Origin of the sequence: Achromobacter arsenitoxydans SY8, from assembly GCF_000236785.1 — a bacterium.
In the GTDB taxonomy this organism is placed as follows: Bacteria; Pseudomonadota; Gammaproteobacteria; order Burkholderiales; family Burkholderiaceae_B; genus Achromobacter; species Achromobacter arsenitoxydans.
Window position 1 is genome coordinate 1 of sequence record NZ_AGUF01000079.1, and the last position, 56,468, is coordinate 56,468.

General features: G+C 67.8%; 51 protein-coding genes and 3 tRNA genes (1 of these 54 running past the window's edge). 36 read left to right on the top strand and 18 right to left on the bottom strand.

Annotated features, from left to right (window positions below; genetic code table 11):
* Positions 1-80 precede the first annotated feature (80 nt).
* The 6 genes from KYC_RS24460 to KYC_RS24485 all read left to right on the top strand — a co-directional run bounded on the left by KYC_RS24460 (position 81) and on the right by KYC_RS24485 (position 4,286).
* Positions 81-156, top strand: a tRNA-Ala gene (locus tag KYC_RS24460).
* Positions 157-189: 33 nt separating this feature from the next.
* Positions 190-265 (top strand) — tRNA-Glu (locus KYC_RS24465).
* Positions 266-339: 74 nt separating this feature from the next.
* Positions 340-416 (top strand) — tRNA-Asp (locus tag KYC_RS24470).
* 214 nt (positions 417-630) lie between these two features.
* Positions 631-2,145, top strand: a complete 1,515-nt coding sequence (locus KYC_RS24475) for a PAS domain S-box protein (protein WP_050814936.1) — start codon at positions 631-633, stop codon at positions 2,143-2,145.
* A gap of 255 nt (positions 2,146-2,400) precedes the next feature.
* The gene (gene bioB, locus KYC_RS24480) at positions 2,401-3,420 is read left to right on the top strand and encodes a biotin synthase BioB (protein WP_008167518.1); all 1,020 of its coding nucleotides are present in this window, start codon (positions 2,401-2,403) and stop codon (positions 3,418-3,420) included.
* A complete protein-coding gene (locus tag KYC_RS24485; protein WP_043519193.1) occupies positions 3,417-4,286 on the top strand; it encodes a DMT family transporter in 870 nt (289 codons plus the stop codon). Before bioB ends, KYC_RS24485 begins: the two co-directional genes overlap by 4 nt.
* A gap of 10 nt (positions 4,287-4,296) precedes the next feature.
* On the opposite strand, the gene KYC_RS24490 is transcribed toward KYC_RS24485, so the two are convergent.
* Positions 4,297-5,700, bottom strand: a complete 1,404-nt coding sequence (locus tag KYC_RS24490) for an MFS transporter (protein ID WP_008167522.1) — start codon at positions 5,698-5,700, stop codon at positions 4,297-4,299.
* 84 nt (positions 5,701-5,784) lie between these two features.
* Positions 5,785-6,288: a peroxiredoxin gene (locus KYC_RS24495; RefSeq protein ID WP_008167524.1), complete on the bottom strand. Its 504-nt coding sequence runs from the start codon at positions 6,286-6,288 to the stop codon at positions 5,785-5,787.
* A 245-nt stretch (positions 6,289-6,533) separates the two neighbouring features.
* Here KYC_RS24495 and KYC_RS24500 point away from each other — a divergent pair, with 245 nt between their 5' ends.
* A complete protein-coding gene (locus KYC_RS24500) occupies positions 6,534-6,956 on the top strand; it encodes a hypothetical protein (protein WP_008167525.1) in 423 nt (140 codons plus the stop codon).
* A 598-nt stretch (positions 6,957-7,554) separates the two neighbouring features.
* Here KYC_RS24500 and KYC_RS24505 read toward each other — a convergent pair.
* The gene (locus tag KYC_RS24505) at positions 7,555-8,433 is read right to left on the bottom strand and encodes a dienelactone hydrolase family protein (RefSeq protein WP_008167527.1); all 879 of its coding nucleotides are present in this window, start codon (positions 8,431-8,433) and stop codon (positions 7,555-7,557) included.
* A 67-nt stretch (positions 8,434-8,500) separates the two neighbouring features.
* The gene (locus KYC_RS24510) at positions 8,501-12,079 is read right to left on the bottom strand and encodes a DUF748 domain-containing protein (protein ID WP_008167529.1); all 3,579 of its coding nucleotides are present in this window, start codon (positions 12,077-12,079) and stop codon (positions 8,501-8,503) included.
* Positions 12,080-12,248: 169 nt separating this feature from the next.
* Here KYC_RS24510 and moaC point away from each other — a divergent pair, with 169 nt between their 5' ends.
* Genes moaC through KYC_RS24535 form a run of 5 tightly spaced genes read left to right on the top strand, consistent with a single transcriptional unit; the run spans position 12,249 to position 15,181 of the window.
* Positions 12,249-12,737, top strand: a complete 489-nt coding sequence (moaC, locus tag KYC_RS24515) for a cyclic pyranopterin monophosphate synthase MoaC (protein WP_008167531.1) — start codon at positions 12,249-12,251, stop codon at positions 12,735-12,737.
* On the top strand, positions 12,718-12,969 hold the full coding sequence (locus KYC_RS24520) for a MoaD/ThiS family protein (protein ID WP_008167532.1): 252 nt from the start codon (positions 12,718-12,720) through the stop codon (positions 12,967-12,969). The genes moaC and KYC_RS24520 overlap by 20 nt, the downstream gene beginning before the upstream one ends.
* Positions 12,970-12,974: 5 nt before the next feature.
* Complete coding sequence (locus KYC_RS24525; protein WP_008167533.1) at positions 12,975-13,454, top strand: molybdenum cofactor biosynthesis protein MoaE; 480 nt, start codon at positions 12,975-12,977, stop codon at positions 13,452-13,454.
* The gene (gene moaB, locus KYC_RS24530) at positions 13,451-13,972 is read left to right on the top strand and encodes a molybdenum cofactor biosynthesis protein B (RefSeq protein ID WP_008167534.1); all 522 of its coding nucleotides are present in this window, start codon (positions 13,451-13,453) and stop codon (positions 13,970-13,972) included. The genes KYC_RS24525 and moaB overlap by 4 nt, the downstream gene beginning before the upstream one ends.
* Positions 13,973-13,975: 3 nt before the next feature.
* Positions 13,976-15,181 (top strand): molybdopterin molybdotransferase MoeA, encoded by a 1,206-nt coding sequence (locus KYC_RS24535; RefSeq protein WP_008167535.1) that lies wholly within the window; start codon positions 13,976-13,978, stop codon positions 15,179-15,181.
* Here the strand turns inward: KYC_RS24535 and mobA are convergent.
* From mobA to KYC_RS24550, 3 genes are read right to left on the bottom strand one after another with little or no spacing between them, the layout of a single operon-like run.
* Positions 15,166-15,780 carry a molybdenum cofactor guanylyltransferase MobA gene (gene mobA / locus KYC_RS24540; RefSeq protein WP_008167537.1) on the bottom strand — a complete coding sequence of 205 codons (615 nt, stop codon included), beginning with the start codon at positions 15,778-15,780 and terminating at the stop codon, positions 15,166-15,168. The two genes, KYC_RS24535 and mobA, sit on opposite strands and share 16 nt — an antisense overlap.
* Positions 15,773-16,876, bottom strand: coding sequence for a GTP 3',8-cyclase MoaA (gene moaA, locus KYC_RS24545; RefSeq protein ID WP_008167539.1), 1,104 nt, complete (start codon positions 16,874-16,876; stop codon positions 15,773-15,775). The genes mobA and moaA overlap by 8 nt, the downstream gene beginning before the upstream one ends.
* Before the next feature lie 48 nt (positions 16,877-16,924).
* Entirely contained in the window at positions 16,925-18,046 is a 1,122-nt protein-coding gene (locus tag KYC_RS24550) for a substrate-binding domain-containing protein (protein WP_008167541.1), read from the bottom strand.
* A gap of 158 nt (positions 18,047-18,204) precedes the next feature.
* Between KYC_RS24550 and KYC_RS24555 the strand changes: the two genes are divergently transcribed.
* The 10 genes from KYC_RS24555 (at position 18,205) to KYC_RS24600 (ending at position 31,670) form a co-directional block, all read left to right on the top strand.
* Positions 18,205-18,762: a formate dehydrogenase subunit gamma gene (locus KYC_RS24555; protein ID WP_008167543.1), complete on the top strand. Its 558-nt coding sequence runs from the start codon at positions 18,205-18,207 to the stop codon at positions 18,760-18,762.
* A complete protein-coding gene (locus KYC_RS24560; protein WP_008167546.1) occupies positions 18,759-20,339 on the top strand; it encodes a formate dehydrogenase beta subunit in 1,581 nt (526 codons plus the stop codon). Before KYC_RS24555 ends, KYC_RS24560 begins: the two co-directional genes overlap by 4 nt.
* A gap of 13 nt (positions 20,340-20,352) precedes the next feature.
* Entirely contained in the window at positions 20,353-23,229 is a 2,877-nt protein-coding gene (gene fdhF, locus KYC_RS24565; protein WP_008167548.1) for a formate dehydrogenase subunit alpha, read from the top strand.
* Positions 23,230-23,255: 26 nt separating this feature from the next.
* Entirely contained in the window at positions 23,256-24,077 is an 822-nt protein-coding gene (gene fdhD, locus KYC_RS24570; protein ID WP_008167550.1) for a formate dehydrogenase accessory sulfurtransferase FdhD, read from the top strand.
* 19 nt (positions 24,078-24,096) lie between these two features.
* Positions 24,097-24,354, top strand: coding sequence for a formate dehydrogenase subunit delta (locus KYC_RS24575; RefSeq protein WP_008167552.1), 258 nt, complete (start codon positions 24,097-24,099; stop codon positions 24,352-24,354).
* A 126-nt stretch (positions 24,355-24,480) separates the two neighbouring features.
* Positions 24,481-26,148 (top strand): OFA family MFS transporter, encoded by a 1,668-nt coding sequence (locus KYC_RS24580; protein WP_008167554.1) that lies wholly within the window; start codon positions 24,481-24,483, stop codon positions 26,146-26,148.
* A 139-nt stretch (positions 26,149-26,287) separates the two neighbouring features.
* Positions 26,288-27,406 carry a methyltransferase gene (locus tag KYC_RS24585; protein ID WP_008167556.1) on the top strand — a complete coding sequence of 373 codons (1,119 nt, stop codon included), beginning with the start codon at positions 26,288-26,290 and terminating at the stop codon, positions 27,404-27,406.
* Positions 27,407-27,562: 156 nt separating this feature from the next.
* A complete protein-coding gene (locus KYC_RS24590) occupies positions 27,563-28,075 on the top strand; it encodes a sigma-70 family RNA polymerase sigma factor (protein WP_008167559.1) in 513 nt (170 codons plus the stop codon).
* Positions 28,072-29,055 carry a FecR domain-containing protein gene (locus KYC_RS24595; protein WP_008167561.1) on the top strand — a complete coding sequence of 328 codons (984 nt, stop codon included), beginning with the start codon at positions 28,072-28,074 and terminating at the stop codon, positions 29,053-29,055. The genes KYC_RS24590 and KYC_RS24595 overlap by 4 nt, the downstream gene beginning before the upstream one ends.
* Positions 29,056-29,189: 134 nt before the next feature.
* Entirely contained in the window at positions 29,190-31,670 is a 2,481-nt protein-coding gene (locus KYC_RS24600; protein ID WP_008167564.1) for a TonB-dependent siderophore receptor, read from the top strand.
* Between the two features lie 19 nt (positions 31,671-31,689).
* Here the strand turns inward: KYC_RS24600 and KYC_RS24605 are convergent, their stop codons facing one another.
* From KYC_RS24605 to KYC_RS24625, 5 genes are all read right to left on the bottom strand, one after another.
* Positions 31,690-32,190, bottom strand: coding sequence for a hypothetical protein (locus KYC_RS24605; protein WP_008167566.1), 501 nt, complete (start codon positions 32,188-32,190; stop codon positions 31,690-31,692).
* 88 nt (positions 32,191-32,278) lie between these two features.
* Positions 32,279-32,866, bottom strand: a complete 588-nt coding sequence (locus tag KYC_RS24610) for a TetR/AcrR family transcriptional regulator (RefSeq protein ID WP_008167568.1) — start codon at positions 32,864-32,866, stop codon at positions 32,279-32,281.
* 145 nt (positions 32,867-33,011) lie between these two features.
* A complete protein-coding gene (locus KYC_RS24615; RefSeq protein WP_008167570.1) occupies positions 33,012-33,698 on the bottom strand; it encodes a DUF1345 domain-containing protein in 687 nt (228 codons plus the stop codon).
* Between the two features lie 71 nt (positions 33,699-33,769).
* Positions 33,770-34,294 carry a chromate transporter gene (locus KYC_RS24620; protein ID WP_008167573.1) on the bottom strand — a complete coding sequence of 175 codons (525 nt, stop codon included), beginning with the start codon at positions 34,292-34,294 and terminating at the stop codon, positions 33,770-33,772.
* The gene (locus KYC_RS24625) at positions 34,291-34,869 is read right to left on the bottom strand and encodes a chromate transporter (protein WP_008167574.1); all 579 of its coding nucleotides are present in this window, start codon (positions 34,867-34,869) and stop codon (positions 34,291-34,293) included. Before KYC_RS24625 ends, KYC_RS24620 begins: the two co-directional genes overlap by 4 nt.
* Positions 34,870-35,003: 134 nt before the next feature.
* On the opposite strand from KYC_RS24625, the gene KYC_RS24630 reads away from it, so the two are divergent.
* The 4 genes from KYC_RS24630 to KYC_RS24645 all read left to right on the top strand — a co-directional run bounded on the left by KYC_RS24630 (position 35,004) and on the right by KYC_RS24645 (position 37,760).
* On the top strand, positions 35,004-35,927 hold the full coding sequence (locus tag KYC_RS24630; RefSeq protein ID WP_043519198.1) for a LysR family transcriptional regulator: 924 nt from the start codon (positions 35,004-35,006) through the stop codon (positions 35,925-35,927).
* Between the two features lie 58 nt (positions 35,928-35,985).
* On the top strand, positions 35,986-36,789 hold the full coding sequence (murI, locus tag KYC_RS24635; RefSeq protein ID WP_008167576.1) for a glutamate racemase: 804 nt from the start codon (positions 35,986-35,988) through the stop codon (positions 36,787-36,789).
* 101 nt (positions 36,790-36,890) lie between these two features.
* A complete protein-coding gene (locus tag KYC_RS24640) occupies positions 36,891-37,316 on the top strand; it encodes a universal stress protein (protein ID WP_008167577.1) in 426 nt (141 codons plus the stop codon).
* Positions 37,317-37,331: 15 nt separating this feature from the next.
* Complete coding sequence (locus KYC_RS24645) at positions 37,332-37,760, top strand: universal stress protein (RefSeq protein WP_008167578.1); 429 nt, start codon at positions 37,332-37,334, stop codon at positions 37,758-37,760.
* Positions 37,761-37,776: 16 nt separating this feature from the next.
* Here KYC_RS24645 and KYC_RS24650 read toward each other — a convergent pair whose 3' ends face one another.
* Genes KYC_RS24650 through KYC_RS24660 form a run of 3 tightly spaced genes read right to left on the bottom strand, consistent with a single transcriptional unit; the run spans position 37,777 to position 40,174 of the window.
* A complete protein-coding gene (locus tag KYC_RS24650) occupies positions 37,777-39,168 on the bottom strand; it encodes a sensor histidine kinase (RefSeq protein ID WP_008167579.1) in 1,392 nt (463 codons plus the stop codon).
* Positions 39,165-39,827, bottom strand: a complete 663-nt coding sequence (locus KYC_RS24655; protein ID WP_008167580.1) for a response regulator transcription factor — start codon at positions 39,825-39,827, stop codon at positions 39,165-39,167. Before KYC_RS24655 ends, KYC_RS24650 begins: the two co-directional genes overlap by 4 nt.
* Complete coding sequence (locus KYC_RS24660) at positions 39,827-40,174, bottom strand: PepSY domain-containing protein (protein WP_008167583.1); 348 nt, start codon at positions 40,172-40,174, stop codon at positions 39,827-39,829. Before KYC_RS24660 ends, KYC_RS24655 begins: the two co-directional genes overlap by 1 nt.
* Positions 40,175-40,372: 198 nt before the next feature.
* On the opposite strand from KYC_RS24660, the gene KYC_RS24665 reads away from it, so the two are divergent.
* From KYC_RS24665 to KYC_RS24700, 8 genes are all read left to right on the top strand, one after another.
* The gene (locus tag KYC_RS24665) at positions 40,373-40,684 is read left to right on the top strand and encodes a PepSY domain-containing protein (RefSeq protein ID WP_008167584.1); all 312 of its coding nucleotides are present in this window, start codon (positions 40,373-40,375) and stop codon (positions 40,682-40,684) included.
* Between the two features lie 94 nt (positions 40,685-40,778).
* A complete protein-coding gene (locus tag KYC_RS24670; RefSeq protein ID WP_008167585.1) occupies positions 40,779-41,483 on the top strand; it encodes an SDR family oxidoreductase in 705 nt (234 codons plus the stop codon).
* 128 nt (positions 41,484-41,611) lie between these two features.
* On the top strand, positions 41,612-43,162 hold the full coding sequence (locus KYC_RS24675) for a DUF1800 domain-containing protein (RefSeq protein WP_008167586.1): 1,551 nt from the start codon (positions 41,612-41,614) through the stop codon (positions 43,160-43,162).
* Complete coding sequence (locus KYC_RS24680) at positions 43,159-44,637, top strand: DUF1501 domain-containing protein (RefSeq protein WP_008167587.1); 1,479 nt, start codon at positions 43,159-43,161, stop codon at positions 44,635-44,637. The genes KYC_RS24675 and KYC_RS24680 overlap by 4 nt, the downstream gene beginning before the upstream one ends.
* 65 nt (positions 44,638-44,702) lie before the next feature.
* On the top strand, positions 44,703-45,167 hold the full coding sequence (locus KYC_RS24685) for a GNAT family N-acetyltransferase (protein ID WP_008167588.1): 465 nt from the start codon (positions 44,703-44,705) through the stop codon (positions 45,165-45,167).
* Between the two features lie 95 nt (positions 45,168-45,262).
* Positions 45,263-45,631 carry a COG4315 family predicted lipoprotein gene (locus tag KYC_RS24690; protein ID WP_008167590.1) on the top strand — a complete coding sequence of 123 codons (369 nt, stop codon included), beginning with the start codon at positions 45,263-45,265 and terminating at the stop codon, positions 45,629-45,631.
* Between the two features lie 23 nt (positions 45,632-45,654).
* Positions 45,655-46,185 carry an RNA polymerase sigma factor gene (locus KYC_RS24695; protein WP_008167592.1) on the top strand — a complete coding sequence of 177 codons (531 nt, stop codon included), beginning with the start codon at positions 45,655-45,657 and terminating at the stop codon, positions 46,183-46,185.
* Positions 46,182-46,997 carry an anti-sigma factor family protein gene (locus KYC_RS24700; protein WP_008167593.1) on the top strand — a complete coding sequence of 272 codons (816 nt, stop codon included), beginning with the start codon at positions 46,182-46,184 and terminating at the stop codon, positions 46,995-46,997. The genes KYC_RS24695 and KYC_RS24700 overlap by 4 nt, the downstream gene beginning before the upstream one ends.
* A gap of 33 nt (positions 46,998-47,030) precedes the next feature.
* Here the strand turns inward: KYC_RS24700 and KYC_RS24705 are convergent, their stop codons facing one another.
* Genes KYC_RS24705 through atzF form a run of 3 tightly spaced genes read right to left on the bottom strand, consistent with a single transcriptional unit; the run spans position 47,031 to position 53,254 of the window.
* Positions 47,031-47,759, bottom strand: a complete 729-nt coding sequence (locus KYC_RS24705) for a GntR family transcriptional regulator (protein ID WP_008167596.1) — start codon at positions 47,757-47,759, stop codon at positions 47,031-47,033.
* Entirely contained in the window at positions 47,756-51,394 is a 3,639-nt protein-coding gene (gene uca, locus KYC_RS24710) for an urea carboxylase (RefSeq protein WP_008167598.1), read from the bottom strand. The genes KYC_RS24705 and uca overlap by 4 nt, the downstream gene beginning before the upstream one ends.
* Positions 51,395-51,421: 27 nt before the next feature.
* Complete coding sequence (gene atzF / locus KYC_RS24715; RefSeq protein ID WP_008167600.1) at positions 51,422-53,254, bottom strand: allophanate hydrolase; 1,833 nt, start codon at positions 53,252-53,254, stop codon at positions 51,422-51,424.
* A gap of 471 nt (positions 53,255-53,725) precedes the next feature.
* On the opposite strand from atzF, the gene urtA reads away from it, so the two are divergent.
* Both urtA and urtB read left to right on the top strand, forming a co-directional pair.
* Positions 53,726-54,979 (top strand): urea ABC transporter substrate-binding protein, encoded by a 1,254-nt coding sequence (gene urtA, locus KYC_RS24720; RefSeq protein WP_043519201.1) that lies wholly within the window; start codon positions 53,726-53,728, stop codon positions 54,977-54,979.
* 14 nt (positions 54,980-54,993) lie between these two features.
* Positions 54,994-56,468, top strand: partial view of an urea ABC transporter permease subunit UrtB gene (gene urtB, locus KYC_RS24725; RefSeq protein ID WP_008167605.1) — the 5' portion only. Its footprint extends 157 nt past the window's final position; the window shows 1,475 of its 1,632 coding nt (coding positions 1-1,475); the start codon lies at positions 54,994-54,996; the stop codon falls past the right edge of the window.

A 56,468-nucleotide genomic window follows, 5' to 3' on the forward strand; every position in this document is an offset into this window, starting at 1 on the left:
AAGAGCTCCGTTTTCGGGGCTTTTTTGTTTTATATAGTGTGAGACCTTGTTGTCTGAAGTTTGGGGCATCAGGACTTCCTGGGGGTATAGCTCAGCTGGGAGAGCGCTTGCATGGCATGCAAGAGGTCAGCGGTTCGATCCCGCTTACCTCCACCAGTTTGCAGTACAGTAGTAAAGTTGTTCGTTCAGGTCCCCTTCGTCTAGAGGCCTAGGACATCACCCTTTCACGGTGAGTACAGGGGTTCGAATCCCCTAGGGGACGCCAGCTCTTTCGCTGGCCAAGTAGTACAAACTGCCTTGACACCGCAGTGCATGAATGAAGTTTGCATAAGCCGCTGCGGAGCGGTAGTTCAGTTGGTTAGAATACCGGCCTGTCACGCCGGGGGTCGCGGGTTCGAGCCCCGTCCGCTCCGCCAAAGCACTTTGCGCTTATCAAACCGCTGCCAGTCAGCACCCGCCAAAAGCTCCGGATTCCGGGGCTTTTTTGCTTTCCGCCGTTTGCTTGAACACAACGCGCGCGCCCCATGCCGAGCGGACCAATCCGCCGCTTCGTCCCCCCTTCCCTCTGTCTCGTCCGTTTTGACCTCTGGACAGCGCCGCTGCGCGCGCTCATGCTTGTGCGCATACGCAATGCGAAGCAAAGAGGCCCACGTGACCCCGAACGACGCCGCCCCCCAAGCACATCGCCAACACCTGCAAAGCATCATCGCAGGCCTGAACGAGGGCATCATCCTGCTTGAGGCCGACGGTTCGATCGCCTGGGCCAACGCCAGCGCGCTCGACCTGCACGGCGCCGAAAAACTGGAAGAACTGGGCGAGACCCCCGCAGGCTATCGCAAGCGATATACGCTCACCTACCGCAACCATCACCGCGTGCCCGCGCGGCAGTATCCATTCGACCGGCTGGCCGCCGGAGAAGAGTTCGACAACCTGCTCCTGGATCTGGCGCGCAAAGACGACGAGGATTTCCTGCGCCATGTGCTGGCGCGCGGCCTGGACCTGGATGATGGCGGCAGCCTGTCCTACCGCGTGCTGATCCTGCATGACCAGACCGGGCAGATCAACGCGGAACAGCGCTTCGAGCGCGCTTTTTCCGCGAATCCCGCGCCCGCGCTGATCTGCCGGCTATCCGACCTGCGCTACGTCAAGGTCAACCAGGGATTCCTGGAGATGACCGGCTACCCGCGCGACGACGTGCTGGGCAAGTCCGCCTACGAACTCGACGTGCTGGATGGCGGCGACGACAAGGAAACCGCGGTCGCCAGGCTCAACGAAGGGCGGACGATTCCGCAGCGCGAAGCCGTGCTGAAACTGCCGGACGGCAGCAGCAAGTTCGTCGTGGTGGCCGGACAGCCCATCGACATGCAGGACGAGCCCTGCATGCTCTTCACCTTCATCGACCTCGAGGGCCGCAAGCGGACCGAGCTGGCGTTGCGCGAAAGCGAGGAGCGCTTCTCCAAGGCCTTCCGCCTGGCGCCCGTACCCATGGCCGTCTGCGATGGCGATACGCTGGAAGTGCTGGACATCAACGACGCCTTTGCGGCCGCCACGGGCCTGTCGCTGGAAGGCAGCGAAGCGCGGGATTTGCCCGCGCTGGGCCTGCTGCCCTACGAAGGCATGGCCGCCAGCCTGAAGCGCGGCGAAATCGCCCGCAACCGCGATGTCGTGCTGACCGCCCAGGACGGCGGGCAGCTCGACTGCCTGCTGTCGGCCGAACCCGTCATGATCGGCGGCCTGCGGCGCGTGTTGTTGGTGATGCAGGACATCACGGAGCGCAAGCGCTCCGAAACCGAACTGCTAACGGCAATCGAAGCCGTCATGCAGGACACGTCGTGGTTCAGCCGCGGCATCATTGAAAAGCTGGCGCAACTGCGTGAACCCGCCCCCGCCACCCGCGACGTGGCCGAACTCGCGCAGCTAACGTCCCGCGAGCGCGAAGTCCTGGGTCTGCTATGCCAGGGCCACGACGACGACGGCATCGCCAAGGCGCTCAAGCTGTCGCGCAATACCGTGCGCAACCATGTGGCCACGATCTACAGCAAGATCGGCGTGCACCGGCGCAGCGCGGCCATCGTCTGGGCGCGCGACCGCGGCATCACGGGCCACGAAAGCGCGCGCGCCCGCGACAAGCGGCCAAAAAGCTGACGACGCGGTCGAAAATTACAATTTGAATCAAAATTTTCGGCCATTCCGGGTCGCCGAAGATGACGCCGCGTTAGAAGTCGCGAGTCTTCAAAAGCGGCCATTTTCTCCTTTCTTCCAATCAAATCGCCGCTAAAAATCGTCTTGCGGCCTGCATTGCGCAAACCCTGCACAGCTTCTTACGATCCGCCGATCCTGCCCTGAGCCTTCCGACGGCCCAGCGGCGTGATTCCGGCAAGACCGACAAGGAGCTCGACCATGCAGACCGCCTACATCCCCGTCCCCACGCCGTCCAAGGCGCTGCCCGCCCCCGCCTGGAGCGCGGACGACATCATGGCGCTCTACGAGCTGCCGTTCATGGATCTGGTGCACCAGGCGCAGAAGACGCACCGCACCCACTTCGACCCGAACGCCATCCAGCTGTCCAGCCTGCTGTCCATCAAGACTGGCGGCTGTCCCGAGGACTGCGCCTATTGCCCGCAGTCCTCGCACTACGACACTGGCGTGGACGCCGACAAGCTGATGCCGCTGGAAGACGTGGTGGCCGCGGCCGGCGCCGCTCAGGCCGGCGGCGCGCAGCGCTTCTGCATGGGCGCCGCATGGCGCAGCCCCAAGCCCCACCATCTTGAGGCCGTGGCCGAGATGGTCAGCGCCGTGAAGGCGCTGGGCCTGGAAACCTGCGTGACCCTCGGCATGCTGCGCGAAGGCCAGGCCGAGCAATTGAAGGACGCCGGGCTGGACTACTACAACCACAACCTGGACACCTCGCCCGAGTTCTACGGCAAGATCATTTCCACCCGCACCTACCAGGACCGCCTGGACACCCTGGACCGGGTGCGGGACGCCGGCATCAACGTGTGCTGCGGCGGCATCGTGGGCATGGGCGAATCGCGGCGCGAACGCGCGGGCCTGATCGCCCAGCTGGCCAGCATGGAGCCCTATCCCGAGTCCGTGCCGATCAACAACCTGGTGCAGGTGGAAGGCACGCCGCTGTCGGGCGTGCAAGCGCTGGATCCGTTCGAGTTTGTGCGCACCATCGCGGTCGCGCGCATCGCCATGCCGCGCGCGGCGGTGCGCCTGTCGGCCGGGCGCGAAGCCATGGACGACGCGCTGCAGGCGCTGTGCTTCATGGCCGGCGCCAATTCCATGTTCTACGGCGACGCGCTGCTGACGACGGCGAATCCGCAGATGGAGGCCGACCAGCGCCTGCTTGAACGCCTGGGCATGCGCATCGACGCGGCCCAGCACGTGCACCACGAGGCCACGGCATGCCGTTGACGCCGGGCCTGCTGTATCTGGCCGCCAGCGTCGCGTGCAGCGTCTCGGTGGCCGTGATGCTCAAGCTCGCCCGCCGCTGGCAGGTGGACGTGCGCCAGGCGATCGCCATGAACTACGCCGTGGCCGCCCTGCTCTGCTGGGCGGTGCTGCGCCCCGATCCGGCGCGCCTGCTGGCGCCGCAGACGCCGTGGTTCGTGCTGGCGGCGCTGGGCGTGCTGCTGCCCAGCGTGTTCCTGGCGATGGCCGCGGCGCTGCGGCACGCCGGCATCGTGCGCAGCGACGCCGCCCAGCGCCTGTCCCTCTTCATTCCGCTGCTGGCCGCGTTCCTGCTGTTTGGCGAGCCAGTCAGCGGCCGCAAGCTGGCGGCGATCCTGCTGGCCTTCTGCGCCTTGTTCTGCCTGCTGCGGCAGCCGCAGCGGGCGCCTGGAGCGGCGGCGCCGGCGGACGGCCGGGCGATGTGGCTGTGGCCGCTGGCGGTATGGGTCGGCTATGGCGTGATCGACATTCTGTTCAAGCAGGTGGCGCGCACCGGCACGGCCTTCGCGGGCGGTTTGCTGCTGGCCTTCCTGATGGCCGGCGCCCTGATGCTGGCCTATCTGCTCTGGCGCCGCGTGCGCTGGCAGGCGCGCCATGTGGCTGCCGGCGTGGCGCTGGGGCTGGCCAACTTCGGCAATATCCTGACCTATGTCCGGGCGCACCAGTCCTTGCCCGAACACCCTGCGCTGGTGTTTGCGTCGATGAACATGGGCGTGATTACGCTAGGCACCCTGGTCGGAGCCCTGGCCTTTCGCGAGCCCCTGACGCGGCTGAACATCCTGGGCATCGCGCTGGCCCTGTCGGCCATCGTACTGATGACGCCCTGGTAAGGGCGCCGGTTCAGGTGCCGGTGCGCACCTGGCGTTCCGGCTCGGCGGCGGCGTCGCCGGTCGCGTCCTGCGATGCGGCGTCGGCGCCCGCCGCTTCCGGCGCGGCGTCGGACGCGGTCTCGGGCGGCGCAGGCGCGGCCGAAGGATCGGGATGCACCATTTCCATGGCGATGTCGTTTTCCGGATCCACCCGCGGATCCAGCACCGCCGCGGCGGGCGAGCTCTGCAGGGTGTCCGGCATGGGCACGAAGTGCGTCGGCGCCTCGTCGACCTGGTGCGCGCCGGTGACGCGGGTGGGACGCACCTGCCAGACCAGGATCACGGCGCACGCCGAGATAAAAACGTAATACATGCTGGGGCCGCCCAGGGACATCATCAGCCCCGCGATCATGGGACCGATGCACGCGCCGACCCCGTAGGTCATGAGCAGCACGGCCGACAGGCTGACGCGCCGCTCGGACTCGACGTGGTCATTGGCGAACGCCGCGCCCAGCGGATAGAGGGTGAACTGCAACACGCCGAAGACGCAGGACATGGCGACCAGCGCCCAGAACGGCAGCGCGATCCAGCCCCACATGACCGTAGGCAGCAGGACCAGCAGCAAGGCATTGAAACGGATGAGGCCCGCGCGGTTGATCCGGTCAGACAGCCAGCCCATGGGCCATTGCGACAGCAGGCCCGCGGTGACCGCCGCGGCCACGAAGACGGCGGCCTGCGAGGTGGACAGGCCGTGCTTGGCGCCATACACGGCCGCCAGGCCGTAGAAGGCCCCGGAAAGATTGCCCGCCACGAACAGCACCGTCATGGACAAGGGCACGCGGCGCATGAAGAACCGGACGTCCAGCGGCGCCGGCAGCGGCGTGGGCGGGTGCGAACGGGCGGTGACCGCCAGCGGCACCAGGCACAGCACCAGGCACATGGCCACCAGGGTCAGCGGGCGCAGGTCCAGCGTGGCATAGGCGGTCAGCGCCAGCTGGCCCAGCACGGTGCCAAGGCCGGAGACGACCATGTAGACCGAGAACACCCGGCCGCGCTGGTGGTTTTCCGTCTGTTCGTTCAGCCAGCTCTCGATGACCATGAATTCGGTCACCATCACGATGCCCGATATGACGCGGAACACCAGCCACATGGGCATGGAGTCCACCAAGGTCTGCGCCAGGATCATGCTGGTGGCGATGGCCGCACAGGCAACGAAGGCCCGGATGTGGCCGACGCGGATGATGAGCTTGTGCCCCAGCCGCGCACCGCAGACCAGGCCCAGGTAGTAACCGGCGATCAGCGTGCCGATCCACACTTCGCTGACCGACTGGGCGGTCAGCCTCAGGCCCATGTAGGTATTGAACAGACCCGTGCCGATGAGCATCAGCAAGGTCGCAAAATAAAGCGACGAGAACGATGAGATGGTGGAGAGCATGGCGTCGGCAACCGCTGCGGGCGGTAGCGCGGCGGGCCGCCTGGGCAACCCGCGCGCTGAACGGTAAAACAGGAACCGCGGGGATCAGGCCTGCGAGAGCATCGTGGCCGCGTCGCTGACTTCGAACTTGCCAGGCGCTTCCACGTTGAGTTGCTTCACGACGCCATCGACGATCAGGGCGGAGTAGCGCTGCGAGCGCACGCCCATGCCGCGCTGGATCAGGTCCAGTTCGAGGCCGAGTTCCTTGGTCCACAGCGCGGAGCCGTCGGCCAGCATGCGAACCTTGCCTTCGGTCTTTTGTTCACGGCCCCAGGCGCCCATGACGAAGGCGTCGTTGACGGACACGCACCAGATTTCATCAACGCCCTTGGCCTTCAGGGCGGCGGCCTGTTCGACGTAGCCGGGCAGGTGCTTGGCCGAGCAGGTGGGCGTGAAGGCGCCCGGCACGGCGAACAGCGCGATGGTCTTGCCGCGGGTCAGGTCGGCGACCTGGAACGCATTGGGACCGAGCGAGCAGCCGGCGGTTTCGGTTTCGATGAATTCGGTCAGGGTGCCATCGGGCACGCGGTCGCCGACTTTGATCGTCATGGGGATCTCCAAGGTAAAGGGGGTAATGCATTGAGGCAGGAGCGCCTCACAGCCCTCATCATAGTTCGTGCGCGGCCCGCCTGCTGCCTTTGATGGCCGCGGGAAAGAAAGATGAACAGTCTGAAACGACTCAACACTGCGGATACACGGCTGGGAAACGGGCGCTTGTCATAATGCCGTGGTGACCATCGCCCGCCGCGGCTGCGCTGGCAGCGCGCCGGGAGGGCTTCAAATGGAGACTTTCGATGCGCAAGACCTTGACCGGGCTGGCCTTGGCGCTGGCCGCCGCCGCTCCGGCCTGGGCGGCTCCGGATGCCGCCGAACAGGCCCAATACGACTCCTTCGTTGTTGCCGCGGGCGCCTCCAATGGCGCGGCGCGCGCGTGCGGTGCGTCAGAACCCGACCTGGCCCAGCACCAGGACACGGCGCGCAAGAACCTGCAGCGCTATGCCGAGGAATACGAGTTCTCTGCCGGCCAGTATGACGCGCTGTTCCAGAAGGGACAGGCTGAGGGCAAGAAGATGATGGACGACATGAAACGGTCCGGGGTGGACGGATGCCGGGGCGTGCTCGGGGGGTTTCAGAGCGAGCGGGTGATGAAGTATGAGGAGATGAAGCGGGCGTTGGCGGAAGTCAGCGATGGACTGCCCGGGGAGAAGGCGCGGTAGGTGGTTGGGCTTGGGCTTGGGATGATTTGAGTTCTTGAGACGCCTGGCGCGCCGGCCACCTGGGCCGCGCGGGGCAACGATTGCGGTCCGGAGCCTTCGCTCCGGACTGCCCCGTCGTCATCTTCGTTGTCGCCTCCGGCGACGCCTTCAGATTCCCTCGGGCTTATCGACGCCCCGCGCAGCCCAGGCGGCCGACACGCCAGGCTCTAGCGTTGAAATTTCACGGTCGTGGGGGCGGATGGGGTTCTTTAGGTTCTTACCGCGGGTGGGGAAGTGGTGGAATATCTTGCGGGGCCCGCCCCCGGCCGGCCGCGCGGGCGGCCTTTGGGGGCTTACGCGCCGTCTTGCGTCGGGGCGGCGACGCTTCGCGTGTTGGCGCCCTCGCTTTCTTTGAGTTCTTGCCAAAGAGATGCGTTCGTGCCTAGGTGTCTGCCCAAGGTGTCTGGCACCCCAGGGAGATGACCGTCAGGCCAAAGCCGATCTCACGCGGGTGACAGACACCATTGCATGCCGGTCACGTAGCCCAGGTGTCTGACACCTCAGGGACGTGACCGCCAGACCAAAGCCGACCTCACGCGGGTGTCAGACACCAATGCGATTACACCCCGTTCTGCTTGAACCAGTCCAGCATCCGGGTCCAGGCCTGCTCGGCCTCGGCCTTGCGGTAGGAGGGGCGGTAGTCGGCGTGGAAGGCGTGGGGGGCTTCGGGGTAGATGTCGATGCGGGAGGCCTTGGCTGAGGCGGAGCCCTTGGCCAGTTCGATGCGCATGCGGTCGACGTCGGCCTGGGAGATGCCGGCGTCTTTGCCGCCATAGGCGCCGAGGACGGGCGCCTTCAGGTCATTGACGATGGCCAGCACCGGCTTTGGCTTGAGTTCGCTCGGTTCGCCCGCCAGTTGGCCGTACCAGGCCGCGCCGGCCTTCAGCTTGGGATTGTGGGCGGCATAGAGCCAGACCTGGCGGCCGCCCCAGCAGAAGCCCAGGATGCCCAGTCTGTCGGGGTTGCCGCCGTGGGCCGCGGCCCAGGCGGCCGTGGCGTCCAGGTCGCCCTGCACCTGCTTGTCCGGCACCTTGCTGACGATTTCGGCCTGCAGTTTGGGGATCTCGGTGTATTTGGACGGGTCGCCCTGGCGCGCATAGAGTTCCGGGGCGATGGCCAGGTAGCCCTGGTGGGCCAGGCGGCGGCAGACGTCCTGGATGTATTCGTGCACGCCGAAGATTTCCTGCACCACGATCAGCGTGGGCAGGTTCTTCTTGCCCTGCGGCGCGGCGTGGTAGGCCGGGATCTTGCCGTCCGGCGAGGGAATGTCGATCTTGCCGGCCACGAGGCCGTTGGCGTCCGTGGAGATGGCGGTGCTTGCCACCGCCGGGCCCGCCGCCAGCGAGAAGCCCGCCGCCACCGTGGTGGCGATGAAGCCCCGCCGGTCCAGCCGCAGGGGCGGAAGCAGGCTGTCGAACTGCGCGTCCTGGTCTTTCATCGAGAATCTCCTGGAAAAAGACGGGCTCGGAGGGACGCGCCCGCGTCCCTGCCTGGGCCTGCCGAGTTCACTTCAGGGAGAAGTCCACGCGCGAGGGTTGCCCCTCGTCCTTGATGCCATCGGTGTCCAGCTGCGGCGCAACGATGAACACACGATCCGCGAGTCCTTCCTGGGCTAGCAACTTCTCATAAACCGCCTGCGCACGGGCATCCGCCAATTGGCGCAGTTGATCCTCGCCGACCGGCGCCGCGGCGCGCAGCATGGCTTCCATCTGCGCGGCCGGGACAGACTTGGCCATGCCGATGAAATTGCGCGGCTTGTCCTTGAGGTCCGTGTCATCGTAGACCTCTTCGAGGTATTTGGCGCGTTCCGCGGCAGACACGTCGACGCCCGCCGGATTGGGCTTCTTGCCGCGCGGCGCGACGTCGGCGGCCTTGGCGGCGCGGATCTTGGCGTCGACCCACGCCTGGCGCAGGCCTTCCTCGTCGGTCTTGGGATCGGCGCGGCCGCTGATGTCCATTTTCAGCGCGGGGCGGTCGGTGAGCGCCTTGATCAAGGTGTCGATGCGCTGGATAGAGTCGTCGGTGAGCGCCGCGCTGCCCGGCGCGAATTCCACGTACGACAGTTCTTCGCCGCCGCCGAACGCGGACGCGAGCAGGCTGAAGGGCGAGGTTACCGCCTTGACCACCAGATTCATGAGCACGCGCACCACGATGCCGCCGACGGAGAATTCCGGATCGTCCAGCGAGCCGGAAATCGGCAGGTTGATGTCGATGTTGCCGCGCGAGTCTTTCAGCAGCGCCACGGCCAGCAACACCGGCAGTTTGGTGGCGTCGGGGCTGTTGGTCTTTTCGCCAAAGGTGAGCTGGTTGAGGACCACGTGGTTAGTGGCCAGCAGCGCGCGGTCCTTGATCTTGTATTCCAGATCGACCGACAGCTTGCCGCGCTTGATCGGGTAGCCCACGTACTTGGCCGAATACGTGTTGAAGCGCGGCAGGTCCACCCCCTTGGCGGAAGCCTTCAGGTCCAGCAACAGGTATTTGGCGAAAGGCTGGACGACGCCGCTGATGGACAGCGGGGCGGTCGTGTACACCCGCCCCGTGACCTTGACCTTGGCGGGCTGGGGATTGGTGGAGGACACCGCGGTAATGCCGCCTTCGATGCTGGACAGCTCGGCCACGTAGTTGGGCTTGACGAAGCGGTCGGTGAAGGTCATGCGGCCGCGGGTCAGCGTGACGCTGTTGACCGAGATGTCGGGCATGGCCGAAGACCCGCCCTTGGCCGCCGGGGCCGGCGGCGCGGTGCTGCGGGCGGGAGTCTGGGTGTCCTGGGTGATGGAGCCGCCGGCCTGTCCGGGCGCGGCTACCAGGTCCATGACGTTGAGCCGTCCCTGGGCGTTCAGCAGCACGCGGCCGTAGAAGTCTTCCAGGACAATGTCGCCCAGCCTGGCGCCGACTTTGTCGCCGGCCACCGAGATGTCCATGCCGGTGAAGCCCAACCGCTTCCAGTTCAGGAAGTCGTCTTTGTTGACCCGGTCCTGGAGGTCGAGGTCGGTGACATCGACGCCCCCCTTCCAGGCGGCCTTCATCGGCGCATTGCCGGCGGCGGCCGTGAACTCCGCGTTGCCCTTGGCGCCCAGGGTGACGGCGCGCACGGTGGCGTTCAGGCGGGAGGCCACATACGGGGCGAAGGCCGCGACGTTCAGGCCGGACAGGTCCACGGCGGTCTTGACGGTCAAGGGCTGCGGCGTGAAGACGCCTTTCAGGTCCAGTTTGCCATTGCCCTGTATGCCGGCGGCGGCGAGCGTGAAATTGCTCTGCCCTGGGCCCATGGCCAGCCGGTCCGCCGTGACGCGCAGGGATTGCAGGGCGATGTCGAGCGCGGGCTTGAGGGATTCGTCCCGAACCTTGAACTGGGTCAGGTCGGCCTGCACGGCTGTGGCCGATGCATCAATTGCGCCGCCCTTTTCGCGCACATGCACTTGTGCGGTCGCGCCCAGCCGACCGTCCAGCAGACTGATCGGCGCCGCGCTGCGCACGGCCGGGGCCAGCGGCGCAAGGGCCACATTGCCCAGGCGCACATCCATGTCGAGCGACAGCGGCTTGATCACCAGGGGCCCCTTGGCGCGCAGCCAGCCGCCGTCGGTGCTGTTGTCCATGGTCAGCCACAGATTGATGGGCCGGTCGGGCTGCTGCGGCAGCTCCACGCCCTCGACGGTAGCGGCCAGGCCGGTCATCACGTAGTCCAGCTTGCTGACCGCATCGGCGACGTAGACCTCGCCTTCATGCAGATTGAAGGCGTCGAGCGTGACCTTCCATTCGCCCTCGCCCGCAGGCTGGGGCGGCTGATCCGCGGCGGGTGCGCCTGGCGCGGGGGCGGCCTGCGCCGCGGGCGATTGGGCCGCAGGCGTCTGGGCGGCGGCCTGATCGGCGGGAGCCGGGGCAGCCGGGGTCTGAGCCTGCGCGCCGTCCGCCGCCGTCTCGGCGGCAGGCGCCTTGTCATCGGCGGCGACCGGCTTGAGGCCGGTGGCCTCCCGCAATTCGTCCTTTATCGGCGTGGCGGTCGGCGCCACGCCGCCCAGCGCCTTCATGCCGGCGACGACATCCTGCCAATTGATGTGTTCATTGGCCAGGCGACGCACATGGATCTGCGGCGCCCAGAGCCCCACTTCCCCGATGTAGACCTGGCGCGCGATCGGTTCCAGTTCCAGGCGGCTGACGGTCAGCGCGCTCCAGGCGGCAAGGTTCGCGCCTGCGGGGTCGCGCAGGTCCAGCCGGCGCAGGCCCAGGTCGCCGACGACGCGGATCTTGGGCGGCTCGTCCTTGGGCTGCTCAAACACGATCTGCAGGTTGGAGTCCAGCAGCGCGCTTTCCACCTTGAACGGCAGAGGCATGGGCCACACGTCGGCCCATTTTTCAAGCTGCAGCCCGTCGAACGCCACGCGCAGCGTGGACGACGGCACCACGTCGAAGGGGCGCGCCACGCCGGTGAGATCGAAGGGACTGCCATTGATGCGCAGGTGCAGGCGGGGCTGCACGTCGATGTCGGTGGCGTAGCCGAAGGTGGAGATGAAAGGCACGCCGATGGCGAACTCGTCCACGACCTGCTTGCGGCCCGTGACCTTGTCGTCCAGCGTGATGGTGCCGTCTTCGATCACCATGTTGTTGAGCGAAAAGCGCGGCAGGCCTTCGTCCGGCTTGGGCGGTTCCTCGGGCTTGGCGGCCGTCAATTCGGCCACGCGTTGCTCTATGTCAGAGAAATTGAAGCGCAGGACGTCTTCGCGGACGATGGCGATGTTAGGCTGCCGCAGCGTCAGACGGTCGACCACGGGCGCGAACCAGAACAGCGACGTCCAGGCGGCGCTGGCATCCAGTTCCGCAAGGGTCAGCAGCGGCGTCTGGGAGCCGGGCTGGGCCACGGCCAGGTCGCGCGCCCGGACGGTCAGCGTGAAGGGGTTGAAGCTGATCTTGCCGACGGAAACGTCGCGCCCGATCATCTTCGAGACATCCTGGGTCAGTACGTCATGCAGGACCTTCGGTACCTGCCAGGCAGCGATGCCGCAGAGAATCAGCGCGAACGCCACGATGCCCAGGAGAATCTTGCCAGCGCGTCGGGTGAACCGCAGCTTGGGCATCCGCACGGACATCAAAAGTCTCCTGATACATATTGAAGGCCATACTTCCGTCCTTCCACTGACTACAGGCGCGATTATCGCGCCCCCTTAATTGCTCGTCTATCATAGGCGTAACAATGGCCCCGCCCGGCCAGCCGGGCCCGGTCTTTTCATTCATTAACAATTCTTGATCCCGATTCCCATGTCCACGTCCACCCCCACCCTGAGCCACCTGGACGAAGCCGGCCAGGTCCGCATGGTCGACGTCATCGCCAAGACCGACACCGAACGCGTGGCGGTCGCCGCCGCCAGCGTGCGCATGAACGCCGTGGCCTATGGCCTCCTGACCCAGCCAGGCCAGGGCAAGGGTGAAGTGCTGAACACGGCGCGCGTGGCCGCCATCCTGGCCGCCAAGCGCTGCGCCGACATGATCCCGCTGTGCCACAGCCTGCCGCTGGCTTTCGTCGGCGTCGAGTTCGCGCTGGACGACGCACAACACCGCATCGACATCCTGGCCACCTGCCGCACCAGTTACAAGACGGGCGTGGAAATGGAAGCCATGATGGCGTGCAGCGTCGCGGCGCTCACCATCTACGACATGTGCAAAGCGGCCGACAAGGGCATCGTGATCGAACAAGTTCGCCTTAAGTACAAGGCGGGAGGCAAAAGCGGTGAATGGCGCAACGATTAATCTCCTGTACTTCGCCCGCGTGGCCGAGCTGGTCGGCAAGCGCGCCGAAGCCTGGCCGCTGGATGGCGAATCCACCGGCGCGCAGCTGCTGGCGGCGCTGGGCGCACGCTATCCCCAGCTGGAACCGGCCGCCCGCCTGAAGCTGGCCATCAACCAGACCCACTCCAAGCCGTCGGCGCCCATCCGGGCGGGCGACGAGGTCGCGGTGTTCGAACCCGTCACCGGAGGTTGAACGCCATGATCCGCGTCCAGGAAGCCGACTTCGACGGCGCCGCGCTCACGGCCGCGCTGCGGGATGCCGCCGGCCCGGGCGTCGGCGGCATCGTCACCTTTGTGGGCTACGTGCGCGACTACGCGCCCGACACGCCCACCGACACGCTGTTTCTTGAACACTATCCCGGCATGTGCGAGCGCGAACTCGAAGACATCGCCGCCACGGCCCGCAAGCGCTGGAACCTGGACGGCGCCGTCATCGTGCACCGGGTGGGCGCGCTCCCGCGCAACGCGCAGATCGTCTTCGTGGCGGCGGCCAGCGCCCATCGCGGCGACGCCTTCCGCGGCTGCGAATACATCATCGACGCGCTCAAGACCCGCGCCCCCTTCTGGAAGCGCGAGACCCTTGCGGGCGGCAACAGCTTCTGGGTCGAACAACGACAATCCGACCAGGACCGCACGGATTCCTGGGACGAAGACACCGCCAACAAGGAGAATCCATGAGCGAAGCAATTCCGGTTCCGCTGGGCTGCGCCGTCCTGACGGTCAGCGACACCCGCAGCGCGGGCGACGACACCTCCGGCAATCTGCTCGCGCACAGCCTGGCGCAGGCCGGCCACCAGTGCGTGCGCCGCGACATCGTGCGCGACGACATCTACCAGATCCGCCGCATCATCAGCGACTGGATTGCCGACCCCGAAGTCCAGGTCATCCTGACGACCGGCGGCACGGGCTTCTCTCATCGCGACTACACGCCGCAGGCCATCGTGCCGCTGCTCGACCGCGAAATCCCCGGCTTCGGCGAACTCTTCCGCCAGATCTCCTACACCGAGATCGGCAGCTCCACGATCCAGTCGCGCGCGTTCGCCGGATCGGCCAACCAGACGCTGATCTTCTGCCTGCCGGGCTCCAACAACGCCTGCGAAACCGCCTGGACGCAGATTCTGCGCGACCAGCTCGACAGCGGCCACGGCCCGTGCAATTTCGCCACGCAATTCAAGAAACGCGAAGAAGAAAACTGACCCATGCTGGATTTCGATCAAGCCCAGACCCTGCTGGCCAATGCCGCCGGCCCGCTGCAACGCACTGAACACGTGGATCTGACGCAGGCCAGCGGCCGCGTGCTTGCCGCCGACCTCGACGCCACGGTGGACATCCCCCCTGCCGACAACAGCGCCATGGACGGCTACGCCCTGCGCCTGGCCGACTGGAGCCTGGACGCGCGCCTGCCGATCCAGCAGCGCTGCTACGCCGGCGACGTGCCCGAACCCCTCAAGCCGGGCCACGCCATCCGCCTGTTCACGGGCAGCGTGATTCCGGAAGGCGCGGACGTCGTGGTCATGCAGGAAGACGCCACCGAAGCCGACAACCTCGTCCAGATATCGCGCGAACCCAAGCCCGGCCAGCACATCCGCCGCCGCGGCGAAGACACCCGGGCCGGGTCCCCGCTGCTGCCGGCGGGCACCCTGCTTCACGCCGCGCACGTGGCGCTGCTGGCGTCGCAGGGGCTGGCGTCCATTCCCGTTTTCGCGCAGTTGCGCGTCGGCATCCTGACCACCGGCGACGAACTCGTCCAGCCGGGCCAGCCGCGCGCCACCGAACAGATCTACAACTCCAACGGACCCATGCTGGCCGCGATGGTGCGCGGCATGAGCGCCCTGCCCGTCCACGTGCTGCACGCCCGCGACACCGAGACCGACCTGCTGGCCGCCTTCAAGACGCTGCTGGCCGATTGCGACCTGGTGCTGAGCGTCGGCGGCGTGTCGGTGGGCGAGCGCGACCTGGTCAAGCCGGCGCTGGCGGCGCTGGGCGGCGAACTGTCGCTCTGGAAGGTGCGCATGAAACCGGGCAAGCCCGTGGCGCTGGCCCAGATCGACGGCAAGCCCGTGGTCAGCCTGCCCGGCAACCCCGTGTCGGCCTATGCCGTGTTCGCCACGCTGGTGACGCCGCTGATGCGCCGCATGCAGGGGCGCGCCGAAATCTTCCCGCCGGTCAGCCAGCTGCGCCTGCGCACTGCGCAGCCGCGCCAGGACGCCCGCGAGGAATTCCTGCGCGTGCAATGCCGCGTGGCCGACGACGGCGGCAGCGAGCTGACGCCGTACGGCCATCAGGGTTCGGGCGTGATCAGCTCATTGCCGTGGTCCACCGGCCTGGCTCGCCTGCCGGCGGACGTGCTGGTGCACGATCAGGACCAGGTCGCCTACTACGACCTGCGTCACTGGCTGGCGTAGGCCTCGGCCAGCGCCAGTTCCCCTGGCGTATTGACGTTCATGAAGGCTTGCGGCGGCGCGTCGTCGAACACGGCTTCGACCGCGCCCGCCCTGGCCTGCCACAACCCCACCTTGCGGTCGCCTGCCCGCAAATAGTCAAGCAGCGCGGGAAGCTGCGAAATGCGCACCGCCATGCAGGCGGAATGCCGCTGGCCGCCCGCCGCCGCATAAGCCATGGGCGCCCCCGCCGACTGCGCCGCACAGATCAGACGCGCAGCCATGTCCGCAGGCACGAAAGGCGTGTCGCAAGGCGCGACCACCAGCCATTGCGCGTCGGACGCCGCGGCCAGCGCCGCCGCGATGCCGACCAGCGGCCCCTGCCAGGCGCCCAGCTGGGGCTGGCCGTCAGGCACGACTTCGCCGTATTGCGCATAACGGTCCGCATGGCGGTTCGCGCTGATGATCAGGCGCCCGACCTGCGGCGCGAGGCGGCGCGCCACGTGCGCCACCATGGGCTCGCCGCGCAGTACGACCAGGCCCTTGTCCTGCCCGTCCATGCGGGAACCCAGCCCGCCGGCCAGGATCAGGCCGGCAATGTCGCTGTGCGCGGGTTCAGCCACCGATGTAGCTCATTTCGATCTTGCGGGACGGATCCGCCATGTTGCGGCCGCGCAGTTCGGAATAGTTGTCGCCGCGCGCCGACCAGATGCCGGTCAGGATGCGCGCCAGTTCCAGGTCGGTGGCGCCGTCGCGCAGGGGCGCGCGCAGGTCGTGCCCTTCGTGCGCGAACAGGCACAGGTAAAGCTTGCCCTCGGGCGACAGGCGCGCGCGCGTACAGCCGCCGCAGAAGGCGTGCGTGACGCTGGAGATGACGCCGATCTCTCCGCCGCCGTCGACATAGCGCCAGCGCTCGGCCACCCGGCCCATCTCGGCCGATTCCACGGGTTCCAGCGGATACACCGCGCCGATGCGGTCCAGCACTTGCTGGCTGGGCACCACTTCGGCCAGGTTCCAGCCGTTGCTGTTGCCCACGTCCATGTATTCGATGAAGCGCAGGATGTGGCCGCTGTTGCGGAAGCGCTCGGCCATGGGCAGGATCTGCCCGTCGTTCAGCCCCTTGCGCACCACCATGTTGACCTTCACGGGCGCCAGTCCGGCGTCGGCGGCGGCGTCGATGCCGCGCAGCACGTCGTCCGGCGTGAAGCCGCTGTCGCTCATGCCCTGGAACATCGCGGCGTCCAGCGCATCCAGGCTGACCGTGACCCGCGTGAGCCCGGCGCTTTTCAGCGCGGCGGCCTTGCGTTCAAGGACGCTGCCGTTGGTGGTGAGGGTGAGGTCCAGCGGATGGCCTTGCGGCGTACGCAGCTCGGCCAGCATGCCGACCAGGTTTTCGATGTGCTTGCGCAGCAGGGGTTCGCCGCCTGTCAGGCGGATCTTTTCCACGCCCAGCTGCGTGAAGATGCCGGCCAGCCGGCTGATTTCTTCGAACGACAGCAACGCCGAATGCGGCATGAAGCTGTAGCTGCTGTCGAAGACTTCGCGCGGCATGCAATAGGTGCAGCGGAAGTTGCAGCGGTCTGTCACGGAAATGCGCAGGTCGCGCAGGGGCCGCGCGCGCAGGTCGAGCGCGGGCTGCCCGTGCGGCGGCGGGTCCCCGGGCGCCACGGACGCCGGCGCGCCATTGCGGTGATCGGCAAGGAAAATCACTTTGCTCATGAAGGCATCATATCCCGGCGGATGGCATTGCGCGCGGGCGCCGCGCGCTCATGGAAAAGCCTCTTGCAGCGACTGCAGCCGGCCGGTGTCCCGGGCGTCGTAGCCGACCAGCTGGCCCACGTAGCCGACGTAGTCCGGACTGCGCATGATGGACAGCAGATCCCGCATGGCCGGCGTGTCCAGCGAGGATTTGCGGATGGCGAAGAAATAGCGTTCGCGCACCAGCGGGATGAAGTCCAGCCCGAAACGGCAGGCGGCCGTCTCCACGCCCACGCCGGTATCCGCCATGCCGCTGGCGATATGGGCGGCGATGGCCATATGGGTGAATTCGTTGGTCTCGTAGCCCTGCACCTCGCCGATCGACACGCCTGCGCGCTGCAGCATCAGCCCCACCAGGTAGCGCGTGCTGGAGCCGATCTGGCGGTTGACGAAACGCACGTCGGTACGCGCCAGGTCCGCCATGCCGCGGATCTGCTTGGGGTTTCCGGCCGTGACGAACAGGCCCGTATTGCGCACGGCCAGGTGAATCAGCATGTATTCGTCCGCGTGGAGCCACTGCGCGTAGCGATCCATGATGGGCGCCTCGAAGTCGCCCAGCGGCACCTGAAAGCCCGCCAGGTCGCACTCGTGGCGCTCCAGCGAGGCCAGCGCCTCGATCGCGGTGCGGTAGCGCAGTTCCAGCCCGGGCGTGCGGCCGCCCATGTGCTGCATCAGAGATTCCACCGCGAAGCCGTGGCTGGCGTGCAGCCGCAGGTGCGGGCCGCTTTCGGGCAGCAGGCGTTCCAACTCTTCCTGCAGTTCGGAGGCCATGCTGTCCAGCGTGGGCATCAGCCGCGCCTCGATGCGGCGGTTGGCCCACAGCAGGCGCTGCGCGAACGGCGACAGTTGCGTCCCCTGGCGCCGGTTGGTGATGAGCAACTGGGTGCCGAAGAGGGATTCGAAGCGGCGCAGCACGCCCCAGGCGTGCCGGTAAGACAGCCCGCAGGCGCGGCAGGCGCCGGCGATGTTGCCGGTGGCGTCGATAGCTGCCAGCAGCGCAAGCATGTCCTGCAGCGGCACGGGCGCCGTGGCGGCGGCGCCCGCCGTGCCAGCCGCGGCAACTGCCGCCGCATCGTCGTCTCCGCTCAACGTCCATTGCGGCCGCAGGCCGATTCGGAACTTATATGTCATTTATTTCTTATTGAAGACGTTTAAGTACGTCGTTAGAGTACACAAATAACGCGGCGGATGGGCAATTTATATGTTTTTTTGTGCATATTAAATCCCTGAAGATCCAGCCCGACAACACGCCCCCACGACGGGGTCACGCAACACAGGAGGAGACCGACGTGCACCAGCGCGAGGCAAAATCCGATCTGGCATCCAGCGGCGGAGCCCGGGGCGGCAAGCTGGCCCTGGACGCCGCCCAGGCATCCCACACCCCGGCCATCGCGGCCACGGCCCGAATTCTTGCCCGGCTGAAAGACCAGCCCGGCCCGCTCCTTCCGGTGCTGCACGCGGTCCAGCACGAACTGGGCTGTATTCCGGCCGAGGCGGTGCAAACCATCGCCGAGGCCCTGAACCTCTCCCGCGCCGAAGTCCACGGGGTCATCACCTTCTATCCCCATTTCCGCACCGAGCCGGCCGCGCGCCACACGCTCGAGGTCTGCCGGGCCGAGGCCTGCCAGTCCATGGGCGGCGAACGCTTGGCCGCCCACGCGCGCACGGCGCTGGGCTGCGACTTCCACGGCAGCACCCGGGACGGCAACTTCTCGCTGGAACCGGTGTATTGCCTGGGCCTGTGCGCCCAGTCGCCGGCGGTGATGATCGACGGCCAGCCCCACGCCCGCGTCACCGAAGACAAGCTCGACCGCCTGTTGGCCCGCACCCTGGAGGCCAAGCCATGAACGCCCCCATCGTCATCTACGTGCCGCGCGACGCCGCGGCGCTGGCCATGGACGCCGACGCGGTTGCGCGCGGCATCGAACGCATCGCCGACGAACGCGGCCTGGCCGTGCAGGTGGTCCGCAACGGCTCGCGCGGCCTGCTGTGGCTGGAACCCATGGTGGAAATCGCCGCGCCGCAAGGCCGCATCGCCTATGGCCCCGTCCAGCCCGAAGATGTGGCGTCGCTGTTCGACGCCGGCTGGCTGGCGGGCGGCGAACACCCGCTGCGCCTGGGCCTGACCGAAGAAATTCCCTACCTGAAGCACCAGGAACGCCTGACGTTTTCGCGCGTCGGCGTGATCGACCCGCTGTCGCTGCAGGACTATGCCGCGCATGGCGGCCTGCAGGGCCTGAAGCGCGCGCTGGCCATGGAGCCCGCCCGGATTGTCGACGAAATGGTGGAATCCGGCCTGCGCGGCCGCGGCGGGGCGGCCTTCCCCACCGGCATCAAATGGAAAACGGTGGCGGGCACGCCGGGCGACACGAAATACATCGTCTGCAACGCCGACGAAGGCGACTCCGGCACCTTCGCCGACCGCCTGCTGATGGAAGGCGACCCCTACGTCCTGATCGAGGGCATGACCATCGCGGGCCTGGCGGTGGGCGCAACCTACGGCTACATCTACGTGCGCTCGGAATACCCGCACGCCATCGCCACGCTCGAGGCCGCCATCGCGCGGGCGCGCAGCGTCGGCTGGCTGGGCGATGACGTGCACGGCAGCGGCCGCCGCTTCGACCTGGAAGTGCGCAAGGGCGCGGGCGCCTACATCTGCGGCGAGGAAACCTCGCTGCTGGAAAGCCTGGAAGGCAAGCGCGGTGTGGTCCGCGCCAAGCCGCCGCTGCCCGCCATTTCGGGCCTGTTCGGCAAGCCCACCGTCATCAACAACGTGATCTCGCTGGCCACCGTGCCCATCATCCTGGCCAAGGGCGCGGCGTATTACCGCGACTACGGCGTGGGCCGCTCGCACGGCACGCTGCCGTTCCAGCTGGCCGGCAATCTCAAGCACGGCGGGCTGGTGGAAAAGGCGTTCGGCCTGAGCCTGCGCGACCTGCTCTATGGCTTCGGCGGCGGCAGCGCCTCCGGCCGGCCGCTGCGCGCGGTACAGGTGGGCGGCCCGCTGGGCGCGTACCTGCCCGAATCGCAATGGGACGTGCCGCTGGACTACGAGGCCTATATCCAGATCTCGGCCATGATCGGCCACGGCGGGCTGGTGGCCTTCGACGACAGCGTCGACATGGCGCGCATGGCGCGCTACGCCATGGAGTTCTGCGCCATCGAATCCTGTGGCAAGTGCACGCCCTGCCGCATCGGCTCCACGCGCGGCATGGAAACCATCGACAAGATCGCCGCGGGCGGCCAGAGCCCCGAACAGCGCGAGCAGCAGGTGCACCTGCTGCGCGACCTGTGCGACACGATGCTGGGCGGTTCGCTGTGCGCACTGGGAGGCATGGCGCCCTATCCGGTGCTGTCCGCGCTGAACCATTTTCCGCAGGACTTCGGCATCGAGTCCTCCCATTCCGCCGCCCACGCGGCCTGAGCCCGAGACCGCCATGCTAGAAACCGTCATCAAGCGCGATCGCGACATGGGCACGCCGGCGCGCGTGTCCGAAAAGACCGTCACCCTGACCATCGACGGCCAGGAAATCACCGTTCCCGAAGGCACGTCGCTGATGCGCGCGGCCGCGGACGCCGGCATCAACATTCCCAAGCTCTGCGCCACCGACAGCCTGGAGCCCTTCGGCTCGTGCCGCCTGTGCCTGGTCCAGATCGAGGGGCGTCGCGGCTATCCCGCGTCCTGTACGACGCCCGCCGAAAACGGCATGGTCGTCTACACGGAAACACCCAAGCTGCACGACCTGCGCCGCGGCGTGATGGAGCTGTACATCTCGGACCATCCGCTCGACTGCCTGACGTGTCCGGCCAACGGCGACTGCGAACTGCAGGACATGGCCGGCGTGGTGGGCCTGCGCAACGTGCGCTACGGCTACGACGGCGCCAACCACCTGAAGGCGGAAAAGGACGAGTCCAACCCCTACTTCACCTATGACGCCTCCAAGTGCATCGTCTGCAACCGCTGCGTGCGAGCCTGCGAGGAAACGCAGGGCACCTTCGCGCTGACGATCTCCGGCAAGGGCTTCGAGTCCCGCGTATCGCCGGGGCAGGACCAGCCGTTCCTGGACAGCGAATGCGTGTCCTGCGGCGCCTGCGTGCAGGCCTGCCCCACCGCCACGCTGCAGGAAAAGACCGTCATCATGATGGGCCAGGCCGAACACTCGGTCGTGACCACCTGCGCCTACTGCGGCGTAGGCTGCGGCTTCAAGGCCGAAATGAAGGGCCAGGAAGTGGTGCGCATGGTCCCCTGGAAGGACGGCCAGGCCAACCGCGGCCATTCCTGCGTGAAAGGCCGCTTCGCCTGGGGCTACGCCACGCACAAAGAGCGCGTGCTCAAGCCCATGATCCGCAAGCACATCACCGACTCCTGGAAGGAAGTGTCCTGGGACGAGGCGATCAACTATGCGGCCTCCGAATTCCGCCGCATCCAGGGCCAGTACGGCCGCGACGCGGTCGGCGGCATCACGTCTTCCCGCTGCACCAACGAAGAAACCTGGCTGGTCCAGAAGCTGGTGCGCGCCGCGTTCGGCACCAACAACGTCGACACCTGCGCGCGGGTGTGCCATTCGCCCACCGGCTATGGCCTGAAGCAGACGCTGGGCGAATCGGCCGGCACCCAGACCTTCGACTCCGTCATGCACACCGACGTGGTCATCGTGATGGGCGCCAACCCCAGCAGCGGCCATCCCGTGTTCGCCTCGCGCCTGAAGCGCCGGCTGCGCGAAGGCGCGCGCCTGATCGTCATTGATCCGCGCCGCATCGAGCTGGTCAGTTCGCCGCACATCAAGGCCGACTTCCATTTGCAGGTGCGGCCCGGCACCAACACCGCGCTGCTGTCGTCGCTGGCTCACGTCATCGCCACCGAAGGCCTGATCGCCGAGGACTTCGTTGCCGAACGCTGCGAGGAAAAGGCCTTCAGGGAATGGCGCGACTTTGTCTCGCTGCCGGAAAATTCGCCCGAGGCCATGGAGGAAATCACCGGCGTGCCGGCGCAGGCCGTGCGCGGCGCGGCGCGCCTGTTCGCCACCGGCGGCAACGGCTCCATCTATTACGGCCTGGGCGTCACCGAACACAGCCAGGGCTCGACCACGGTCATGGCCATCGCCAACCTGGCCATGGCCACCGGCAACATCGGCCGCGAAGGCGTGGGCGTGAACCCGCTGCGCGGCCAGAACAACGTGCAAGGTTCGTGCGACATGGGCTCGTTCCCGCATGAACTGCCGGGCTATCGCCACATTTCCGATAACGCCGTGCGCGCGCAATTCGAGAAGGACTGGGGCGTGACGCTGCAGCCCGAGCCGGGCCTGCGCATCCCCAACATGTTCGAAGCCGCGCTGGGCGGTTCGTTCAAGGGGCTGTACTGCCAGGGCGAGGACATCGTGCAGTCCGATCCCAACACCCAGCACGTGGCGGCGTCGCTGGCCGCCATGGAGTGCATCGTGGTGCAGGACCTGTTCCTGAACGAAACCGCCAAGTATGCGCATGTGTTCCTGCCGGGTTCCTCGTTCCTGGAAAAGGACGGCACCTTCACCAACGCCGAACGCCGCATCTCCCGCGTGCGCAAGGTCATGGAGCCCAAGAACGGCAAGTCCGACTGGGAAGTGACCGTGGCCCTGTCCAATGCGCTGGGCTATCCCATGAACTACAGGCATCCGCGCGAGATCATGGAAGAAATTGCGCGGCTGACCCCCACGTTCGGCGGCGTCACCTACGAAAAACTGGACAAGCTGGGCAGCCTGCAATGGCCGTGCAATGACGACGCGCCGGAAGGCACGCCCATCATGCACATCGACCAGTTCGTGCGCGGCAAGGGCAGGTTCATGATCACCAAGTACGTGCCCACCGACGAGCGCAGCACGCGCCGCTTCCCCCTGCTGCTGACCACGGGCCGCATCCTGTCGCAGTACAACGTGGGCGCGCAGACCCGCCGCACGCCCAATGTGATGTGGCATGGCGAAGACGTGCTGGAACTGCATCCGCAGGACGCCGAGGACCGCGGCGTCGCCGAGGGCGACTGGGTCGGCATCCAGAGCCGCAGCGGCGAGACCGTGCTGCGCGCCACCCTGACCGACCGCGTGCAGCCGGGCGTGGTATACACCACGTTCCACTTTCCCGAGTCCGGCGCCAACGTCGTCACCACCGACAGTTCCGACTGGGCGACCAACTGCCCCGAATACAAGGTCACGGCCGTGCAGGTCACGCGCGTGTCCCAGCCTTCGGAATGGCAGCGCCAGTGGTCGCGATTTGCGGATATCCAGCAAAAGCTGCTGCGCGAACGCTCGCGCGAGACCGAGGCGGCGCTGACCGGGAAGTAACCGACAGCCAGATCGCCAGGGATCCCATGCCGACGCCGACCTCTCCCCGCCCCGACTGCACGCCGACCCAGGTCATCCGCGTGCGGTCGGGCGCCATCGCCCCCGCCGCCGACTCCGACTACGTCGCCGAGGAAACGCCGGTGGCGCTGGAATTCAACGGCATCAGCCACGCCACCATGCTGGCCACGCCGGCGGATCTGGAAGACTTCGCCGTGGGCTTTGCCCTGTCCGAAGGCATCATCGGCGGCATCGGCGACGTGCGCGGCATCGAAGTCCTGCCGCAGTGCGACGGCATCGTGGTCCAGATCGAAATTTCCGCCGCCTGCGAAATGCGGCTGAAGACCCGGCGCAGGGCCATGGCCGGCCGTACCGGCTGCGGACTCTGCGGCGTGGAGACGCTGCCCGAAGTGCTGCGGCCGGTGGCGCCAGTCGCCAACGGCGCGCCCGTCCGCATTCCGTCCGTGCTGGCCGCCATGCGCGCCATGCGCGAGCGCCAGACGCTGCACGACATCACCGGCGCCACCCACGCCGCGGGCTGGGCGGACGCGGACGGCGCCGTAATGCTGGTGCGCGAGGACGTCGGCCGCCACAACGCGCTGGACAAGCTGGCCGGCGCACTGACCCGCCAGGCCGTCAATGCCGGCGACGGCATCATCGTGGTTTCCAGCCGCGCCAGTTTCGAGATGGTGCAGAAGACCGCCGCCGCCGGCGTCCCGGTGCTGGCTGCCGTATCGGCCCCGACCGCGCTGGCGATCCGGCTGGCCGCCGACGCCAATGTGACCCTGCTGGGATTCCTGCGCGACGGAGACGCCGCACTCTACACCCACCCTGAACGCATCATTACCTGACCCGGGCGCAAGACACGCAATGGAAATCGTCAACCTGATCCGCATGGCCAACCGCATCGGCCAATTCTTCGACGCAATGCCCGACCGGCCTGAAGCGCTGGAAGGCGTGGCCAACCATATCCACAAGTTCTGGGAGCCGCGCATGCGCATCGAGCTGCTGGACTTTCTTGAACGCACCCCCGACGGCGACGCCGGCGACGAACGCCTGCATCCGCTGGTATTGCAGGCCGTGACGCAGCAGCGCAAACGCCTGACGCCGCTCGCCCGCGTGGCGTAGCGCGTCCCGGCCGCCTGCGGGCGGCCCACAGCAGTGGCAGGACAGCAACAGATCCATAAAAGAGGCGGCGGGACCGGGTTTTTCCGGCCTACGCACGCTATAAAGCCGCACCCTTGAGGAGACATCATGGAAAGTAGCGCCACCCTGGACCTTCCCGGCTCTAGGCCGGGATTTTTCGACAAAGAACGCACCATCGCCGGGCCGGGCTTTTCGCGCTGGCTCGTGCCGCCGGCCGCCCTGGCCATCCACCTGTGCATCGGCATGGCCTACGGCTTTTCCGTGTTCTGGCTGCCGCTGTCCAAGGTGGTGGGCGGCGCCAAGCCGCTGGCCTGCCCGCCCGACATGAGTCTCGCGGCCGAGCTCTTCACCACGAGCTGCGACTGGAAGATTTCGACCATGGGGTGGATGTACACCCTGTTCTTTGTCCTGCTGGGGTGTTCGGCCGCGCTGTGGGGCGGCTGGCTGGAACGCGCCGGCCCGCGCAAGGCGGGCGTGGTGTCGGCCTTGTGCTGGTGCGGCGGCCTGGTCATCTCCGCCGCCGGCATCTACCTGCACCAGATGTGGATGCTGTGGCTGGGATCGGGCGTCATCGGCGGCATCGGGCTGGGCCTGGGGTATATCTCGCCGGTCAGCACGCTGATCAAGTGGTTCCCGGACCGCCGCGGCATGGCGACCGGCATGGCCATCATGGGCTTTGGCGGCGGCGCCATGATCGGCGCGCCGCTGGCCGACCTGCTGATGCGCCACTTCGCCACGCCGACGTCTCCGGGCGTGTGGCAGACCTTCCTGACCATGGCGCTGGTGTACTTCATCTTCATGATGTCCGGCGCGCTGGGCTACCGCGTGCCGCCCACCGGCTGGAAGCCCGCCGGCTGGACCCCGCCCGCCCGGCAGGCCAACAACGTCATGATCACCCAGCGCCACGTCCACGTTAAGCGCGTCTGGGGCGTGCCGCAGTTCTGGCTGGTCTGGTGGGTGCTGTGCCTGAACGTCACCGCGGGCATCGGCATCCTGGGCATGGCCTCGCCGCTGCTCCAGGAAGTGTTCGGCGGCGGCCTGATCAACCAGCCCGAACTGGGCTACGGCCAGCTCGACAAGGACCAGCTCGCCGCCATCGCCGCCATCGCCGCCGGCTTCACCGGCCTGCTCAGCCTGTTCAACATCGGCGGCCGCTTCTTCTGGGCCAGCCTGTCGGACAAGCTGGGCCGCAAGATGACCTACTTCGTCTTCCTGGTGCTGGGCTTCGCGCTGTACGCCGCCATCCCCTGGACCGCTCATATGGGCGCCCTGGCCCTGTTCGTGGCGGCGTTCTGCATCATCCTGTCCATGTACGGCGGCGGCTTCGCCACGGTGCCCGCCTATTTGGCGGACCTGTTCGGCACCCAGATGGTCGGCGCCATTCACGGGCGCCTCCTGACCGCCTGGTCGGCCGCGGGCATCTTCGGCCCGGTCCTGGTGAACTACATCCGCGAGTACCAGTTGTCCATCGGCGTGCCGCGCGCGCAGGTCTACGACATCACCATGTACATCCTGGCGGGCATGCTGGTCGTGGGCTTCCTGTGCAACCTGGCCATCCGCCCGGTGAACCCCAAGTACTTCATGACCGACGAGGAACTGGCGCGCGAAAAGGCCCTGGCGCACGAGCGCGCCGTGGCCGCCGAAACCCACGGCGTGGGCAAATCCAGCTTCCGCACGCCGCCGGCGCTGATCGCCTTCGCCTGGGCCTGCGTGGGCATTCCGCTGGCCTGGGGCATCTGGATCACCCTGCAGAAGGCCGTGGTCCTGTTCCACTGACCCGCGACGCCGCGGCGCCCGGCGCGCCGCGCGCCGGGCCCAGGGCGCGAAGCTGCTACATTGGCAGCCCGCGCCCTTTCTTTTTATGTGCCTTATCCATGATCCTGCCCTTCCCCCCCATCTCCGCCGGAGCGACATCTTGACCGCCCCCGAACTGCACTGGGAAGAAAACGGCGTCCCCCGCTCCGCCCGCTGGCGCTCCGAAACCGGCGCCACGCCGCCCAGGCGCGTCGTCGTCGCCGACGACACCATCACCGCGGACATGGCCTACCGCCAGGCCTGCGAAGGCGTGGGCCTCTTGTGGCGCGGCGACTTCCAGAACGCGCGCCAGCTGCTGCAGGCCATCACGCGGCGCGTCGACAAGCGCCCGCGCAAGCCGGTGAACACCATGCTGGAGGCCTTCAACCAGCATCGGCAGATCCAGTCCCAGCGCGCCCGCATCCTGGGCATGCTGCTGATTCCCTTCGACGCCGGCCACGGCATCCCGCTGCGCCGCGCGCCCGACGCGCACCCGGCGTGCGAAGCCGCCCACATCCCCGGCGACGAGCCGTATGTCGCGTCGCTGCGCGAACTGCTGGGCCTGATCGGCAGCTATGAATGGCGCAGGAAGGGCGTGGAAATCCCTGCCCTGAACAACCGCATCCACCCGCACTACGGCGTGTTCTCGCCCGTTCGCGGCGAATACGTGGAGCTGGTCGCCAACACGCCCATGCCGCGCGGCAGCGTGGCTTTCGACATCGGCACCGGCACCGGCGTGCTGGCCGCCGTGATCGCCCGCCGCGGCGGCAAGCGCGTCATCGCCACCGACATGGATCCCCGCGCGCTTGCCTGCGCACGGGAAAACCTGGAGCGGCTGGGTTTGTCGGGGCAGGTCGAAGTCCAGGAAAAAGACCTGTTCCCCGAAGGCCGCGTATCGCTGATCGTGTGCAACCCGCCCTGGCTGCCGGCCCGGCCCAGCTCGCCGCTGGAACACGCGGTGTATGACCCGGACAGCCGGATGCTCAAGGGATTCCTGAATGGGCTGAAGGCGCATCTGACCGAAAACGGCGAGGGCTGGCTGATCCTGTCGGACCTGGCCGAGCACCTGGGACTGCGCACCCGGGAGCAACTGCTGGAGATGATCGAATCCGCCGGGCTGCGGGTTGTCGAAAAGCTGGACACGCGGCCCGTTCATGGCAAAGCGAAGGATGCGACTGACCCGCTGCATGCGGCGCGATCCAAGGAAGTGACGTCGTTGTGGAGGCTGGCGGCGGCCTGATTTGCCGCCTCCATGCCAAAGGCCGTCACGCGCGGCCTTTTTTTGCGTCTCCGCCCGGCTCCAGGCATCAGGGCGCCGGGACGGCGGCGGGCGCTCCGGGAAATGATCCTCTACAATTAACAATCATTCCCATTAGCGTTTGAACAGTAGGCCCCCGTGCACCCTGTCAACTTTGCGTCCTCCGCCGAATTCGCGAGCCTGTACCGAGAGCATCACGGCTGGCTCGTGCAGATGCTGCGGCGCCGCCTCAGCGGCAATACCGAAAACGCCGCCGACCTGGCGCACGACACCTTCGAGCGCGTCATGCGCAGCGAATCGCGCGCGGCGTTCGCGGAGCCGCGCGGATTCCTGACCACGGTCGCCAAGCGCCTGCTGATCGACCAGTCGCGCCGCCGGGCCATCGAGCAGGCCTACCTGGACACGCTGGCCGCGCGCAGCGAGGACGTCGAGCCCAGCCCCGAAACCCATGCGCTGGTGGTGGAAGCGCTGGACGCCGTGTGCCGCATGATGGAGCAACTGCCCCCCCGCGTGCGGCGGGTGTTCGTGCTGGCGCAGGTGGAAGGCCACCCCTATCTGGATGTCGCACGGCAGCTCGGCATTTCGGTTGCGGCCGTGCAGCGCGACATGATCAAGGCGTGGCAGCACTGCTACGCGGTGCTGTACGCATGAGCGCCGCCCACGCCGACCGGGTGCATCCCGACATCGTCAAGCAGGCGGCGCAATGGATGATGCGGGCGGGGGATACGCCCGATGCGGCCACCGAAGCCGCCTGTGCGCAATGGCGCCAGGCGGACGCGCGCCATGAACTTGCCTGGCAGCGCCTGCAGGGGATCAGTCAGGACCTCAAGGGCGCCGCGGGCGCAAACGTATCCGGCGCCACCGCTGGCCAGACCATCCTGCGCTATTGCGACCAGCGTTCGCGGCGCGGCGCGATCAAGTGGATGGCGGGCGGTCTCGGACTGGGCGCGCTGGGATGGATGGGCGCGCGCGAAGGACTGTGGGACGGCAGCACGGTCTATCGCACGGCAACCGGCGAGCAGCGCGTTGTGAGCCTGCCGGACGGCACCATCCTGACTATGAACACCGACTCGGCCGTAGCGCTGCGTTTTGACGCGCGGCAGCGCCGAATCGACTTGCGCAGCGGCGAGATCCTTATTGCCACGGCAGTCGATTCCGCCGGGCGCCCTTTTGGCGTGAAGACGCCCAATGGCCTGCTGACGCCGCTGGGCACCCGCTTTGCCGTGCGCCAGATGGAGGACGGCCGAAACGCTACGCGGCTCACGGTATTCGAGGGGGCCGTGCAGGTGGAGCCGTCCTCGCGCGCACTGGCGACGCGGGTGGTGCATGCCGGCGAGCAGACGGAATTCGATGATCGCGCATTGCCGCCTCCGATGCCGGTGTCGGAAAAGGGGCCGGCGTGGACAGAGGGCATGCTGGTCGCGAACCGCATGCGGCTGGATCGGTTCCTGGCGGAACTGGGCCGCTACCGCCCGGGAATCCTGCGCTGCGATGCGGACGTGGCGCACCGCGAGGTAACCGGCGCCTTTCGCATCGACGACACCGACAAGGCGCTGGAGGTGCTTGCCGGCGTGCTGGACCTGACGCTGCGGTATCGCACGCGCTACTGGGTCAGCGTCGGCCGCGCGTGAGGGCTCCGAAAGCCCTTTTTCCGGAAAGTTGTAACGACGCCGTAGATTTTCATTTCTGGTTCGTTAGACATAGAGACAGGCCCCGAGGCGCCCGGGGCCTGGCCATTTCAATCGACGAACCAGGAAATCCAGTCATGGCGACACGCCAGTCCTCTTCTCCTTCCGCCCTGTCCTCCCCGTGGATGCGGCCCGCGCCCCTGCGCCTTGCCGTGCATCTGGCGCTGGCTGCCCTGGCCCCGCTCGCCGCGCCCGCCGCGTCGTGGGCCCAGTCCGCCTCCGCCGGGGACATCGCATTCGCGATCTCCCCTTCGCCCCTGGACGTCGCGTTGGGCCAGTTCGGCGTTGCGGCGAAAGTCACCGTGGCCGCCTCTCCGGAATTGACGCGCGGCGTGATGACGCAAGGGCTTTCAGGCCGCTACACGGCCGAACAGGGCTTGGCGCAGTTGCTGGCGGGCACCGGATTGCAGGCGGTGGCCAACGCCAACGGCGAAGGCTACCGCCTGCGCCGCGCGCCGCAGAACGCGCCCGGCGTATCGACGCTGGCGCCTGTCACGGTGCTGGGCCAGGCCGATAGCGCAGTGACCGAAGGGTCGGGCAGCTACACCAGCCGGTTTGTGACCATCGGCAAGGGCCTGCAGACCTTGAAGGAGATACCGCAGTCGGTGACCGTGGTGACACGCCAGCGCATGGACGACCAGAACGCCAACACCCTGGACGAGGTGCTGGCCAACGCCACCGGCATGACGCTGTACAGGAGCCCGATGGGCGGCAGCTACGTGTATTCGCGCGGTTTCCGCGTCGACAGCTATCAGTTCGACGGCGTCAACCGCGCGTTCTACTACCCCCAGGCCGATAGCTTCACCAGCAATACCGTGATCCTGGACCGCGTCGAGATCATCCGCGGCGCTACCGGACTGATGCAGGGCGCCGGGTCGCCCAGCGCGGCCGTGAACCTGGTGCGCAAGCGTCCGCTGGCCGAAAACCAGGTGCAGATGCTGGCCAGCGGCGGCTCATGGAACAACTACCGGGCCGACATCGACGCCACCGGCCCCCTGAATGAATCGGGCACGCTGCGCGCCCGCGGCGTGGCCAGCTACAACGACCGCGAATACTTCTACGACGGCGCCGACAGCCGCTCCGGCGTGCTGTACGGCGCGCTGAGCTACGACCTGGGACCCGCCACCACGCTGACGGGCGGCGTCAGCTATGAAGAGCTGCGGTCCACGCCGTTCTTCCACGGTCTGCCCCACTATTCCAACGGCGACGACATCGGGTTGAAGCGGTCGACCTCGCTGGGACAGGACTGGAACCGCTGGAACGGCAAGCAGACCAGCGTGTTCGCCGAACTGGCGCATCGCTTCAACAAGGACTGGTCGCTGCGGCTGACGGGCACATCCACGCAGGAATCCAATGATTCGAAATACGCCTTCACCGAAGGCGCGGTGAACCCGCAGACGGGGCTCGGGCCCATGCTGTATGCCGGCCTGTTCGACCTTTCGACCCACAACAAGGCGCTGAACCTGGACGTGGATGGCGCCTTCGAGGCGCTGGGCCGCAAGCATTCCGTGAGCTTCGGCGCCAGCATCAATGAACTGACCAGCAAGAACGACTTTGCGCTCAATCGTCTGAACCGCGCCGTGAACGTGTGGAATCCGGACCATCATGTGCCAGAACCGTCCGACGACTGGATGCGCGAAAACGCATACCGCAGCGCCGCGACCGTCGTGAAAATGAAGCAGACGGGCGTCTACGGCGTCGGGCGTTTCAGCCTGGCCGACCCGCTGACGCTGGTGGCGGGCGCGCGCGTCAGCTGGTACGAAAACACCAGCCGCTACCGCGACAGCGGCGAGCAATACTCCGACCCCTACAAGGACAACGGCGTCGTCACGCCGTACGGCGGCCTGATCTACGCATTCAATCCGCAATGGTCCGGCTACGTCAGCTATGCGCAGATCTTCGAGCCGCAGAACTCGCTGGACGCGTCGGGCAAGGTGCTGGATCCGATCGTGGGCAAGAACTACGAGGTGGGCATCAAGGGCGAACTGCTGGACGGCCGCGTCAACACGTCCGTGGCCTTGTTCCGCATCGACCAGAAAAACCGCGCGCAGCAGGACCTGGTCGGCAACTGCACGGTCGGCGACATCTGCTACCTGTCGTCCGGCAAGGTGCGCAGCCAGGGCCTGGATGCCGAGATCAGCGGCGAAGTGGCGCCGGGCTGGCAACTGTTTGCGGGATACACCTTCAATACGCTGAAGTTCCTGGACGACACGACCGTGACGACCACCAACTTCGGCCGCACCGTCACGCCCAAGCACATCCTGCGCCTGTGGTCGGACTATCGCCTGCCCGGAAACCTGTCCGCATGGTCGCTGGGCGCGGGCGTGAACTACCAGACCGGCAGCTACACCGAGACGCGCGGCGTCAAGGTGTCGCAAGGGTCGTACGCGGTCTGGAACGCGCGGGTCGGCTACCAGATCAATAAGCACTGGTCGGCGGCGTTGAATGTGAACAACATCTTCGACAAGACCTACTACCAGACCATCGGCGCGCCGGGCTGGGGCAGCTTCTACGGCGATCCCCGCAACGCGACGCTGACCGTGCGCGGCACGTTCTAAGGCGGAGCCCGGCGCGATGTCAGCCACGCGCCCTTCGGCGCTGCAGGCGCAGCCACAAGCCCTGCAGCGCCGCGCCCGCCACGAATATGCCCAGCCATGCCGCCAGCGCGCCGCGCACCAACGGCGATTGCGGTCCGTCGGCCAGGGGATGCGCCACCGGCAAGCGCGTCAGGGTTTCGTTGATCCCGGGCACCCACAGCAGAAAGAAGCTGAACGTGAAACCCAACTGCGAGAGATAGGGGTGCACGCGCGCCAGCGGGGGCAATCTGGGTGCGAGCAGCGCCCCCGCGATCGCCAATAGCGCCATGATGCCGAGCGCATGGCCGACATTGAAGCCGCCGCTGCTGGACAGGCCGAACGAGGTCAGCACCGCCAGCAGCAGGCCGCCAAGATAGATCTTGCCGGCGCGCGTGGCGGGTTCGATGCGGCGATAGCGCACGAAGCTGTATGCCCCGGCAACGGCGGGAACCAGGCTGATGAGGGTGTGCGCAGCCCCCAGGGTGGAAATCGGATGCGGCATGGAAGTGACTCCTTGATATCAACAACCAACTAGTTGATCGACAATGGGCGTATAAAAAAAGCGCGCCGAAGCGCGCGTCGCCAGGCGGTCAGGCCGGGACAGCCAGTTGCCTGATCGCTGCCCGCGCAATCGAGGCGAAAGCCTTGGGATCATTGAAGGCGCGCGCGGTCAGCATCGCCCCGTGCACCGTGGACATGAAGGACTGGGCCTCTACCTGCGCGCTATCGCGCAGATGGAACTGCCCCTGCGCCGCGCCCTTCTTGAGCACGGCGGCAATCCATGCCGTCAGGTCATGGAAGTAGGCGCGCACCTCGGCGGCGATCTCCTGCGGGATCATGGGCGCTTCTGCCGCCAGCATCGCGCAGATGCACATGGACGACGTGCCTTCGCGGATGCACTTGGCCCAATAATCGGTGTAGGCCGTCAGCCGCGCCTGCGGGTCCTCGACATGCTGGTCCAGCGCCGCCAGGCCCTCGCGCGACTGTTCGCGGTGCCGCACGACCACGGTGAGCACCAGGTCGGCCTTGGTGGGGAAATGATGGTGGATGCTGGGCTTGCCGATGCGCACGCGCTCGGACACATCGGCATAGCTGAAACCGTGATAGCCGCCCTCGGCGAGCAACAGCCTGGTCTGCTCGACAATTTCATTGGCGCGGGGGGAGAGTTCCAGAGTCATGGGGAAGTTCGGGTTGGTCTGCGGCGCGCAGGCAAGGCGCCGGCGCGGAAATTTCCCGCATGCGCGGCGGGCTTGCAGCAGGAATGGCGACCAATCTACTAGTTGGTCGGTTTGATGTCAACACCCCGGCCGGACCGTGCCACCCCTACGCCCTCCCCGCCGCCACGTTCACGCTGATCGCAATGATGAATACGTTGAAAAAGAATGCGATCACCCCGTGCGTCATCGCCATGCGCCGCATCCTTCGATTGACGATCTGCACGTCCGACACCTGGAACGTCATGCCCAGCACCAGCGAGAAGTACGCGAAATCCCAGTAGTCCGGCTCGTCCGTGCCCGGAAACTCCAGGCCCTTGTGCATGGCGTTGCGGTGCCCGTAGTAGCCATGCGCATAGTGCAGCGCGTAGATCATGTTCATGTACAGCCAGGACAGCACGATGGTCGCGGCGGCGGCAAGCATGTCGACCAAGGCGCCCGCGTTGCTGTCGGCGCGCAGCTCGACCCACAGGGCGACCAGCACCATGCACGACAGCGCGACGCTGCTCCAGAGCACGCCCTGGCGGCCCACGTCCTGCTGGCGCGCATGCAGCCGCATGGAGGCGGGGCTGGTCCTGCCGAACACGCGGGCGGTGAGCACCAGGAACACCAGCGCGCCGGCGTCGAAGCCGAGCAGCACGGCCAGGCTGGCCGTAATGCCCAGGGCATACAAGGTTCCGCCCACCGCCAGCAGCAAGACGGCGCACAGCATCAGGCGCCGGTGCGCGTGAAAGAACGGCAGACGGTCTGCGCCGGAGGATCCGGAGGGGGGGTCGTCATCCTTGGGCGGCTGCATGGCGGGCTCCTGGCGGTGGCAAGGCCCGGGGCTTGTCCCGGGCCCCGATCAGCCTTGCACAGGCCCTTACGCTAACCGATACCAAGCAAACCGGCCAGCGCGCCGCCAAACAGCAGCCACAGCGGATGGATACGGGTGGCGCTGCCCAGCACGGCCACGATGGCGGTGATGGCGCCCAGCAGCCAGGTGTGCACGGACGCCTCGGTGATGAGCGAGGCGCTGGCCGCGACCAGCCCGACCGTCATCGGGAAGATGCCGGCCTGGATGACGCCGCGCCAGGGGCGGTCCTTGAACCGTTCCCACAGGCCGAGCGCGAGGATGGTGATGAGGGAGGAAGGACCGAACTTGGCGATGGTGGTGGCCAGCATGCCGGCCCAGCCTGCCACGTGCCAGCCGACCAGCGTGACGACCATCAGGTTGGGGCCCGGCGCCGCCTGGCCCAGTGCGAACAGCGCGGAAAAGTCGGCCGCGCTCATCCAGCCGTGGACGTCGACGACCTGGCGCTGCATCTCGGGCAGGATGGTGTTCCCGCCTCCGAAGGCCAGCACCGACAGTTCCGAGAAGATCAGGACGAGGGCAATCAGCGTGTGGATCATCGGCGCTGCCTCCAGACCATCAGGATGCTAAGCGGCGTCATGACCGCCATGGTCGGCAACAGCGGGATGCGCAGCACGGCGATGGCGATGAAGCAGGCGGTGGCGACGACGCCGGCCAGCCAGTCGCGGCGTTTGATGACCGGCATGCCGACTTTCACCGCCATCGAGATCAGCAGCCCGGCCGCGGCAGCGGCCAGGCCGGCGAACAGGTGCTGGATGTTGGGGTCATTCTGGAAGCGGTCGTACACCATGCCCAGCATGACGACGATGATCGACGGCGCCAGGATCAGGCCCATGATCGCAGCGAAGGCGCCGCGCGGCCCGCGGAACTTCATGCCTAGCGCGACGGACAGGTTGATGATGTTGCCGCCCGGCAGGAATTGGCAAAGGCCCAGCAGTTCAGTGAATTCCGCGCCGGTCAGCCAGCGGTGCTTTTCGACGACCATGCGGCGCGCCAGGGGCAAGGCGCCGCCGAAGGCGGTCAGGCCCAGCATCAGGAAACCATAGAACAGCTGGCCGCAAGTGGGGGGAGGCCGCAAGCCGGCCTCTTCGGTGGAAAGTGCTGCGTTCATCATTTTTTATGGCCGGCGCGCGGCCGGCGAGGGGCTGGCGCGGAGCCGCGCCACAGGTGGATAACGAGATTGCAGCCTACTCTTCAGGAAAGATAATGTCTAATATATGACTGGTTAAACATTCATATCGAAAGCATATGGCATCCGTAGATTTGCGGCTCTTGCGCTACTTCCTGGCCGTGGCCGAAGAGTCCCACCTGACCAAGGCCGCGGCCCGGCTGGGCATCCGCCAGCCCCCGCTCAGCCAGCAGATCCGCGTGCTGGAACAGGAGCTGGGCGTCACGTTGTTCCATCGCCTGCCGCGCGGCATGGAGCTCACCGAAAGCGGCCGCGCACTGCTGGACGACGCCCGCAACATCATCGCGATGGTGGATCAGGCGGTGGACGGCGTGCGCCGCGTGTCGATGGGCGAAGCGGGCCGGCTGACGGTCGGCTTCACGGGGTCCGCCGCGTTTCACCCGTTCGTGCCGTCGGTCATCCGGCGTTTCCGGGAAAGCGCGCCGCACGTGCGCCTGGTGCTGGAAGAAAGCAGCACCGGCGAACTGCGGGAGGCGGTGGCCGAGGGGCGCGTGGACGTGGCCTTCATCCGCGGCGCCCAGGGCGCAGACCGCGGCATCATGATGGAAACCGTACTTGAAGAAGCCATGCTGGCGGCGTTTCCCGCGGACCACCCCGCCGTGAAGGGCCGCGCGCCCAAGCGCATCGCGCTGTCGGAACTGGCGGACGAATCGCTCATCCTGTATCGGCGCCATAGCGGCCCGGGGCTGTACGACGCCATCATCGCGGCGTGCAGCGCCGAGGGATTCAGCCCCCGGGTCGAACAGGAGGCGCCGCGCATGCTGTCCACGCTGAGCCTGGTGGCCGCAGGACTGGGCGTGTCGCTGGTGCCGGCGTCGCTGCGCCGCGTGAACATCGAGGGCGTGGTGTACGTCAGCGTGACCCATCCGGCGCAATTTCGCGCCCCGCTGAACCTGATCTGGCGCGACGCGCCCTTGTCCGGCGCCGCCAGCAAGCTGATCGACGAGACGCGGCGGCAGCGGCAGGCGTTCCAGGCGGCCTGACGCGCAGGCGCCCGGCGCTACACTTGCCGCCAACCGCACTCCCCATTTTTCACTCGCGATGCTTTCCGAATCCCCCATCGGCGTGTACGACTCCGGCGTCGGCGGCCTGAGCGTGCTGCGCGCGATCCGCGACGCCCTGCCCCACGAGCGGCTGCTGTACGTGGCCGACTCCGCCCACGTGCCCTACGGGGAAAAATCGCAGGACTTCGTCGAACGGCGCGCCTGCGCCATCGCCGACTATTTCGTGTCGCGCCAGGCCCGCGCGATGGTGGTGGCGTGCAATACGGCCACGGCCGCCGCGATCGCCCTGCTGCGGCGGCGCCACCCCGGCCTGGTCATCATCGGCGTGGAGCCCGCGATCAAGCCCGCCGCGCACCTGACGCACTCCGGCGTGGTCGGCGTGTTTGCGACCACAGGAACGCTGGCCAGCCCCAAATTCGCCGCGCTGGTGCAACGCGAGGCGCCGGAGGTGCGCATCCTGCTGCGGCCCTGTCCGCAATGGGTGCGGCTGGTCGAGCAAGGCGAGCTGACCGGCCCCGACGCCGAGGCCGCGGTCCGCGCCCCCGTGACGGAACTGCGCCAGGCGGGCGCCGACGTGCTGGTGCTGGGCTGCACCCATTTTCCGTTCCTGCGCGATCTGATCCAGGCCGCCGCCGGCCCGGGCGTGCCCCTGCTGGAAACCGGCGCGCCCGTGGCGCGCTGGCTGCGCCACCAGTTGCAGGAACGCGGCCTGCTGCGCGGCGAGGGCGCGGGAGCGCTGCTGCTGGAAACCACAGGCGCCGCGGACTCCCTGGCGGCGCAGGCCAGCCGGCTGCTGGGGCAGCCGCTGAGCGCGGGCACGGTGCCGGACGCGTGGCGCTGATCGGCAGTGGCTTGATTGCACGCATCTCGACCCAGGCCGGTTCGGCGAATAATTGAGATACATTGGAATGCCCCGCCGCCCGCCAAACAAAGGAGACGCCCATGAAACGCATCCTGATTCCCGTCGACGGTTCCGAGACCGCGCTCAATGCGGTCAAGGCGCTTCTTGAAGCCCGCCGCTACGATCCCATCGAGCGCGTAGACCTGCTGACGGTCCAGGTGCCGCTGCAATCGGGCAAGTTCAGCAGCGGCCTGTCGCAGGCCGAGATCGACGCCTATCACGCCGAAGAAGCCCAGGCCGCGGTGCAGGCCGCCAGCGCCCTGCTGGATCAGGCGGGCGTGCCGTTCGAGATCCACATCGAAACCGGCGCCGCCGCGGAGACCATCGCGCGCGTGGCCGGCGACACCGGCGCCAACGAAATCTTCATGGGCACGCGCGGGCTGGGTTCGGTATCGGCCCTGTTCATGGGCTCCGTCGCCACGGGCGTGCTGTCCCTGACGGAACTGCCCGTCACGCTGGTCAAGTAAGGCAAAGGAGCTCCCATGCTGAACATCCTCGTTCCCGTCGACGGCTCCGAAAACGCCGACCGCGCCGTCGTGTACGCCCGCCGCCTGGCCCAGGGCGCCGAATCCGCGCGCATCCACCTGATCAACGTGCAAACGCCGCCGCGCGGCCGCGCCGGCCTGTCGCGCATGATCACGCAGGAAATGATCGACGACTTCTACACCCGCGAAGGCCAGGAGGCCGGCGAAGAGGCGCGCAAGCTGCTGGGCGCCGCCGGCGTCGACCACGTGAGCCACGTCGTCTTCGGGCACGCGGCAACCGAAATCGCCGGCTATGCAAATGACCACGGCTGCGACCGCATCGTCATGGGCACGCGCGGCAACGGCACGCTGGCCAATATTTTCATCGGCTCGGTGGCCAATCAGGTGGTGCAGCTGGCGCAGATGCCCGTGACGCTGGTGAAGTAGGAAAAGCGCGCCGGCCTCATGCGGCAGGCAGCCACAGCGACACTCTCAGCCCGCCCAGCGGGGAACGATCGGCGCGCACCTCGCCGCCGTAGGTGCCCGCCAGATCGCGCACGATGTCCAGGCCCAGCCCCGATCCGGGCTGCTGTTCGTCCACGCGCACGCCGCGCAGGAAGATGCGTTCGCGCTCGTGGTCCTCGATGCCGGACCCGTCGTCCTCGATGTGGATCAGCAGCCTGCCCGGCCCCGCGTGGGCCGCGGACAGCCTTACCCGCTTGTGCGCCCATTTGCAGGCGTTGTCCAGCAGATTGCCCAGCATTTCCTGCAGGTCCTGCGCCTCGCCCCGGAACACCATGTCGGGCGGAAAAGCCGCCGCCTCGATGACCAGGCCGCGCTGGGCATGCAGGCGCTGCATGGCGCGCAGCAGCCCTTGTACCGGCGCCTGCAAGGGCGTGCGGCTGTCGGCGGCGCTGGATGACGCCGCGGCCCGGGCGCGCGCCAGATGGTGGTCGATCTGGCGGTTCGCGGCGCCGACCTGTTCACGCACCAGCGCGGCAAGCGCCGGGTCTTCGCGCGCGGCCGCGTTGGCCAGGATGGCCAGCGGCGTCTTGACCGCGTGCGCCAGATTGCCGGCCTGCGTGCGTGCGCGCTGGACGATATCGGCGTTCATGGCCAGCACCTTGTTGAAGTCGTCGACCAGCGGCTGGATTTCGCTGGGAAAGCGCCCTTCGATGCGGCTGCTGCCGCCGGCATTCTGCGCAGCCAGCTGTCGCCGCAACAGGGCCAGCGGACGCAGGCCGACAAACACTTGCACCACCGCCGCCAGCGTCAGTCCCGCTGCCAGTACGCCCAGCGCGATGGCCAGCATCCGGTTGAACCGGCCTATGGGTTCGGCCAGCACCCGCCGGTCGGCCGCCACGATCAGGCGCAGCGGCGCGGCGTCCTCTTCGGCCGGCTTCAGGACGCGCGTCAGCGCGGCGAGCTTACGCCCTTCCGGGCCCCCGATGTCCTGCGCCTGGTCCTGGTCCTGCTCCTGGCCCGCCGCGGGTGCCGGCACGGCCAGCGTCTGGTCCCACAGCGACCGCGAGCGCGCCACGCCCGCGGCGGCGGGCAGCAAGCCATCCGGCAGCCGGTCGATCTGCCAGTACAGACCCGACAGGGGCTGCTCCAGGCGCGGATCGCTTAGTGGCGGAGCAACGACGGGGCGCCCGTCCGCGTCCACGTTGACGGAGGCGGTGAGCTGATTCAGATGCAGCGTCAGCTCGGACTGCAATTGCTGCGTGATGTGCTGGCGGAACAGGCTGGCCAGGCCCCAGCCCGCCAGCGCCACGGACGCCACGATCCAGGCCAGCGTTCCGGCCAGCAGCCGCAGCCGCAGCGATCCCGCCAGGCCTGCCCGCCGCGCCTTCATGGTTGCGGCGCCAGGCGGTAGCCCAGCCCGCGCACGGTTTCGATGGTGTCGGGCGGCAGCTTCTTGCGCAGGCGGCCGATGAAGACCTCGATAGTGTTGGAATCGCGGTCGAAGTCCTGCGCATAAATGTGTTCGGTCAGCTCGGCGCGGGAAACGACTTCGCCCGCCCGCTGCATCAGCACCGACAGTACCTTGAACTCGTGGCTGGTCAGGTTCAGCGCCTGCCCATCGACGGTGACCCTGGCATGGCGGGTATCCAGCATCAGCGGACCGCAGCGCCACTGCGCGCTGGCGTGCGCCGTAGTGCGCCGCAACAACGCGCGCACGCGCGCCAGCAGTTCTTCCATGTGGAAAGGCTTGGCCAGGTAGTCGTCGGCGCCCGCGTCGATGCCCGTCACCTTCTCGTGCCAGCTGTCCCGCGCCGTCAGGATGAGCACCGGCATATTGCGGCCGGCGGCGCGCCAGCGCTTCAGCGCGGTCAACCCGTCCATGACCGGCAGCCCCAGGTCCAGCACCACTGCGTCGAACGCTTCCACATCGCCCAGGAAATGCGCCGATTCGCCGTCCGCCGCTTCGTCCACCGTGTAGCCGGCGCCGCGCAGCGCCTCGGCAAGCTGGCCGGCCAGCGTGGGCTCGTCTTCGACCACCAGTATCCGCATCAGTCCCTGCTCTTGAATTTGATGTCGCGCCCCTTGGCGGAAATCACCGTGCCGTCGCGCGCGTCGATCTCCAGCTTGAGGATGCCTCCGCCGCTTTGCAGCACGCGGATTTCGTAGATGAACTCGTCATCTTCCTCTTCGAATTCGACCTTGACCACCTGCCCCGGGAACTCGCGCTCGACGATGTCCAGCACCGCCCCCAAGGGCAGCACCTTGCCGGCCTCCAGGGCCTGGCGCGCGCGTTCGTGATCGCTTTCGCCGGCCGCGCCGCTGCCCGGCCCGACGGCCAGGGCCAGCGCCAGCGCGCAGCCAGACAGCAAGACGCCGACGCGCCGACTCAGATTCATGCCGTTTTCCGCAGCGCCGCAGCGCCGGACCTCCAGGGTGGGACGAGTCCCGTTTATACCGCGCGGCGGATGAACCTGACATGAACGGCCGCTTCAGAAAGGGTTCATGCGCGCTATTCAACAATGCTTCCAGGGTCGTAAAGACGGCCCGCGTCCCTTCCGACGCTTTTCTTCCGACACTCCAAGGAGATTCACCTCATGACGCGCATTCAGAAAACCCTGGCAGCCCTGGCAATCGGCACGTGCTCGCTCGTCGCGGTCGTCCCGGCGCTTGCGCAATCCGGCGCGGCGCCTACAACCGCAGCCGCGCCGGCCGCGGCGGCCCCGATGCTGACGATCCGCCAGGTCTACGACAAGATGGAAGCGGCCGGCTACCGCAACATTTCCGAGATCGAGCGTTCCAGCAAGCATGGCTATGAGGTCAAGGCCTACGACCCGCAGGGCCAGCGCGTCAAGCTGCGCGTCGACCCGCAGTCGGGCGCCGTCACCCGCAGCCGCTTCGACGATTGAGCCCACACCGGCGCCCGACAGGCTGCGTGACGGTGATGGATCGGGCACGCGCCCCTACAATGGCCGTTCCCGAATTCGACACACTGGAGCGAACATGAGCACGGAAAAGGTGGCGGTCCTTACGGCGGCTGGCAGCGGCATGGGCGCCGCGGCGGCGCGCAAGCTGGCGGCGGACGGATACCGCGTCGCAATACTGTCGTCGTCCGGCAAGGGCGAGACCCTGGCGCAGGAACTCGGCGGCCTGGGCGTCACCGGCTCGAACCGTTCGCCCGAGGACCTGGCCCGGCTGGTGGACGCCACGCTGCAGAAGTGGGGCCGAATCGACGCGGTAGTCAACAGCGCGGGCCACGGCCCCAAGGGCCCGCTGCTGGAACTCAGCGACGACGACTGGCACCTGGGCATGGAGTTCTACCTGCTGAACGTCGTGCGCATCACGCGCCTGGTCGCCCCCGTCATGCAAAAGCAGAAGTCCGGCGCCATCGTCAACATTTCCACCTACGCCACCTTCGAGCCCGAGGCGCTGTTTCCGACGTCGGGCGTGTTCCGCGCCGGGCTGGCCGCCTTCACCAAGGTCTTCACGGACGAATACGCCCAGCACAACGTGCGGATGAACAACGTGCTGCCGGGTTTCATCGACAGCCTGCCCGAAAAAGAAGACCGCCGCACGCGCATCCCGATGGGCCGCTATGGCACGTCGCAGGAAGTGGCGGACTTGATCGCGTTCCTGGCGTCGGACGCCTCGTCCTACATCACCGGCCAGAACATCCGCATCGACGGCGGCATCACGCGTTCCGTGTAAGGCCTGACGCGGGGCAATCGCCCCGCGATCTCATGCATTTGGCGTAGTCCCTCATCCGAATGACGGTATTGAAGCCCGCGCCGGGCATTTAGTACCGTAGGTTGTCGCATTCGACGAGGTGCCTGCGCATGTCCGCTACGCCGTCAGCGGCTGCGCCGCAGTCCGCATCCCCCACTCCAGGCCAGGCCTCGCGCTTTCTGGCGCAGGCCACGTTCGGCCCCACGCCGGCGGACATCGACGCCGTGACGCGGGTCGGCTACGCGGCCTGGCTGGACGCGCAGCTTGCCATGCCTGCGTCCCAGACCCACTTCGACTGGCTGCTGCAGAAGCAGAAAAATACCGAGGCGTTCAAGGGCAACGGCATCAATGCGCCGCTGGACTCCACGCTGTGGCGCAAGTTCATCAGCGCGCCCGACCAGGTGCGCACGCGCGTGGCGTTTTCGCTGTCGGAGATCTTCGTCGTCGGGGTATCGTCCATCACGGCGTCCTGGCCGCTGTTCGGCGCGGCGGGGTTCATGGACCTGCTGGCCGAGCACGCGCTCGGCAACTACCAGGACCTGCTGACCGCCGTGACGCGCAACCTGTCCATGGGCTGCATGCTGACCTATCGCGGCAACCGCAAGGAAGATCCCAAAACCGGCCGCCATCCCGACGAAAACTACGCGCGCGAGGTCATGCAGCTGTTCAGCATCGGGCTGCTGGAACTGGAACAGGACGGCACGGTCCGGCTGGTCCGGGGCAAGCCCGTCGAGACCTACACCAATGCGGACGTGCAGGGCCTGGCCAAGGTGTTCACCGGATGGGACATCAACGGGCCGGAAACCGACGTGGAATTCCACCGGCGGCCCATGGCGCTGAATAATGCGCTGCATTCGATGTCGGAAAAGCGCTTCCTGGGCGCGGTCATCCCGCCGGGCACGGACGGGCACCTGTCCCTCAAGCGCGCCATGGACGTCATCTGCGCCCACCCCAACGTCGGGCCCTTCATCGGCATGCAGCTCATCCAGCGCATGGTGACCAGCAATCCCAGCCCCGCCTATGTCGGCCGCGTGTCCGCCGTGTTCAACGACGACGGCAAGGGCCGGCGCGGCAACCTGAAGGCGGTGGTGCGCGCCATCCTGCTGGATCCGGAGGCCCGTCAGCCGGATCTGGACTCGCCATACTGGGGCAAGGTGCGCGAACCCATCCTGCGGTTTTCGGGCTGGGCGCGGGCTTTCGGCGCCAATTCCAACAATGGCGAATGGGCGATGCCGGACACCACCGACAACACGATCCGCCTGGCGCAAAGCCCGTTGCGGTCGGCCACCGTGTTCAACTTCTTCCGCCCCCGCTACGTGCCGCCGGTGACCGAACTGGCCCGCAGGCATCTGGTGGCGCCCGAACTGCAGATCACGGACGAGACCAGCATCGCCGGCTACCTGAACTTTCTTGCGATCTATGCGGACCGCGGCTGGGAAGACCTGCAGACGTCCTACACGCCCGAAATCGCGCTGGCCCGGGACCCCGACGCGCTGGTGGCGCGCGTGGCGCTGCTGCTGGCGGGCGACGCCTTCAGCCAGCGCACCGCGGCCTCCATCGCCAAAGCCGTGGCCACGCTGCCGCCCGACCGGCCGCGCGACCGGGTGCGAGCCGCCATCATGCTGGTGGCCGCCACCCCCGAATACCTGGTGCAGAAATGACACGCAGCCACGACGACGATCGCGAAGACTCAGACCGCCGCGGTTTCGACCGCCGCGGTGTCGACCGCCGCACCTTTCTGCGCGCCTGCGCGCTGGGCGCGACCGGCGCGGCGGCGCCGCTGGCCCTGAACCTTGCCGCGATCGGCGCGGCTGCGGCGCAATCGGCCCCATCGACCTACAAGGCGCTGGTCTGCGTGTTCCTGTACGGCGGCAACGATCCCTACAACACGCTGGTTCCGTACGATCCGTCTTCGTACCGGGCCTATGCCGCGGCGCGCGGCGACATCGCCCTGCCCCGCGACGCGCTGCGCGCCACGGTCCTGCGCGGCAAGGCGGCCACGCCGGGCGGGATGCAGTTCGCCCTGGCGCCCGCGCTGGCGCCGCTGGCCCCGCTGTACGAGCGCGGCGACATGGCGGCGCTGCTGAACGTCGGCCCGCTGGTGGTCCCCACCACCAAGGCGGAATACATCGGCGCGCGCGTGCCGCTGCCGCCCAAGCTGTTTTCGCACAACGACCAGCAATCCTTCTGGCAGGCGCTGGCCCCGGAAGGCGCGTCGTCGGGCTGGGCCGGCCGGCTGACCGACCTGTTCGCGGGCGCCAACGCGCAGCGCACCTTCACCGGCATCACGGCCGGCGGCAGCACCGTGCTGCTGGCGGGCCGCAAGGTGGCCGGCTACCGCGTGGGCATCAACGGATCGACGCAGATAGATATGCTGCATCGCGACATGTACGGTTCCAGCGCCTGCACCGCCCTGCTCCGGGATCTGATCACCGAGCCGCGCGAGCATCTGATGGAACGCGAGATGTCGCGCATCGCCGCCCAATCCATCTCGGCCGACACGCGCCTGCGCGCCGCCTTGGCCGGGGTGGCCGTGCCGGGGGACTTTGCGTCGCCGCTGGCCCAGCAGCTGCGGATCGTGGCGCGCATCATCGGCGCCCGCGAGGCGCTGGGCGCGCGCCGCCAGGTGTTCTTCGTGTCGCAGAACGGCTACGACAACCACACCGGTCTGAACGACACGCACCCCGCGCTGCTGCGCGAGCTGGGCCAGGCGCTGGCGGCGTTCCAGCAGGCCATCGCGGACATGGGCATGGCGGACCAGGTCACCACCTTCACGGCCTCCGAGTTCGGGCGCACGCTGGGCTCCAACGGCAACGGGTCGGACCACGGCTGGGGCTCGCACCACTTCGTGCTGGGCGGCGCGGTCAACGGCGGGCGCTGCTACGGCGACCATCCCGAGATTGCGGTCAACGGGCCGGGCTTCGTCGACAACGGCCGCCTGCTGCCCACCACCGCGGTGGACCAGCTGGGCGCGTCGCTGGGAACGTGGTTCGGGGCCAGCCGGGATGATCTGCGAATGGTGTTTCCGAATCTCAGGCACTTCGGCGCGGAACCCCTTGGGATACTTGAGCGACTGCCCGCCGACGGCCCCGACCGGGCGGCCGCCCCTGGCGCTGGCGGCCCAACCGCTCTATAACGTCAGGCAACGGCCCCAAACCCCGGGGCCCGCAGGCGTATCCCCAATCTCTCCGCAACCGCATCATGAGCCTCACTCCCGATCTGGCGTTGCAGTCCGCCACCGAAGAAGACCTGCCGTTCCTGCTGTCCCTGCGCAAGTCCACCATGACCGAGCATCTGCGGCGCGCCGGCGCCCCGCTGGACGACGATCACCACATGGCGCGCATCCGCTACCACTTCGACGACGCGCAGATCGTCTGGCTGGACGGCAGGCCGGCCGGGCTGTTCAAGCATTACCGCGACACCGCCGGGTGGCGCATCGTCCAGATCCAGATCGACCCCGCCTTCCAGGGCCAGGGGCTGGGCCGCCGGCTGCTGGCCGGCGTGCTGGACCAGGCGGACGCGGAGGGCGCGCCGGTCACGCTAAGCGTGCTCAAGGGCAACCCCGCCCGGCGGCTGTACGAAGCGCTGGGCTTCACCCCCGTCAAGGAGACCGAGCTGGAGCATGAAATGCGGTACGAACCCGGCGCCGTCCGGCCGGCTGGCTGAACCTCTGCGATTTTTTTCGGCGCCTAGGGAATAATGCGGCGCCGCCCAGCGTCCGTAGAGGGCAGTCCCCCACTTTCCCACCTACGAGGCACACCATGCGCAAACACACCGCCGCGGCCCTGGCATTCGCCTGCGCCGCCCTGTTTTCGGCCGGCGCCCACGCCCAGGCCGTCAAGACCCAGGACGGCATCCTGGTCAATAGCGCCGGCATGACGCTGTACACGTTCGACAAGGACTCCGCAGGCAAGAGCGTCTGCGTCGACCAGTGCGCCAAGGCCTGGCCGCCCGCCATGGCCCCGGCCGACGCCAAGCCGATGGGCGACCTGACGGTCATCACCCGGGACGACGGCAGCAAGCAATGGGCGCACAAGGGCAAGCCCCTGTACCTGTTCACCAAGGACACCAAGCCGGGCGACAAGACCGGCGACAACTTCAAGGAAATCTGGCACGTCGTCAAGCCCTGATACGGAAGGTTCCCGTTCAGACCATGCGCGCCGAAGACGAAGCCCTGATCCTGGCCTGCATCCCCAGCCTGCGGCGCTACGCCCGCGGGCTGACGGGCGACCCCCATCGGGCCGACGACCTGGTCCAGGACACGCTGGAGCGCGCCTGGAGCCGCTATTCGCGCTGGCAGCGGCGCGGCGAGCTGCGCGCCTGGATGTTCGGCATCATGCACAACCATTTCATCGACGGCGTGCGCGCCGCCAGCCGCCAGACGGACCAGACGGCGCCGGGCGACCTGCCCGACGCCCCCGTGCGCGCCACCCAGACCGACCAGCTTGAGGTGCGCGACCTGGACCGCTGCCTGCAGGCGCTGCCGGCCGAACAGCGCGAGGTCCTGCTGCTGATATGCGTGGAAGACCTGTCCTACCAGGAGACCGCCCAGATACTGGCGGTGCCCATCGGCACCGTCATGTCGCGCCTGTCGCGCGCCCGCGAAAAGCTCGGCGCGCTGATGCAGGGCCGCGACACGGCCAGGCGGCTGCGGCCTGTTCCCTCCCCGCGTGAAATGTCATGAACGATAAACACCTTCATCCGGTTCCCATCGCCGGCACCCCGATCACCGAAGCCGACCTGCACGGCTACGCCGACGGCCAGCTTCCGGCCGCGCGCCACGCCGAGGTCGCGGCCTTTCTGGCCGCCCATCCCCACGACCAGACCCGCGTGGACGACTGGAAGGAACAGCGGCGCGCGCTGCACGCCCTGCTGGATCCGGTGCTGGACGAGCCTCTGCCGCTGCGCCTGCCGCTCAAGGCGCCCGCCAGGCCCTGGCCGTGGCGCGCGCTGGCCGCCAGCGTAGCGGTGGCCGTGGTCAGCGCCAGCGCGGCGTGGATTGCGCGCGGCGCCATGGACGCCCGCCATCTGCAGGCCGTGCTGGCCACCGCCAGCCCGGACCGCGCCGCGGGCGGCTACGCGCAGCGCGCCGCCATCGCCCACGCGGTGTACGCGCCCGACATGGGCCGGCCCGTGGAGGTCGGCGGCGATAACGAAAAGGCCCTGGTGACATGGCTGACCAAGCGCATGGGCGCGCCGGTGCGCGCGCCGGCGCTGTCGCAGGTGGGCTACGAGCTGATGGGCGGACGCCTGCTGCCCGGCGGCGCCGGGCCGGTGGCGCAGTTCATGTATGGCGCGTCCGACGGACAGCGCCTGACCCTGTACGTCACCCGCGAGGCCGCCGGCGGCCAGACCGCCTTCCAGTTCACGCAGGAAGGGCCGGTGCGGGTGTTCTATTGGGTCGAAGGGCAATTCGGCTATGCGCTGTCGGGCGCCGTCAGCCGCGACGAACTGCAGCGCGTGTCGCAAGAGGTCTACCGGCAGCTCCAGGGCTGATCGCCTCTTGCCGCCACACCGCGCCGGGCCCATTCAGCCCGCGCTTTCCCGCGCCTCGTGCAGCATATGCAGCGTGATCTTGCGCACCTCGGCCTTGCTCATCTCGATGTGGGACCGCAGCATGCGCGCCGCCTCGTCGGCGCGGCGCCCCAGCACCGCGCGCAGGATCGCGGCGTGCTCGTCGTAGGTGGCGTCGACACGGAAGTCCTTGGTGAAGTCCAGCCTGCGCACGATGCGTATCTTCTCGGTGACGTCGCGGTGGATCTGCGCCATCTCCGGGTTGCCGGCGGCCATCACCAGCGAACAATGGAACGCCTCGTCCAGCTGCGCCACCAGCCGGCCGTCCAGGATGCGCTGCGGCGGCGGCACCAGCCACACGTCGGTCAGCGCGCCCAGGATGCCGGCCTGGTCCATGTGCTCGCGCGCGCACAGCTTTTCCACCGCGGCCTGCTCCAGCACCACGCGCACGTCGTACAGCGCCTCGAAGCGTTCGAAGTCGAACGGACGCACCTGCCAGCCGCTGCGCGGCCGCGCCAGCACGAAGCCTTCGCGCTCCAGACGGGCCAGGCCCAGCCGCACCGGCGTGCGGCTGACGCCCAGGCGCGCGACCAGGTCGGCCTCGGTGAAGCGCTCGCCCGGCAGCATGCGAAAGCCGAACAGGTCGTCCTTGATGCGCTGGTAGACCTGGTCGGCCAGCGAGCCGGCCAACGCCGGCGCCTGGCGGATGGCCGGACCGGCCTGCACCGATTCCAGCCGCATCATCCGGTCACGACGCACGTGGCGTCTTCGGCAATCACCACCAGCGGATCGCCCGCGTTCACGGGCTTGCCCGGCACGCAGCGAATCGCGGCAACCGTGCCCGACGCGGGCGCGATGACGGAGAGCTCCATTTTCATGGCCTCGACCACCACCAGCGTGTCGCCGGCGGCCACGCTCTGCCCCACCTGGACCGGGATCTTCCAGATGTTGCCGCACATGTCGGCGCTGACCAGCCGTTCGCCTTCGCGCAGGGCGGTTTCGGGTTCGGGCTCGGCGGCGGGCTGTTCCGCCGCCACGTCTTCGGTCTTCCACAGCGCGACCTCGGCGTCGAAGGCCGTCTTCTGGCGCGCCTGGAACGCGGCGATGCTGTCCGACTGCTCGGCCACGAAACGCTGGTGCGCGGCGAAGTCGAACACCTCTTCCTCGATCCGCACCGTAGCGCGGCCCTGGCGGAAGTCTTCGCGCAGCACGTCCAGTTCGGCTTCCGTGACCGGATAGAAGCGCACCTGATCAAAAAAGCGCAGCAGCCAGGGCTTGCCGTCCTGGAACACGGGGTTCTTCAGGAACTTGTTCCAGATGGGCAGCGTGCGGCCGACGAGCTGGTAGCCGCCAGGCGAGTCCATGCCGTAGATGCACATGTACACGCCGCCGATGCCCACCGTGCCTTCGGCAGTGAAGGTGCGCGCCGGGTTGTACTTGGAAGTCAGCAGGCGATGGCGCGGATCAATCGGGACCGCGCAGGGGGCGCCCAGGTAGACGTCGCCCAGGCCCATGATCAGGTAGCTGGCGTCGAACACGATGCGGCGCACTTCATCGCGGTCATCCAGGCCGTTGATGCGCTGGATGAAGTCCACGTTGTTCGGCAGCCAGGGCGCGCTGGCGCGCACGGTTTCCTGATAGCGCTGCACCGCGCCCAGCGTGGCGGAATCTTCAAAGGCCATGGGCAGGTAGACGACGCGCGTCGGCACCTTCAGCGTCGCGACGTCTGCGAGGCCGGCCTCGATCTCCAGCAGGCGCGCAATCAGCGCACCCTGCAGGATGACGCGGCTGTCGTAGCGGATCTGCAGCGAACGCACACCGGGCGACAGTTCCAGCACGCCGGCCACCGGGCTGGCGTTCAGCGCCTCCATCAGCAGGTGGATGCGCATGCGCAGCGCCAGGTCCAGCACGTTGTCGCCGTACTCCAGCAGCAGGTAGCCGTCGCCTGCCTGCCGGTAAGACACCGACGGGCGCGAACCCTCTGCCGGCAGCGCTGCGACGATGGTTTCCGACACGGTCGCCGGCACCGGCGATGGCTCGGTCGCCGCAGGCGCCGCGGCCGCCAGTTCGGCGATGCTGCGGTCCTGCGCGGCTTCCAGGGCCACGGCCTGCGGGTAGTCGATGCGCACGAAGCGGATGCGGTCGCCCGGCTTGACCTGGCCCACCTTCCACAGTTCGGCGCGGGCGATCGTGACCGGGCACACGAAGCCGCCCAGGCTGGGACCATCGCGCGTCAGGATCACAGGGCTGTCGCCCGTGAAGTTGATGCTGCCGATCGCGTACTCGCAATCATGGATGTTGGACGGGTGCAGCCCGGCCTCGCCGCCGTTCTCGCGCGCCCAGGTAGGCTTGGGGCCGATCAGGCGCACGCCCAGACGGTTGGAGTTGTAGTGGACCTCCCAGTCCGCCGCGAAGAAGGCGTCGATGGCGTCGGGCTGGAAAAAGTCCGGCGCGCCGTGCGGGCCGTACAGCACGCCGATTTCCCAGGCGCTGCCGTACTCGGGGATCAGGCTGGCGGGTGCGGCCTGCGGTGCAGCCTCGGGCGCAGCCGCGTTGGCGCCGGGCAGTTCCGGGCGCACCACGGGCAGCATGTCGCCCACGCGCAGGGTGCGGCCGGCATGGCCGCCGAACTGGCCCAGGGCGAAGGTGGAGCGGCTGCCCAGGTACAGCGGCACATCCAGGCCGTTGCGCACAGCCAGATAGCTGCGGCAGCCGGACAGCGCGCGGCCGGTGGTCAAAACCTGTCCCGACCGCACCGCGATCGGCTGCCACATCGGGACGGGCTCGCCGTCCAGCGTGGCCGCGCAGGCCGCGCCCGTCAGCGCCACGATGGCGTCGCCGTGAAAGCGCAGCGTCGGCCCGACCAGCGTGGTCTCGATGCCGGCCGCGTCCGGCGCGTTGCCGACGATGCGGTTGGCGATGCGGAATGCGTAATCGTCCATGGGGCCGGACGGCGGCACGCCGATGTCCCAATAGCCGGCGCGGCCGGGATAGTCCTGCACGCTGGTGTAGGTGCCGGCTTCCAGCACCTCGATGGCGGCGGGCCGGTAGTCGAAGCTTTCCAGGAAGCGCGTGGACAGCTGGCCGGCGCGAAAGCGCGCATCCGACACGATCTGGCGCAGATAGTCCAGGTTGGTGGAAATGCCATGCAGCCGAGTCCTGGCGAGCGCATCGGACAGCTTGTCCAGCGCGGCCTCGCGCGTGTCCGCATGCACGATCAGCTTGGCCAGCATGGGGTCATAGAACGCGGGAACTTCCGTGCCCGTCTCCACCCATCCGTCCACCCGCACATCGTCCGGAAACGAGACTTCGGTCAGCACGCCGGGCGAAGGCTGGAACTGGCGCAGCGGATCCTCGGCGTAGAGGCGGACCTCGATGGACGCGCCTTGCGGCGCGCGCGACATCGCGGCGTAGTCCAGCGGTTCGCCCGCGGCCACGCGCAGCATGCATTCCACCAGGTCCAGGCCGGTCACGGCCTCGGTCACCGGATGCTCGACCTGCAGGCGCGTGTTGACCTCCAGGAAGTAGAAGCTGTCGCGCGCCGGGTCGTAGATGAATTCCACCGTGCCGGCGGAGCGGTAGTTCACCGAAACGCCCAGCTTGACCGCGGCCTCCAGCAACGCGGCGCGCGTGGCGGGCGGCAGCAAGGGGGCCGGAGTCTCCTCGATGACCTTCTGGTTGCGGCGCTGCACGGAGCAGTCGCGCTCGCCCAGCGCCAACACGCGGCCCGCGCCGTCGCCGAAGATCTGCACCTCGACGTGCCGCGCGTTGTCCACATAGCGTTCGATGAACGCGCCGCCATCGCGGAAGAAGTGTTCGCCCATGCGCTGCACGCTATCGAACGCGACCGTCAGCTCGGCCTCGTTCTCGCAGCGCGACAGGCCGATGCCGCCCCCGCCCGCCGTGCTCTTGAGCATCACGGGATAGCCGATGCGCTCGGCCTGCGACAGCGCCTCGCCCAGGCTGGCCAGCAGCCCGGTGCCCGGCGTCATCGGCACGCCCGCCTCGGCGGCCAGCTCGCGCGAGCGGTGCTTCAGGCCGAACTCGCGTATCTGCAAGGGCGTGGGACCGACGAAGGCAATGCCCGCGGCCTCGCAGGCTTCCGCGAAATCGGCGCTCTCGGACAGGAAGCCGTAGCCGGGATAGATGGCCTGCGCGCCATGCTCGCGCGCGGCGGCCAGCAGCAGATCCATGCGCAGGTAGCTGTCGGCCGCCTTGTCGCCGCCCAGGGCGACGGCCACGTCGGCCTCGCGCACATGCGCGGCGTTGCGGTCCGGATCGGAGTAGACGGCCACGCTGCGGATGCCCAGGCGCTTGAGGGTGCGGATGGCGCGGACGGCGATTTCGCCGCGGTTTGCAATCAGAACGGTATCGAACACGATGCGACTCCCAGGTATCAGGCGGGGTTATCGGGTGGCGGCGCCAAGGCTGGCCAGGTATGCGCGCCAGCCGCCGAAGTCAGTGATGTCCCGCGCGCCTTCCAGGCCGCGCGGCTCGCAGATGAAGCCCTTGACGAGGCGGCCGTCGGCAAGCTCCAGCGTGCCGATGCCCAAGGGCGCGGGAATCTCGGCGACGAAAGCGCCGAACGCCGTCACCGGCACGTCCCACAGTTCGACCTCGATGCCCGTGCCGCTGTCCGACTTCACCAGGCCCGGCTTGGGCGGCGTGGTGTTGGCCAGCGCATAGAGCCGGTAGTCGCCGGCGGTTGCGGTCTTCTCCACGAACGCCGCGTGGCGCGACGTCAGTTGATGGTTGAGCGGCATGCCGGTCAGGTGCGCGCCCACCACCGCGACGCGCACGGTGTCGGCGGCCGGCGTGTTGTCCGCGGTGGCCGCCGGCAGCGGCGCGCCCGTGGCGCCCAGCGGCAGGCCGCGACGCGCCTGCCACTGCTTGCCGAACTGCGCCAGCGCGCGGTCCTGCCAGGCCAGGCCGATCAGCGTGATGCCGGACGGCAGGCCGTCGGCGCGCATGCCGGCCGGCACCGCCAGCGCGGACAGGTCGGCCAGGTTGGCGAAGTTGGTGTAGACGCCCAGGCGGGAATTGAGCGTGACCGGGTCGGCTTCCAATTGGGCGATGGTGTAGATGGACGGCGAGGTCGGCACGACCAGCGCGTCGAAGCCTTCAAGCGCCTGATGGATCTGGCGGGTCAGTTCGGCACGCCGGTATTCGGCCTTGAACGTGTCCAGCGCGCTGTAGTTCGCGGCCTGCTCGACGATGCCGCGCACGACCGGATTGATGGCGCCGGGGTTTTCCTTCCACAGGGCTTCCACCGCGGCAAAGCGTTCGGCCACCCAGGGGCCCTGGTACAGCAGCGAGGCCAGTTCGCTGAACGGCGCGAAGTCGATGGGTTCTACCTGCGCGCCATCCGCGCGCAGCGCGCGCACGGCGTCGTCGAACACGGCGGCGGCCTGCGCGTCGCCGAAAAATTCCAGCGACGCGGGGATGGCCAGACGCGGCGTCTTGGGCCACGGCAGCGATGCGCCCGCCGGCATTCCGCGCGAATAGGGATCGGCCTCGTCATAGCCCCCGGCGACCTGCGCCACTTTCCCGGCGTCATCCACGGTCAGCGCAAAGATCGACACGCAGTCCAGCGTGCGGCACGCAGGCACCACGCCCGCGGTGCTGAGCCAGCCCTTGGTGGGCTTCAGGCCCACGATGTTGTTAAAGCCGGCGGGCACGCGGCCCGAGCCCGCGGTGTCGGTGCCCAGCGAGAACGCCGCGATGCCGCGCGCCACCACCGATGCGGACCCAGAGCTGGAGCCGCCGCTGACATAGTCGGGATTGAAGCTGTTGGCCACCGGACCGTGCGGCGAGCGCGTGCCCACCAGGCCGGTGGCGAACTGGTCCAGGTTGGTCTTGCCGATGAGGATGGCGCCGGCCGCGCGCAGCCGCCGCACGACAGTCGCGTCCTCGTCCGGCGTGTAGGCGAATTCGGGGCACGCGGCGGTGGTGGGCCAGCCCGCCGCGTCGATGTTGTCCTTGATGGCGAAGGGCACGCCATACAGCGGCAGGCGCGACAGGTCGCCGCCCGCCGCAGCCAGCAGGAGCCGCAGGCCGTCGAGCTGCTTGTCCAGCCCGGCGCGGTCGACGCGCCGTATCCAGGCGTTGTCCTCGGGGCTATCCGGCGCGGCGGCGTAGCCGGCCAACAGCGCCTCGGGCTGCGCGCCCTCGCGGTAGGCGGACTGCCACTGCCCGATCGTCCAACCGGCGGGGCTTTTCTGCGATGCTGCGGCGTTCATGCTGGAATCCTTTCTTGTATACAAGTACGGATTCCCAAGCAATCCGCGTGCCATGTTGGCGGCGCGCTTCGACTTCCCTCTGTACGGCGGCATCGCGGCCGGCCACGGGCCGCCGGACCGACCGCGCGCGTGGCGCCCGCCGCACCGTAACCGGGCGCATCGCGCACCTGTTTTGTGCATGCGGCACCGTTTCGATCCGCCTCGCGCCGCCCGGCGGGCGCTGCGCGCATTCGCGTAAACACCCCCTCTTCATACAGCGGCCCCGCGCCGCGAAAGCACTTGGCACGCCTTTTGCTTTTGGGTCCATGTCCGAAGCGAAATCCTTGCTGGCCGCCCGTCTTTTTCCGGCTGGAGCACGGCGCGTTCGGGTTGCTGCCGGACCGTAAGCACAGCGGCGGGCGCAATGACGTTGTGGGTGTTGTTCAGATCGTTCTCGCCGGCCAGACCGGCACATTCCATCCAGGAGTCACCATGAAACGCAGACTAGCCCTTAAGCAACTGACCGCCGTGAGCCTGTTGGCCATGTCCGGGTGGATGCCGCAGGTTCTCGCCGCCGAAGACACCATCAAGGTCGGCATCCTGCATTCCCTCTCGGGCACCATGGCCATCTCGGAGACGTCGCTCAAGGACGTGGCCCTGATGACCATCGACGAAATCAACGCCAATGGCGGCGTGATGGGCAAGAAGCTCGAAGCCGTTGTTGTCGACCCCGCCTCCAACTGGCCGCTGTTCGCCGAAAAGTCCCGCCAGCTCCTGTCGCAGGACAAGGTGGCCGTGGTCTTCGGCTGCTGGACCTCGGTGTCGCGCAAGTCCGTGCTGCCCGTCTTCAAGGAACTGAACGGCTTGCTCTTCTACCCCGTGCAATATGAAGGCGAAGAGCTGGAGAAGAACGTGTTCTACACGGGCGCCGCGCCCAACCAGCAAGCCATTCCCGCCGTGGAATACCTGATGAGCGAAGACGGCGGCGGCGCCAAGCGCTTCGTGCTGCTGGGCACCGACTACGTCTATCCGCGCACCACCAACAAGATCCTGCGCGCCTTCCTGCATTCCAAGGGCGTGAAGGACAGCGACATCGACGAGGTCTACACCCCGTTCGGCCATTCCGACTACCAGACCATCGTCGCCAACATCAAGAAGTTCGCCACGGGCGGCAAGACGGCCGTCATCTCCACCATTAACGGCGACTCCAACGTGCCCTTCTACAAAGAGCTGGGCAACGCGGGCCTGAAGGCCACCGATGTGCCGGTCGTGGCGTTCTCGGTGGGCGAAGAAGAACTGCGCGGCGTGGACACGAAGCCGCTGGTGGGCCACCTGGCCGCCTGGAACTACTTCCAGTCCGTCAAGAACCCCGTCAACGAAGCATTCATCGCAAAGTGGAAGGCCTACGCCAAGGCCAAGAACCTGCCCAACGCCAACACGGTCGTGACCAACGATCCGATGGAAGCCACCTACATCGGCATCCACATGTGGAAGCAGGCCGTGGAACAGGCCAAGTCCACCGACGTGGACAAGGTGATCGCCACCATGGGCGGCCAGAAGTTCAGCGCGCCCGACGGCTACACGGTCGAGATGGACAAGACCAATCACCACCTGCACAAGCCCGTCTACATCGGTGAAATCAAGGCGGACGGCCAGTTCAACGTGGTCTGGAAGAGCAAGGGCCCGATCCGCGCCCAACCGTGGAGCCCGTTCATCCCCGGCAACGAAGGCAAGCAAGGCCTCTAAAGGAAAGGGCAGCCATGCGCATCGCGGCAATCGCACATTTCTTGCGTCGTTTTCTCCTGGCATGGCTGCTGGCCGTGCCGGTGCTGGCCGCCCCCGCGGCCGCCGCTGGCATCGACCAGTCCATGCTTGCGCCGCTGGACGGCGACGACACGGACGCCAAGCTGCAAGCGATTGCCGCGCTGGGCCAGCTGCCCGATCCGGGCGCTGCCGCAGTGCTGCAGGCGCTGGGCAACGACCAGCTCTACGCCACTGCCGACGGCCGCGTGCTGATCGGGACCGGCGGCCCCAAGGCCACCGATCCCGCCACGGGCGCGGCCGTGGACCTGCCTGCGGACGCAGGCACGGTTTCCATCAACAACCGCCTGCGCCGCGCCATCGAGGCCGCGCTGGCCGGTTCGCGCCTGTTTTCCGACAACCCCAACGAACGCCTGGATGCTGCCCGCCGGCTGCAGCAGACCGGCGATCCCGCGCGCCTGCCGATGCTCGAAAGGGCGCTGGCGGCGGAAAAGAACGAGGCCGTGCGCGGCGCGCTGCTCATCGCGCAGGCCAACCTGGAATTGAAAAGCGGCGATCCCGCGAAGCGCCGCCACGCGGTCGAGGTGCTAGGCGACACAAAGAACGCCGCCTTCCGCCCGACGCTGGCCGCCCTGACTTCAGCGCGCGACGGCGTCTACGCCGAACCCGACGCCGGCGTGCGCGAGGCCGCCGTCAATGCGCTCAAGCAGATCGACCGGCACCTGGCCACGATCGAATGGGCCGGCAATCTCTTCTATGGCGTGAGCCTGGGCAGCGTGCTGCTGCTGGCCGCGCTGGGACTGGCCATCACCTTCGGCCTGATGGGCGTCATCAACATGGCGCACGGCGAACTGCTGATGATCGGCGCTTACGTGACCTATGTCGTGCAGACGCTGTTCCGATCATGGCTGCCGGGCTGGCTGGACTGGTACGTGGTGGCCGCCCTGCCCCTGGCCTTCGTCGTGACGGCGCTGGTGGGCATGGCGCTGGAGCGCACCGTCATCCGCTGGCTTTACGGGCGTCCGCTGGAAACGCTGCTGGCGACCTGGGGCATCAGCCTGATGCTGATGCAGGGCGTGCGGTCGCTGTTCGGCGCGCAGAACGTGGAAGTGGGCAACCCCAGCTGGATGTCTGGCGGCTTCACCGTGCTGGGCGGGCTGGTGCTGACCTACAACCGGATCGTCATCATCGGCTTCGCCTTCTTCGTGGTGTTCCTGGTGTGGGCCTTGCTGAACCACACGCGGCTGGGCCTGTTCGTGCGCGCCATCACGCAAAACCGCCGCATGGCCGATTGCGTGGGCGTGCCGACCGGCCGCGTCGACATGCTGGCCTTCGGGCTGGGCTCCGGCATCGCCGGACTGGCGGGCGTAGCGCTGTCGCAGCTGGGCAACGTGGGCCCGGACCTGGGCCGCGGCTACATCGTCGACTCGTTCATGGTGGTGGTGCTGGGCGGCGTGGGCCAGCTTGCGGGCAC

Bases quoted from the DNA above. Each gene is read 5' to 3' on its own strand.
- KYC_RS24475 (WP_050814936.1), top strand. From the start codon at position 631: ATGCGAAGCAAAGAGGCCCACGTGACCCCGAACGACGCCGCCCCCCAA.
- bioB (WP_008167518.1), top strand. From the start codon at position 2,401: ATGCAGACCGCCTACATCCCCGTCCCCACGCCGTCCAAGGCGCTGCCC.
- KYC_RS24490 (WP_008167522.1), bottom strand. From the start codon at position 5,700: ATGCTCTCCACCATCTCATCGTTCTCGTCGCTTTATTTTGCGACCTTG.
- KYC_RS24495 (WP_008167524.1), bottom strand. From the start codon at position 6,288: ATGACGATCAAAGTCGGCGACCGCGTGCCCGATGGCACCCTGACCGAA.
- KYC_RS24500 (WP_008167525.1), top strand. From the start codon at position 6,534: ATGCGCAAGACCTTGACCGGGCTGGCCTTGGCGCTGGCCGCCGCCGCT.
- KYC_RS24505 (WP_008167527.1), bottom strand. From the start codon at position 8,433: ATGAAAGACCAGGACGCGCAGTTCGACAGCCTGCTTCCGCCCCTGCGG.
- KYC_RS24510 (WP_008167529.1), bottom strand. From the start codon at position 12,079: ATGTCCGTGCGGATGCCCAAGCTGCGGTTCACCCGACGCGCTGGCAAG.
- moaC (WP_008167531.1), top strand. From the start codon at position 12,249: ATGTCCACGTCCACCCCCACCCTGAGCCACCTGGACGAAGCCGGCCAG.
- KYC_RS24525 (WP_008167533.1), top strand. From the start codon at position 12,975: ATGATCCGCGTCCAGGAAGCCGACTTCGACGGCGCCGCGCTCACGGCC.
- moaB (WP_008167534.1), top strand. From the start codon at position 13,451: ATGAGCGAAGCAATTCCGGTTCCGCTGGGCTGCGCCGTCCTGACGGTC.
- KYC_RS24535 (WP_008167535.1), top strand. From the start codon at position 13,976: ATGCTGGATTTCGATCAAGCCCAGACCCTGCTGGCCAATGCCGCCGGC.
- moaA (WP_008167539.1), bottom strand. From the start codon at position 16,876: ATGAGCAAAGTGATTTTCCTTGCCGATCACCGCAATGGCGCGCCGGCG.
- KYC_RS24550 (WP_008167541.1), bottom strand. From the start codon at position 18,046: ATGACATATAAGTTCCGAATCGGCCTGCGGCCGCAATGGACGTTGAGC.
- KYC_RS24560 (WP_008167546.1), top strand. From the start codon at position 18,759: ATGAACGCCCCCATCGTCATCTACGTGCCGCGCGACGCCGCGGCGCTG.
- fdhF (WP_008167548.1), top strand. From the start codon at position 20,353: ATGCTAGAAACCGTCATCAAGCGCGATCGCGACATGGGCACGCCGGCG.
- fdhD (WP_008167550.1), top strand. From the start codon at position 23,256: ATGCCGACGCCGACCTCTCCCCGCCCCGACTGCACGCCGACCCAGGTC.
- KYC_RS24575 (WP_008167552.1), top strand. From the start codon at position 24,097: ATGGAAATCGTCAACCTGATCCGCATGGCCAACCGCATCGGCCAATTC.
- KYC_RS24580 (WP_008167554.1), top strand. From the start codon at position 24,481: ATGGAAAGTAGCGCCACCCTGGACCTTCCCGGCTCTAGGCCGGGATTT.
- KYC_RS24595 (WP_008167561.1), top strand. From the start codon at position 28,072: ATGAGCGCCGCCCACGCCGACCGGGTGCATCCCGACATCGTCAAGCAG.
- KYC_RS24600 (WP_008167564.1), top strand. From the start codon at position 29,190: ATGGCGACACGCCAGTCCTCTTCTCCTTCCGCCCTGTCCTCCCCGTGG.
- KYC_RS24605 (WP_008167566.1), bottom strand. From the start codon at position 32,190: ATGCCGCATCCGATTTCCACCCTGGGGGCTGCGCACACCCTCATCAGC.
- KYC_RS24610 (WP_008167568.1), bottom strand. From the start codon at position 32,866: ATGACTCTGGAACTCTCCCCCCGCGCCAATGAAATTGTCGAGCAGACC.
- KYC_RS24615 (WP_008167570.1), bottom strand. From the start codon at position 33,698: ATGCAGCCGCCCAAGGATGACGACCCCCCCTCCGGATCCTCCGGCGCA.
- KYC_RS24620 (WP_008167573.1), bottom strand. From the start codon at position 34,294: ATGATCCACACGCTGATTGCCCTCGTCCTGATCTTCTCGGAACTGTCG.
- KYC_RS24625 (WP_008167574.1), bottom strand. From the start codon at position 34,869: ATGATGAACGCAGCACTTTCCACCGAAGAGGCCGGCTTGCGGCCTCCC.
- KYC_RS24630 (WP_043519198.1), top strand. From the start codon at position 35,004: ATGGCATCCGTAGATTTGCGGCTCTTGCGCTACTTCCTGGCCGTGGCC.
- murI (WP_008167576.1), top strand. From the start codon at position 35,986: ATGCTTTCCGAATCCCCCATCGGCGTGTACGACTCCGGCGTCGGCGGC.
- KYC_RS24640 (WP_008167577.1), top strand. From the start codon at position 36,891: ATGAAACGCATCCTGATTCCCGTCGACGGTTCCGAGACCGCGCTCAAT.
- KYC_RS24645 (WP_008167578.1), top strand. From the start codon at position 37,332: ATGCTGAACATCCTCGTTCCCGTCGACGGCTCCGAAAACGCCGACCGC.
- KYC_RS24650 (WP_008167579.1), bottom strand. From the start codon at position 39,168: ATGAAGGCGCGGCGGGCAGGCCTGGCGGGATCGCTGCGGCTGCGGCTG.
- KYC_RS24655 (WP_008167580.1), bottom strand. From the start codon at position 39,827: ATGCGGATACTGGTGGTCGAAGACGAGCCCACGCTGGCCGGCCAGCTT.
- KYC_RS24660 (WP_008167583.1), bottom strand. From the start codon at position 40,174: ATGAATCTGAGTCGGCGCGTCGGCGTCTTGCTGTCTGGCTGCGCGCTG.
- KYC_RS24665 (WP_008167584.1), top strand. From the start codon at position 40,373: ATGACGCGCATTCAGAAAACCCTGGCAGCCCTGGCAATCGGCACGTGC.
- KYC_RS24670 (WP_008167585.1), top strand. From the start codon at position 40,779: ATGAGCACGGAAAAGGTGGCGGTCCTTACGGCGGCTGGCAGCGGCATG.
- KYC_RS24675 (WP_008167586.1), top strand. From the start codon at position 41,612: ATGTCCGCTACGCCGTCAGCGGCTGCGCCGCAGTCCGCATCCCCCACT.
- KYC_RS24680 (WP_008167587.1), top strand. From the start codon at position 43,159: ATGACACGCAGCCACGACGACGATCGCGAAGACTCAGACCGCCGCGGT.
- KYC_RS24685 (WP_008167588.1), top strand. From the start codon at position 44,703: ATGAGCCTCACTCCCGATCTGGCGTTGCAGTCCGCCACCGAAGAAGAC.
- KYC_RS24690 (WP_008167590.1), top strand. From the start codon at position 45,263: ATGCGCAAACACACCGCCGCGGCCCTGGCATTCGCCTGCGCCGCCCTG.
- KYC_RS24695 (WP_008167592.1), top strand. From the start codon at position 45,655: ATGCGCGCCGAAGACGAAGCCCTGATCCTGGCCTGCATCCCCAGCCTG.
- KYC_RS24700 (WP_008167593.1), top strand. From the start codon at position 46,182: ATGAACGATAAACACCTTCATCCGGTTCCCATCGCCGGCACCCCGATC.
- KYC_RS24705 (WP_008167596.1), bottom strand. From the start codon at position 47,759: ATGATGCGGCTGGAATCGGTGCAGGCCGGTCCGGCCATCCGCCAGGCG.
- atzF (WP_008167600.1), bottom strand. From the start codon at position 53,254: ATGAACGCCGCAGCATCGCAGAAAAGCCCCGCCGGTTGGACGATCGGG.
- urtA (WP_043519201.1), top strand. From the start codon at position 53,726: ATGAAACGCAGACTAGCCCTTAAGCAACTGACCGCCGTGAGCCTGTTG.